This window comes from Gilliamella sp. Bif1-4 (assembly GCF_001690535.1).
Lineage (GTDB): Bacteria > Pseudomonadota > Gammaproteobacteria > Enterobacterales > Orbaceae > Gilliamella > Gilliamella bombi.
Window position 1 is genome coordinate 1 of the sequence record NZ_LZHC01000054.1, and the last position, 45,582, is coordinate 45,582.

Annotated in this window: 43 protein-coding genes, 1 tRNA gene and 1 pseudogene; 15 read left to right on the top strand and 30 right to left on the bottom strand. The window is 35.6% G+C overall.

Translation table 11 applies throughout. The annotated features are described in order from the left end of the window. Nucleotides 1-215: hypothetical protein (locus A9G25_RS13040; RefSeq protein WP_218057566.1), on the top strand; the 215-nt coding region annotated here is incomplete at its 5' end. 105 nt (nt 216-320) lie between these two features. Here the strand turns inward: A9G25_RS13040 and era are convergent. From era to A9G25_RS07575, 8 genes are all read right to left on the bottom strand, one after another. Continuing rightward, a complete protein-coding gene (era, locus tag A9G25_RS07540) occupies nt 321-1,226 on the bottom strand; it encodes a GTPase Era (RefSeq protein WP_065626409.1) in 906 nt (301 codons plus the stop codon). After that, the gene (gene rnc / locus A9G25_RS07545) at nt 1,223-1,900 is read right to left on the bottom strand and encodes a ribonuclease III (RefSeq protein ID WP_442903089.1); all 678 of its coding nucleotides are present in this window, start codon (nt 1,898-1,900) and stop codon (nt 1,223-1,225) included. The genes era and rnc overlap by 4 nt, the downstream gene beginning before the upstream one ends. 8 nt (nt 1,901-1,908) lie before the next feature. Continuing rightward, complete coding sequence (gene lepB, locus A9G25_RS07550; protein WP_065626411.1) at nt 1,909-2,910, bottom strand: signal peptidase I; 1,002 nt, start codon at nt 2,908-2,910, stop codon at nt 1,909-1,911. A gap of 48 nt (nt 2,911-2,958) precedes the next feature. Further along, the gene (gene lepA / locus A9G25_RS07555) at nt 2,959-4,755 is read right to left on the bottom strand and encodes a translation elongation factor 4 (RefSeq protein WP_065626412.1); all 1,797 of its coding nucleotides are present in this window, start codon (nt 4,753-4,755) and stop codon (nt 2,959-2,961) included. A 162-nt stretch (nt 4,756-4,917) separates the two neighbouring features. Continuing rightward, nucleotides 4,918-5,901: a MucB/RseB C-terminal domain-containing protein gene (locus tag A9G25_RS07560; protein WP_081297189.1), complete on the bottom strand. Its 984-nt coding sequence runs from the start codon at nt 5,899-5,901 to the stop codon at nt 4,918-4,920. A 6-nt stretch (nt 5,902-5,907) separates the two neighbouring features. After that, complete coding sequence (locus tag A9G25_RS07565) at nt 5,908-6,468, bottom strand: RseA family anti-sigma factor (RefSeq protein WP_065626414.1); 561 nt, start codon at nt 6,466-6,468, stop codon at nt 5,908-5,910. Nucleotides 6,469-6,518: 50 nt separating this feature from the next. Next, nucleotides 6,519-7,091 carry an RNA polymerase sigma factor RpoE gene (rpoE, locus tag A9G25_RS07570; protein WP_034909980.1) on the bottom strand — a complete coding sequence of 191 codons (573 nt, stop codon included), beginning with the start codon at nt 7,089-7,091 and terminating at the stop codon, nt 6,519-6,521. 219 nt (nt 7,092-7,310) lie between these two features. After that, a complete protein-coding gene (locus tag A9G25_RS07575) occupies nt 7,311-9,794 on the bottom strand; it encodes a class I adenylate cyclase (RefSeq protein WP_065626415.1) in 2,484 nt (827 codons plus the stop codon). Between the two features lie 114 nt (nt 9,795-9,908). Between A9G25_RS07575 and A9G25_RS07580 the strand changes: the two genes are divergently transcribed. The 11 genes from A9G25_RS07580 (at nt 9,909) to A9G25_RS07630 (ending at nt 19,204) form a co-directional block, all read left to right on the top strand. Then, nucleotides 9,909-10,520: an NUDIX hydrolase gene (locus tag A9G25_RS07580; protein WP_065626416.1), complete on the top strand. Its 612-nt coding sequence runs from the start codon at nt 9,909-9,911 to the stop codon at nt 10,518-10,520. A gap of 358 nt (nt 10,521-10,878) precedes the next feature. Continuing rightward, complete coding sequence (locus tag A9G25_RS07585) at nt 10,879-11,679, top strand: YdgH/BhsA/McbA-like domain containing protein (RefSeq protein ID WP_065626417.1); 801 nt, start codon at nt 10,879-10,881, stop codon at nt 11,677-11,679. 375 nt (nt 11,680-12,054) lie between these two features. Further along, nucleotides 12,055-12,372 (top strand): ribosome silencing factor, encoded by a 318-nt coding sequence (gene rsfS, locus A9G25_RS07590; protein WP_065626418.1) that lies wholly within the window; start codon nt 12,055-12,057, stop codon nt 12,370-12,372. Between the two features lie 4 nt (nt 12,373-12,376). Then, nucleotides 12,377-12,847: a 23S rRNA (pseudouridine(1915)-N(3))-methyltransferase RlmH gene (gene rlmH / locus A9G25_RS07595; RefSeq protein ID WP_065626419.1), complete on the top strand. Its 471-nt coding sequence runs from the start codon at nt 12,377-12,379 to the stop codon at nt 12,845-12,847. An 18-nt stretch (nt 12,848-12,865) separates the two neighbouring features. Next, nucleotides 12,866-13,333, top strand: a complete 468-nt coding sequence (gene ybeY, locus A9G25_RS07600) for an rRNA maturation RNase YbeY (protein WP_065626420.1) — start codon at nt 12,866-12,868, stop codon at nt 13,331-13,333. Nucleotides 13,334-13,434: 101 nt separating this feature from the next. Continuing rightward, nucleotides 13,435-14,307 (top strand): CNNM family magnesium/cobalt transport protein CorC, encoded by an 873-nt coding sequence (corC, locus tag A9G25_RS07605; RefSeq protein WP_065626421.1) that lies wholly within the window; start codon nt 13,435-13,437, stop codon nt 14,305-14,307. Next, entirely contained in the window at nt 14,300-15,841 is a 1,542-nt protein-coding gene (gene lnt / locus A9G25_RS07610) for an apolipoprotein N-acyltransferase (RefSeq protein ID WP_065626422.1), read from the top strand. The genes corC and lnt overlap by 8 nt, the downstream gene beginning before the upstream one ends. A 226-nt stretch (nt 15,842-16,067) precedes the next feature. Further along, nucleotides 16,068-16,976, top strand: coding sequence for a glutamate/aspartate ABC transporter substrate-binding protein (locus A9G25_RS07615; RefSeq protein WP_034910003.1), 909 nt, complete (start codon nt 16,068-16,070; stop codon nt 16,974-16,976). Between the two features lie 88 nt (nt 16,977-17,064). After that, nucleotides 17,065-17,805 (top strand): amino acid ABC transporter permease, encoded by a 741-nt coding sequence (locus A9G25_RS07620; RefSeq protein ID WP_065626423.1) that lies wholly within the window; start codon nt 17,065-17,067, stop codon nt 17,803-17,805. Further along, on the top strand, nt 17,802-18,482 hold the full coding sequence (gltK, locus tag A9G25_RS07625; protein ID WP_065575466.1) for a glutamate/aspartate ABC transporter permease GltK: 681 nt from the start codon (nt 17,802-17,804) through the stop codon (nt 18,480-18,482). Before A9G25_RS07620 ends, gltK begins: the two co-directional genes overlap by 4 nt. After that, nucleotides 18,479-19,204 carry an amino acid ABC transporter ATP-binding protein gene (locus A9G25_RS07630; RefSeq protein ID WP_065626424.1) on the top strand — a complete coding sequence of 242 codons (726 nt, stop codon included), beginning with the start codon at nt 18,479-18,481 and terminating at the stop codon, nt 19,202-19,204. Before gltK ends, A9G25_RS07630 begins: the two co-directional genes overlap by 4 nt. A 99-nt stretch (nt 19,205-19,303) precedes the next feature. On the opposite strand, the gene recD is transcribed toward A9G25_RS07630, so the two are convergent. Both recD and A9G25_RS07640 read right to left on the bottom strand, forming a co-directional pair. Further along, nucleotides 19,304-21,154: an exodeoxyribonuclease V subunit alpha gene (gene recD, locus A9G25_RS07635; protein WP_065626425.1), complete on the bottom strand. Its 1,851-nt coding sequence runs from the start codon at nt 21,152-21,154 to the stop codon at nt 19,304-19,306. A gap of 24 nt (nt 21,155-21,178) precedes the next feature. Beyond that, nucleotides 21,179-22,765: a DUF4139 domain-containing protein gene (locus A9G25_RS07640; RefSeq protein ID WP_065626426.1), complete on the bottom strand. Its 1,587-nt coding sequence runs from the start codon at nt 22,763-22,765 to the stop codon at nt 21,179-21,181. Nucleotides 22,766-23,005: 240 nt separating this feature from the next. On the opposite strand from A9G25_RS07640, the gene nadR reads away from it, so the two are divergent. Both nadR and pnuC read left to right on the top strand, forming a co-directional pair. Next, nucleotides 23,006-24,238, top strand: coding sequence for a multifunctional transcriptional regulator/nicotinamide-nucleotide adenylyltransferase/ribosylnicotinamide kinase NadR (gene nadR / locus A9G25_RS07645; RefSeq protein ID WP_065626427.1), 1,233 nt, complete (start codon nt 23,006-23,008; stop codon nt 24,236-24,238). Between the two features lie 6 nt (nt 24,239-24,244). Then, nucleotides 24,245-24,934 carry a nicotinamide riboside transporter PnuC gene (gene pnuC / locus A9G25_RS07650; RefSeq protein ID WP_065626428.1) on the top strand — a complete coding sequence of 230 codons (690 nt, stop codon included), beginning with the start codon at nt 24,245-24,247 and terminating at the stop codon, nt 24,932-24,934. Nucleotides 24,935-25,036: 102 nt separating this feature from the next. Here the strand turns inward: pnuC and A9G25_RS07655 are convergent, their stop codons facing one another. From A9G25_RS07655 to A9G25_RS07680, 6 genes are read right to left on the bottom strand one after another with little or no spacing between them, the layout of a single operon-like run. Continuing rightward, nucleotides 25,037-25,663, bottom strand: coding sequence for a protein-L-isoaspartate(D-aspartate) O-methyltransferase (locus A9G25_RS07655; protein ID WP_065626429.1), 627 nt, complete (start codon nt 25,661-25,663; stop codon nt 25,037-25,039). A gap of 5 nt (nt 25,664-25,668) precedes the next feature. After that, entirely contained in the window at nt 25,669-26,694 is a 1,026-nt protein-coding gene (gene truD, locus A9G25_RS07660; RefSeq protein ID WP_065626430.1) for a tRNA pseudouridine(13) synthase TruD, read from the bottom strand. Nucleotides 26,695-26,712: 18 nt separating this feature from the next. Beyond that, the gene (gene ispF / locus A9G25_RS07665) at nt 26,713-27,198 is read right to left on the bottom strand and encodes a 2-C-methyl-D-erythritol 2,4-cyclodiphosphate synthase (RefSeq protein ID WP_065626431.1); all 486 of its coding nucleotides are present in this window, start codon (nt 27,196-27,198) and stop codon (nt 26,713-26,715) included. Nucleotides 27,199-27,202: 4 nt separating this feature from the next. Beyond that, nucleotides 27,203-27,916 (bottom strand): 2-C-methyl-D-erythritol 4-phosphate cytidylyltransferase, encoded by a 714-nt coding sequence (gene ispD, locus A9G25_RS07670; protein WP_065626432.1) that lies wholly within the window; start codon nt 27,914-27,916, stop codon nt 27,203-27,205. Beyond that, a complete protein-coding gene (gene ftsB / locus A9G25_RS07675) occupies nt 27,916-28,212 on the bottom strand; it encodes a cell division protein FtsB (RefSeq protein WP_065626433.1) in 297 nt (98 codons plus the stop codon). The genes ispD and ftsB overlap by 1 nt, the downstream gene beginning before the upstream one ends. A 21-nt stretch (nt 28,213-28,233) precedes the next feature. Beyond that, nucleotides 28,234-28,551 (bottom strand): TusE/DsrC/DsvC family sulfur relay protein, encoded by a 318-nt coding sequence (locus tag A9G25_RS07680; RefSeq protein WP_065626434.1) that lies wholly within the window; start codon nt 28,549-28,551, stop codon nt 28,234-28,236. 194 nt (nt 28,552-28,745) lie between these two features. On the opposite strand from A9G25_RS07680, the gene A9G25_RS07685 reads away from it, so the two are divergent. Further along, nucleotides 28,746-28,833, top strand: a tRNA-Ser gene (locus A9G25_RS07685). 344 nt (nt 28,834-29,177) lie between these two features. Here the strand turns inward: A9G25_RS07685 and A9G25_RS12845 are convergent. The 14 genes and pseudogenes from A9G25_RS12845 to A9G25_RS12855 all read right to left on the bottom strand — a co-directional run bounded on the left by A9G25_RS12845 (nt 29,178) and on the right by A9G25_RS12855 (nt 45,430). Then, entirely contained in the window at nt 29,178-29,324 is a 147-nt protein-coding gene (locus tag A9G25_RS12845) for a hypothetical protein (protein ID WP_176701098.1), read from the bottom strand. Between the two features lie 70 nt (nt 29,325-29,394). Further along, nucleotides 29,395-29,517 carry a hypothetical protein gene (locus A9G25_RS13195; protein ID WP_255307103.1) on the bottom strand — a complete coding sequence of 41 codons (123 nt, stop codon included), beginning with the start codon at nt 29,515-29,517 and terminating at the stop codon, nt 29,395-29,397. A gap of 206 nt (nt 29,518-29,723) precedes the next feature. Then, nucleotides 29,724-30,980 carry a serine/threonine transporter SstT gene (sstT, locus tag A9G25_RS07690; RefSeq protein ID WP_065626435.1) on the bottom strand — a complete coding sequence of 419 codons (1,257 nt, stop codon included), beginning with the start codon at nt 30,978-30,980 and terminating at the stop codon, nt 29,724-29,726. A 185-nt stretch (nt 30,981-31,165) separates the two neighbouring features. Beyond that, entirely contained in the window at nt 31,166-33,244 is a 2,079-nt protein-coding gene (locus tag A9G25_RS07695) for a hypothetical protein (RefSeq protein ID WP_065626436.1), read from the bottom strand. 46 nt (nt 33,245-33,290) lie between these two features. After that, nucleotides 33,291-34,430 (bottom strand): hypothetical protein, encoded by a 1,140-nt coding sequence (locus A9G25_RS07700; RefSeq protein WP_065626437.1) that lies wholly within the window; start codon nt 34,428-34,430, stop codon nt 33,291-33,293. Then, nucleotides 34,420-35,769 carry an SWIM zinc finger family protein gene (locus tag A9G25_RS07705; RefSeq protein WP_218057567.1) on the bottom strand — a complete coding sequence of 450 codons (1,350 nt, stop codon included), beginning with the start codon at nt 35,767-35,769 and terminating at the stop codon, nt 34,420-34,422. Before A9G25_RS07705 ends, A9G25_RS07700 begins: the two co-directional genes overlap by 11 nt. 133 nt (nt 35,770-35,902) lie before the next feature. Then, on the bottom strand, nt 35,903-37,660 hold the full coding sequence (locus A9G25_RS07710) for an acetyl/propionyl/methylcrotonyl-CoA carboxylase subunit alpha (RefSeq protein WP_065626439.1): 1,758 nt from the start codon (nt 37,658-37,660) through the stop codon (nt 35,903-35,905). Then, nucleotides 37,644-39,254 carry an urea amidolyase family protein gene (locus A9G25_RS07715; RefSeq protein ID WP_065626440.1) on the bottom strand — a complete coding sequence of 537 codons (1,611 nt, stop codon included), beginning with the start codon at nt 39,252-39,254 and terminating at the stop codon, nt 37,644-37,646. Before A9G25_RS07715 ends, A9G25_RS07710 begins: the two co-directional genes overlap by 17 nt. A 165-nt stretch (nt 39,255-39,419) precedes the next feature. Continuing rightward, nucleotides 39,420-40,115 carry a LamB/YcsF family protein gene (locus tag A9G25_RS07720; protein ID WP_081297193.1) on the bottom strand — a complete coding sequence of 232 codons (696 nt, stop codon included), beginning with the start codon at nt 40,113-40,115 and terminating at the stop codon, nt 39,420-39,422. Nucleotides 40,116-40,124: 9 nt separating this feature from the next. Then, on the bottom strand, nt 40,125-40,877 hold the full coding sequence (gene rlmB / locus A9G25_RS07725) for a 23S rRNA (guanosine(2251)-2'-O)-methyltransferase RlmB (RefSeq protein ID WP_065626441.1): 753 nt from the start codon (nt 40,875-40,877) through the stop codon (nt 40,125-40,127). A gap of 37 nt (nt 40,878-40,914) precedes the next feature. Further along, nucleotides 40,915-43,350, bottom strand: a complete 2,436-nt coding sequence (gene rnr / locus A9G25_RS07730) for a ribonuclease R (RefSeq protein ID WP_065626442.1) — start codon at nt 43,348-43,350, stop codon at nt 40,915-40,917. 476 nt (nt 43,351-43,826) lie between these two features. Continuing rightward, nucleotides 43,827-43,985 (bottom strand): hypothetical protein, encoded by a 159-nt coding sequence (locus A9G25_RS12850; RefSeq protein WP_176701097.1) that lies wholly within the window; start codon nt 43,983-43,985, stop codon nt 43,827-43,829. A gap of 40 nt (nt 43,986-44,025) precedes the next feature. Then, a pseudogene (gene purH, locus A9G25_RS07735) lies at nt 44,026-44,589 on the bottom strand (bifunctional phosphoribosylaminoimidazolecarboxamide formyltransferase/IMP cyclohydrolase); the annotation flags it as partial. A gap of 676 nt (nt 44,590-45,265) precedes the next feature. Continuing rightward, the gene (locus A9G25_RS12855) at nt 45,266-45,430 is read right to left on the bottom strand and encodes a hypothetical protein (RefSeq protein ID WP_176701099.1); all 165 of its coding nucleotides are present in this window, start codon (nt 45,428-45,430) and stop codon (nt 45,266-45,268) included. Nucleotides 45,431-45,582 lie beyond the last annotated feature (152 nt).

The window sequence follows — 45,582 nt, forward strand, 5'->3', positions numbered from 1 at the left end:
ATCCTAAGCGACTACACCTATTTGCTTGGTTAAGTAAAATATCACTTATATTATCACGGTTGACAAACCACTTCTTTAATACGAATCCATATTTTACTACACCATTACCACTACTATCTCTACCTACTAGTTCAAATGTCTGCGGTAAAGTTGGCTTAGATATTGGATCGGGACTGAGTGTCCCTTTTTGGGCAAATGAGCGTATTTTCCTATAAAAATCGTTTATAGATAACTTTAATTGCAGGAAATTGCTTTTAAGATAAAATTAAAAAATTAAACATACTTATGCCAGATAAATACCAAAAAATCAAGCAAGACCGTTAATCATCACTGTAGCCTAAACTCCTTAATGCTCGCTCATCATCTGCCCAACCTGCTTTAACTTTTACCCAAAGCTCTAGATGAACTTTATTGTCGAAAAATGATTGCATGTCTTTGCGCGCTTCAATACCAATTTTTTTGATTTTTTCACCTTTGTTGCCGATGACCATTTTCTTTTGTCCATCGCGTTCAACTAAGATTAATCCATTAATTCGGTACATTCCGTTACGTTCATCAACTTTGAATTGTTCAATTTCAACAGTTACCGAGTAAGGTAATTCATCACCTAAAAAGCGCATAAGTTTTTCGCGGATGATTTCTGATGCCATAAAACGTTGCGAGCGGTCGGTAATGTAATCTTCAGGGAAATGGTGTTCGCCTTCTGGTAAGTGTTTTTTGACGATATCTTTGATAATATCTATACCTTCTCCTTTTTCTGCGCTAATTGGCACAACATCAAGGAAGTTAATTTTTTGGCTTATCGCTTGAATATGCGGTAATAATTGTGTTTTGTCGGTGACGTTGTCAATTTTATTAATCACTAACAAGACTGGGCTTTTGCAATCTTTGAGTTTGTTGGCGACCATTTCATCGTCTTCATTCCAATGGGTGCCTTCAACCACAAAAATAACGAGTTCAACATCCCCTATTGAGCTGCTTGCAGCACGATTCATTAAGCGGTTTATGGCTCTTTTTTCTTCAATATGAAGTCCGGGGGTGTCGATATAGATAATTTGGTCATTATCCTGCGTGTCAATACCCACAATTCGGTGACGGGTAGTTTGCGCTTTGCGTGATGTGATCGAGATTTTTTGACCTAGCAATTGGTTTAGTAGCGTTGATTTACCTACATTTGGTCGCCCGACAATGGCGACAAATCCACAATGTTGTGTTGTTTCTGTCATTTTATACCTAATTGGTTGAGAGCTTCTTGTGCGGCAGCTTGTTCTGCTTTTCGGCGACTTAGACCACGACCTAAATATTCATGGCTATCATTGTCGATTTTGCATTGAATTAAGAATTCTTGTTCGTGGTTATCGCCAGTTACTTCAAGAATTAGATAACATGGGCGCGGACGATGAATTCCTTGTAAGTATTCTTGCAATCTTGTTTTGGCATCTTTTTGTTTAATACCAGGTTGAATTTGGGTCAAGCGGCTTTGATACCATGATAAGATAAGTGAACGAACTGTATCTAGGTTGCTATCTAGATAAATGGCACCGATTATGGCTTCTACAGCATCAGAAATAATCGATTCGCGACGAAAACCACCACTTTTTAATTCACCTTGCCCTAAAATAAGGTGATCGCCCAATTTAAAATCTTTACCAATTTCGGCAAGTGTTTGCCCACAAACGAGTGTTGCACGCATTTGGCTTAGGTCGCCTTCATCTTGTTTGACAAAACGGTGATAAAGTTCGTCGGCTATAACAAGACTTAAAATGGAATCCCCTAAAAACTCTAAACGTTCATTATGCAGTTTATTAGCACTTCGGTGAGTAAGTGCTAATTCAAGTAAGGATATATCTTGAAATATATAGCCGATTGATTGCTGAATTTGACTAAATTTTTTCATAATTATAGCTATTAATGTATGCCACCAATACGACTTAAGCGAACTCCAGTTGGCCATTCGTTTGGTTGTTTTTCAAAGCTGATCCAAATTGCGGTTGCTTTACCAACAAAATTAGCTTCAGGTACAAAACCAAAGTATCGACTGTCACCACTGTTATCGCGGTTGTCACCCATCATAAAATAATGCCCTTGTGGTACAACCCAAGTGGCTATCGGTTGTCCATTTTGATGATAAAAATAGTTAGGATTTTCTTGTGAACCTTGAGTGGTTAGAATATCGTGCGGTGTGTCCCCTAGAGTTTCCTGTTGAATATTCATATCCAATGTCACGATAGACTGAGAATCGACAATACCTTTATCCGCATATTGTCCTAGCGTGTAAAAATTAGGGTTTGGTTTGAACTGTTCATGCACCTCTTTCCAGTTACTTGGCCTTGGTTCGTTGTAATGCAAATTGAGTGCCTGTGATTGTTGCCCTTCGCAATTTGCATTTGTTGCTTGGCAAGCAGGATAGATTAAGATTTGCTTTTCTTTTACCAAATAGACTATTTTGTCACCTGGCAAGCCGACAACACGCTTTATAAGATCCATTTGGGGGACATTTGGGTGTTTAAATACGGCAACATCACCACGTTTTGGTTGTCCTGTCGGAATGATGACGGTGTTAGTAATAGGATCACGCACACCATAAGAAAATTTTTCAACCGCAATAAAGTCGCCAATTAGTAATGTCTGCATCATTGATCCTGATGGAATTTGAAACGGTTCATAGATAAATGAACGAATAACAAACACGACAAACAATACCGGAAAAAACGATGCCAAATTTTCAACCCAACCTTTGGGTTTACCAACTTCGGCAAGTATCTTTCCATCAACTTCGCCATTGCTTTGGGTACGGATTTCTTCAACTTTACGTTGTCTTGCTGGTTTCCATTTGAATTTTTCTAAAACCCAAAAGATACCAGTAATGAGTGTTGCAAGTGTTAATATGATGGCAAATGTTCCAGCCATTTTTTTTCCTCTTTAAATAAATCTTTTTATTGATTTGTTTTTAATTGGTTAATCTTTTCCTACATGCAAAATGGCTAAAAAGGCTTCTTGCGGTAATTCGACATTACCTATTTGTTTCATGCGCTTTTTACCTTCTTTTTGCTTCTGTAAAAGTTTCTTTTTACGACTCACATCGCCACCATAGCATTTAGCTAATACATTTTTACGTAGCTGTTTGACCGTTGATCGTGCAATAACATGATTGCCGATAGCCGCTTGTATAGCAATATCAAATAGTTGACGAGGAATAAGATCTTTCATTTTTTCGACTAATTCTCGTCCACGAGATGGTGCGTTGTCTTTGTGGGTAATTAAGGCTAATGCGTCAACACGTTCACCATTAATTAACACATCCAACCTTACCATGTCGGCAGCTTGGAATCGTTTAAAGCTGTAATCTAATGATGCATACCCACGCGAAGTCGATTTTAGTTTGTCAAAAAAGTCTAATACGACTTCTGTCATTGGGATTTCGTACGTTAAAGCAACTTGATTGCCATGATAAACCATATTGGTTTGCACGCCACGTTTTTCAACACAAAGTGTGATGACGTTGCCTAGATAAGTTTGCGGAACTAATATGTTACATTCTGCTATTGGTTCGCGTAATTCTTGAATATTATTTACTGCTGGTAACTTGGCAGGGCTATCAACGTAGATAATGTCATTTGATGTGGTTAGTACTTCATAAACAACCGTTGGTGCAGTGGTTATCAAATCAAGGTTGTATTCACGTTCTAAGCGTTCTTGAATGATTTCCATGTGTAATAAACCGAGGAAACCACAACGAAATCCAAACCCTAAAGCTCCAGAATTTTCTGGCTCATAAAACAATGAGGCATCATTTAGGCTTAATTTGCCAAGGGCATCACGAAAAGCTTCGTAATCGTCAGAACTGGTTGGGAATAATCCAGCATAAACTTGTGGTTTGACCTTTTTGAAACCAGGTAATGGGTTTTGCGCAGGTGCTTTTGCTAAAGTTAAGGTATCGCCAACTGGTGCACCTAGTATATCTTTGATCGCACAAACAACCCAACCCACTTCACCACAATGCAGGCATTGTTTTTCAATTTGTTTAGGGGTGAAAATACCGAGTCTATCAACGTTATAAGTCATGCCTGTGCTCATTACTTTGATCTTATCACCTTTGTTTAATTCACCATTTTTGATGCGAATTAATGAAACTACACCTAAATAATTATCAAACCATGAATCGATAATAAGTGCTTGTAATGGTGCTGCCGAGTCACCTTCTGGCGGTGGAATATCGCTGACTAATTGCTCAAGTACATCAACAACGCCAACGCCTGTTTTTGCAGAACAACGAACAGCATTGCTTGCATCAATACCTACAATGTCTTCGATTTCGGCTGCAACGCGCTCTGGTTCAGCCGCTGGTAAGTCGATTTTGTTTAGTACAGGAACAACTTCAAGATCCATGTCTAAGGCAGTATAGCAGTTTGCTAGTGTTTGTGCTTCAACGCCTTGCCCTGCATCGACAACTAATAATGCGCCTTCACAAGCTGCAAGCGAGCGTGAGACTTCATACGAAAAGTCAACATGACCTGGTGTATCGATAAAATTGAGCTGATAGGTTTCGCCATTTTTAGCATGATAATCAAGTGTGACACTTTGTGCTTTGATGGTGATACCTCGCTCACGCTCAAGATCCATTGAGTCGAGCACTTGGGCTTCCATTTCACGATCTGAAAGTCCACCACAAATTTGAATTATGCGGTCTGAAAGTGTTGATTTACCATGGTCAATATGGGCAATAATTGAAAAATTGCGGATATTTTTATTCATATTAATAATATTATAGTGAGTATCTTGGTTATTAATGGTTAACTATCTAAAATGCCTTTGGTCATTACCAACATTGCTAAATTGCTAATAAGTACATAGTCATAAAGGAAACATTTTACACATTTATCACTGCTAAGCATAGCGTTATCGAGAAGTTTACGTTTATTTCTGAACAATATTTTGTACAATACGTTCAACTGTAGTTCGCGGTAAATTACCTATGATGATAATATTTTTATGGCCTAAGTTGGTTGAATAAATAGTCCTTCCACCTTGTTGAATAATTTGATTAGATTGTTTAGCTTGTTCAGATGAGATATTGACCGTAAACGAAAATACGCCATCTGAAAACAATTTAGTAGCAATGTCAGAACTATAAAAATTCAAATTATAAGTAGCAACTTCTTTAAATCCTTTAGGTAACCAAGCTAGTCTCCATTGGTCAAAAGCATTATTTTGTTTTTCGATCGATAATAAGATTGGGTAAGTTCGGCTATTGATATAATCTAGCTGCTTTTTCTTATCAAAATTTTTATCTAGTTTGATTACTTTTATCTGATTAATGATGTCGCTATTTTGATCTAACAAATCGATCCTAATTGGTAAAAAGGTTTCATCATCAATCCAAATTACATAGCTATAACGATCCTGTTCTTTCGCTATGATTTTAACTAATTTTGCGCTTCGATTAGCTGTTCTTGCTTTGCCTAAGAAAATAAAGTCGTAAACCTCTTTAAGGTCATTAAAATTATTATAAACAACGTCAGGGAAAGCCTCGATAATGCGCGAACTAGTGATAGAAAATGATGAACTATTAGGCTGAAAATAACTGGTTATGCCTTTATGTAAAATGATCTCTTTATCAGAACCTTCCAGATAGCGCAAGTAAGCATTAATATCTTCTTTTGCAGGCGCACCTATATGGCTATATTCGAATGTGGTTACATATTGATTTTTATCTTGAGATACGAAGTAAATGCGGTAATCTTGCGTTTGTACAGCGTGATTCATTTTGTTTAATAACGCAAAGGCATCCTCTGTATCGTTGGCATAAATCGATACTGAAAAAAATGTAAAAAACAGAGTGAATATTATTTTTCGGCTCTGTTTTATAAAATATTTGATGAAACAATTTGGTAATTTCATTTCAAATTAGTGTGCATTTAATCTTTTTTGCAATTCATAATCTTGTATAAGCAATCTGATTTTGTCGTATTGTCGTTTTTCAAGTAATTGCTGATCGTTTTGTTGATGAATACCGCCTACAGGAGCTACACTTACGCCAACTGGTACTGTGTTTAATGTAGGGCTCACACTGGTACTATCTGTTTTTCCTTGATTATATTGTACACCAGCAATAATTCCAAGAGTGACACAAGCTGCAAGTCCAACTTGGCTTACTTTGCCAATAAAGTCTTTAATGTGAACCCAAATTAGGCTTTCAGCTTTTGGTGGCGTGGTTGTATCAATATTAGGTTGATCAGTAAGTTGATTGTATAAATCTTCAGTTGCTATCGCTTGAGCAATTTGATTAGAGATATCTAAATTTAATGAACTTCTATGTAACTCACCTCGTATTGTGTCTCTGATAATATGATAACGATGCCAATATGATTGCAAACTTTCATCATTTAACACTTCATCAACAATATGATCGTTTGTAAACTCACCATCCATAAGTAATGAAAGTTGCTCTTTCTGTTCTATTTGCATAGTAAATACCTTAAATTTATGACTACTCTTTATTAATTTGTTTGTAGCCATTAACTGAGTAATGGTTTAATCTTTTCATCAATTGCATCACGAGCCCTAAAAATACGCGATCTCACTGTGCCAACTGGTACATCCATGATTTGAGCGATTTCTTCGTAGCTTAAACCTTCAATTTCGCGCAATGTAATTGCGGTTTTTAAATCATCAGGTAACGCTTCGATCGTTGCAAATACTGTTTTTTTTACTTCATCTGAAAGTGCTAAATTTTCAGGATTATCAAGATCTCTTAATGAATCTGCACCTTCGTAACTTTCGGCTTCACTAGCATCTATATCTGATGATGGTGGCCGTCGTCCTTGAGACGTTAAGTAATTTTTTGCCGTATTAACTGCAATTCGATACAGCCATGTGTAAAAAACACTTTCACCTTTAAAAAGACTTAATGATCGATATGCCTTAATAAAAGTCTCTTGCACAACATCAGGAACTTCGGACGCTAATACATAACGAGAAACCAAATGGGCCAGTTTGTTTTGATAACGAACAACAAGTAAATTAAATGCGTTTTTGTCTCCATTAAGAACGCGATCTACTAATACTTGGTCTGTTACTTGCTCCCCCATTAAAGGCCTTTCCTTATTTTGTTAATAACTGTCAATCGGCCCAAATTTGTGCTGACATACAATTAGATTCTTAAATTAGAAAAAAGTTCCCATTATTTTAATAGAAATTTAATTATTTTACTTATTAATTGTAAATTTTTATTATTTTTATACTAAAACACATAGTTACCTGAAACTTTTTGACATGATCATATTCAAGTAAGACCGTTTGCCGATCTTTTAATTAAGTGGGATAATCTGTCTTTCATCACGCTCATTATAAGTAATTTGATAAAATTGGGGTAGATTAAAATTAACTGAGCTACTTGTAGTAAATGAAAAACGATCGTCAGATAAAATATAAAATTCGTTGATATCTTTAACCATATTATCTATTGAGCCGTTGCAATTACGGTATATTTCAACTTGGTTATGTTCATTTAGAATGTAAAGATCAAAACCTGAATCGGTATTTTCAAAGAAGAATTGTATTATCCCTGCATAAGCGACGCTATCAATCTCTTTTGGTAGTTCATTTGTTTCGTCTAAAATGTTTAATGGTCTACCTTGTATTTTGTTATTTGATACCGCACCATAAAAATCAATCGCATTTTCAAATTGATGACATGATACCCCTAATCGCTCAAAAAATAGATACCATGAAGCTCCACCGATCCTTAATGGTTTTACTTGCGTTGAGTTATTTTGAGTGGTAGTTAAACGTAAATCAATACATTCATCCATTAACTTTTTCATTTGTTGTTTGATTTCATCACTCTGGTACTCGCTATAACAAAATATTTCTAGCGAATTGGGTAAATCAGCATCTTTATGCATTCGATTTAGTAACTCCTTAATCGCCTGCAGTACCGATAACGCACCGCTGAAATGGAGAACACGAATTTCGTTCCACGAATTACGATAAAGAAGATCAATTGATCCCACTAAGCTGAGTTCGTTTTTACCATAATTAAGTACACTATTGGTCACTTCATCGTCTAATTCAATATTAGCCGTCGGATCGTCTTCTAAATTTAAAATAATAGCTAAGTGTCGAATTTCGCATGGTCCATATAACTGTTCTTCAGTTGCTGCTGGCACATCAGTAGGAAAGTAATTTTTTAGATCTGCGATCAATTTATTAATTTTCAAATTATTTCGGTTTTCACCATCATGATAATAAAAGTGAGTGCTATCAGCAATTAATCCGTTAAAATAACACCAGCCTACTAGTTTTACTAAGTATTTGCTATATTCAAGATATTGATGGCCAATAATTGAGTGCAACATGGGTTTTTGATTGTAAACATACCATCCTGCTCGATTGATGCGATCTTCTGCAACATGAATAAAAGTTAATGCTTCCTCTTGTAAATTATCAGATATATTGAGCTTTAACGTTGTGATCTTTCCTGGTAATACTTCAAAAGCAGCATAGAGCTTACGTGTTAATATCGCCAGATCTTGAGGACTAATTAATGAGTCTAAATTATTACGACGACCAAAATTGAGTAAATTTCGATAGCCGGACATCATAGTGTGTAATAAGATTTCGTGTATTTCTCGGACTTGCCCTATTTTCCAAGATTGACTCGCATCTAATTTTGCAATTTGTTGCTCATCCCATCCCCAACTTTTAACTAACTCACTTAAAATAGAGCGTCGCCATGACGACAATTGTGTTGGGATAGAAAGTTTTTCGTTCACTTTCAAATAAAAGCAATTACGAATTAATTCAAGTCGTTCATAATCATTAATTTCAATGAGGTATTTACTAATTCTGTCCAACAACATGTAATAAGAATCTAGGTACATCCCATTATGAATTTCGCCTTTTTGAATCAGTTCCCTCATTTGATAAGCAACTGGTTTATTTTGTGGGTAAATCCATGAGTACGCTTCTAATAATAGGGTTTTGAGTACGGCTTTAAAAGGTGAATCAATACTTTTGTAAAGTTGCCATAAACTTGCGCCAAAATACTCTTGAGCTGATAATCCAGTTAGTGGACCAAAATCAATCCATTGTTCTCGCTCGATTAAATTAAGATCAACCATCGCTTGAACGCACTTCTCATAAGTAGGGTAAGTAACGTTATTCACGGTGAAATTATAAGGTATTGCAAACCACAGTAAATATTTGCCAGCCAACAAATTTGCAGAACGGTAAAACTCCTCAAGTAACAAAATATGCTGCGCAGTTCCACAATTTTCGCCCATTAGACATTCATGATGTTTATTAATAAAACGATCAGCATCTACCACAAATAACGTTAATTTGACTTGCAAATTTGCCGCCCAATCTTCGACCAAACGGCATTTTTGTTGCAAAGCTTCTTTTTGCTGATCTGTTAAATTGTTTTCAATGCATATCCAGATATCAAGATCAGATTGAATTGACTGCCCAATAGAACAGGTACTTCCCATTGTATATAAAGCGGATATTGCTGGGATGTTAATTATTTTATTTTCGTTAGTGGATGGAATAAAATCGAATTCAGTTTTAAGCCGTTTACTCACATCATCAGAAAATTGATAACAAGCAATACCTGAAGGCATATCGCCTTCCATATATCCTGGTAATTTAGGTGTGTGATAATGAAAAAGCGCAGGAAGTAATAAAAATACCTGTTGAAATTCAGGAGACATACCAATGATAGCACGCTCTCGTTTCAATTTGGCAAGATCTTCAAGCTCTTTTTTTATGTTATTGATATAATATTGCATAGCTTCAATTAAATAAAACTCGCGTATTAATTTAACGCTTCAAGTAAATCTAGCATGTTATTTGTATAAGGTAAATAGAACAAAATTTTAAACCCTAAATAAAAATGAATAATTATGATAACAATTGAAAATATAGCTAAGCAGATTCAAAAAAAAGAAACCACAAAATTTATCGATAAGAAAGCTGCGGTGTTATTACCGATTGTTGATATTGATCATCAATTGCATCTTTTATTTCAAGTTAGATCGAAAAAACTAAAATGGCAACCTGGGGATATCTGTTTTCCTGGTGGGCGTGTGGAATTATCTGATACCACCCCCGAATACACAGCTAAACGTGAAACAGTTGAAGAATTGGGTATACCCTTTAACCAAATAACAATTTTAGGACCATTACCCAAATTTATTGCAACATTAGGTATGGCTATTTATCCATTTGTTGGCACAATCAATTCACTTGATGATTTGCAACTAAATCATGATGAAGTCGAACAGATTTTTACCGTTCCTATTGAGTGGTTTATTCAAAATCCCCCTCAACGTGCAACAATGTTTGTCGGGCATAAACCAGCTGATGATTTTCCTTTTGATATCATTGTAGACCGATCACCTAAATGGCAAAAAAGAGCTGAGTATTCTGTCTATTATTATCAGTATCACAATCGGGTTATTTGGGGATTAACTGCACAAATCCTTAAATTCTTTATTGAAAGAATTAGAGAATAATCTATAGGAAAAATATAATTTAGAAAATATTAACATTTTTAATTAGCACTAGATTAACTCTTTTTTTGACAATTCATTTCATTTTAAACAATTAATGCTAGGCACCCTTCTATTTGATTAAAAGAACTTGAGGATTATTACTGAACGTCTTATAACAATAACAAGTTGTTTTACTATTTGTTCCTACCAAAACAACTATTTATGTCTTAACGCTTTTTACAAGTAGACAAGGACAACACATCAGGAGCTCTGCCAGTTCGAATGCTTTAGAAGTAATATCAATAAATATATTTGCAAATAAAATAAGCGCTAAACAACGATTTTCTATTTTAATAATTCAAAAAGGAAGGAATATATTATGAAACGTTTTACCAAATCCTCTATTGCGTTAGCCGTATTGTTATCATTACCTGTTGCTAGTCTTTATGCTGCTGAGCCATTAACTGCTAAAGAAAGTAGTCATTTAGTACCATTAAAAGAAATTTCAGTAACTGGAAGTTATTTACAAGCCGAAAATGCTGCTAAAGATATTTCTCGCGCTGCCGATGAAGCAGGTGCTAAATATTACTATATTACTGCAATGGAAAGTCCAGCTAATGGAACTTCTTCAGATCGTGCGATTGTTTATGCCAATATTTATAAATCTAACGCACCAATAGCCGTACAAAAAGATGAAATTACCTATAATGGCGTGGTTTCTTATGAACGTTCAAAAGCTCTTTACTATTTACCATTTGATGTTGTTAAATTTAAAGGTAATTATAATAACACTTCTGAAATCACCGAAGCTGCAAGTAAATTAGCCGCTGAAAAAAATGCCTATGCGTTTTATATCGATTCAATTTCATCTGCTGATATCAAAAACCAAGCAGAAGATATCGAAGTTGCTTTATACAAACAAGACGCACCCGTTAGGGATTATATCGTAACAACAGCAATAGCAGGTCAAGATGCCTACGAAATTAGTAGCGAAGCATTTAAACACATGACGCCATTTAGTACTATTAGCTTCCATGGTGTATTTAACAATACAGCAGAAATCAGTGCCGCCGCACAAAAACATGCGGTTGCTAATGGTGCACACTTTTATTATGTAAAAGAAGTATCATCTAACCCTGCAAGCACAGCACAAACTGTTTTTATAAACCTATATAAATAAGCTTGTACGTAACTGAAATAAACCCACGTGAGCAATTTTACTTGCCCGTGGGCTTTGACTAAAAACACCTCAGATTTAGAATTAATTTTATTAAAGTTTTTATTTGTTTATTCCTGGATTAAACTTGTGAAGAAATTAAGAATTAGAACAGCAAACCAAACTAATGTGAAAATAATCTTCATTTTAGTTATCTTAATTAAATCATACATATAAAACTTAACAATAAAAACAACACACATTTATTTCTTTATAATTAAAACATATTTTATTATTTAAATGCCTTGGGTTCTTTTCAATTCGTTTTTATCATAACTATAATTTTAATAAATTATGTTATAATACCAACTTAGTTTAAGCATATTAATTAGAGAGATTATTTTGCAACAGTCGTTACAAGATTTTATTATTGATAAGATTGATGATCTAAAAGGCAAAGACATTGTTACCCTTGATGTCCGTGGCAAATCAAGTATTACCGATTATATGATTATTTGTACTGGCACTTCAAACCGTCATGTTTCCTCTATTGCTAACCATTTACTTGATGAAGCAAAAAAACAGGGCTATTTGGTGTTAGGTAGCGAAGGTAAAAGTGATGCCGATTGGGTCGTAGTTGATATGGATTCGGTCATTATACATATAATGCAAGAAGAAAGCCGTCAGCTTTACGAACTTGAGAAGCTTTGGAGTTAATCACGTGAAGATACAGCTTATTGCTGTTGGCAATAAGATGCCAAACTGGGTTAGTACTGCTTTTAATGATTATCAATCACGATTTCCTAAAGATATTCCTTTAGAGCTTATTGAAATTCCCGCTGGAAAACGTACCAAAAATGCAGATATTGTACGAATCTTAGATAAAGAAGGCGAAGCAATGTTAGGTGCCTGCGGTAAAGGCAATCGCATTGTGACACTTGATATTCCAGGTAAACCTTACACAACGCATAATTTAGCTGAACAATTAGAACGCTGGAAAGTAGATGGCCGTGATGTGAGTTTATTAATCGGTGGGCCTGAGGGTTTATCTCCTGCTTGCAAAGTGGCGGCAGAACAGAGTTGGTCACTGTCGCCACTTACCCTACCTCATCCTTTAGTGCGGGTTATTGTGGCCGAAAGCCTTTACCGTGCATGGAGTTTAACCTCTAATCATCCTTATCATCGTGAATAATAAAATAAGGTAAATAAGATGAGCACAATTATTTTAGATTTGCAAATTGCTACAGAAGATAACCATAATTTGCCTACCAAAACGCAAATTATGCAGTGGTTAGAGGTTATTTTGCCTCAGTTTATGGATAATGCCGAACTCACTATCCGTATTGTCGATAAACAAGAAAGCCAGCAATTAAATAGTACCTATCGTCATAAAGATAAACCAACTAATGTTTTATCTTTTCCGTTTGAATCACCAATTGAAATTGATGTTCCTTTATTGGGCGATCTAATTATTTGTAAACAAGTGGTTGAAGCTGAAGCTGAACAACAACATAAATCATTAATTTCGCACTGGGCACATATGATTGTGCATGGTTGTTTACATTTACTTGGTTATGATCATATTCTTGACGAAGAAGCTGAAGAAATGGAAAATATCGAAATTGATATTATGCAACAATTGGGATTTGAAGATCCTTATCAGCCCGTTAATGAATAAAAATATTCAATGAGCAGTTTAGTTCAATGGCAATTTAGCTAACTAAACAAAATATATAAAATAATTTAAATGAATAACAAAGTAAGAAAGGAAAAGAGCAAATGAGTGATGATAATCACCGGAGACCTAAAAAAGGGTTTGCATTATGGTTAAGTCAGTTATTTAATTCGGAACCCAAAGATAAAGAAGAATTGATCGAAGTAATTCGCGAAGCCGAAGAAAACGAACTTATCGATCCAGATACTCTGGATATGATTGAAGGGGTAATGGATATAGCAGAACAGCGCGTTCGTGATATTATGATTCCTCGCTCTCAAATTGTTACCATAAAAGACAATTATTCGCTTGATGAGTGTCTAGATATTATTTCTGAACATGGGCATTCTCGTTATCCTGTTATTAGTGAAGATAGAGATCACATAGAAGGCATTTTATTGGCTAAAGATCTGTTGATTTTTATTCGCCAAGGTGTGGATAATTTTGATCTTAAAAAAATCCTTAGGCCTACCGTAGTTGTACCTGAAAGCAAACGTGTTGATCATATGTTAAAAGAGTTTCGTCTACAGCGTTATCATATGGCTATGGCTATTGACGAATTTGGTGGTGTTTCGGGACTTGTAACTATCGAAGATATTTTAGAACTTATTGTGGGCGATATTGAAGATGAGTATGATGAAATTGAAGATCGCGATATTCGTCGTTTAACACCGTCGGTTTATACTGTGCGAGCACTTACGCCAGTTGAAGATTTTAATGAAATATTTTCAACTGATTTTAGTAATGACGAGATGGACACCATTGGCGGACTGGTCATGCAACACTTTGGACGCTTACCCTTACGCGGTGAAATCATTACCATTGACGGCTATCAATTTAAAGTTACCATTGCAGATCGAAGACGAATCATTCAATTGCATGTTACTATTCCTGATGGGGCTACTGCACCTAATTTAGAGTTACCTGAAAATGCTTAAAAAGATATTATTAAGCCTAATTTTTGGTGGTATAGCGGTTTTTAGTTATGCTCCATTTCATATTTGGCCTTTAGCTTTTATATCGTTTGCTGGTCTTTTATGGCTTATTGCTGATAGATCTAAAAAACAAGCCATGTTACTGGGATTAAGTTGGGGCATTGGCTACTTTTCCGCAGGGATCCATTGGGTGTATATTAGTATTAAGCAGTATGGAGAGTTACCCACCCCCATTGCTATTATCATCTTAGGCCTTTTAATCTTATATTTGTCGCTCTATCCTATGCTATTTGCTTTTCTATTAAGAATGGCAAATCGTTTTGCTGGACAATTTTCATTTAAACAACTTGTACTTCTTGCTCCTGTGCTCTGGCAATTAACTGAATTCTTACGAGGGTATATTTTAACGGGATTTGCTTGGTTACAACTCGGTTATAGCCAACTTGATAGTCCGTTAAAAGGCTATTTTCCTATATTGGGGACTGATGGTGTTAATTTACTGCTAACAATTTTGTGTGGATTATTTGTTTATTGCATAAAGACAATAACTAGCAAAACGCCAAAAAGGCACACGCTTGGTGCATTTATTGCACTACTTGTGATCTTATTTGCACCAATCTTATTCAATGATGTTAATTGGACTAAAGTTAATGACACTCGTTCAGCTAATTTTGTTTTAATTCAAGGAAATATTTCGCAGTCAATTCGTTGGACAAAAGAACAACTTAACAACACACTACAAACCTATATAAAACTGACTAAAGAAAACTTTGGTAAAGATAAAATTATCATTTGGTCAGAGGCCAGCATCACCGATTACGAAATAAATCAACAATCTTTTTTACAATATCTGGATAACGAAGCCCGAGTCCATGATTCTGAAATAGCTGTTGGTATTATTGATTATCGCTTTGGTGAAGATGGGTATCAATCTAATGGATATATCTACAATACTTTATTAGTATTAGGAGAAAAGGAGCCTTATCAATATCCAACTATCAACCGTTATAAAAAACACCATCTAGTGCCCTTTGGGGAGTTTACACCGTTAGAATCAGTACTTGAACCAATTGCTGAATTACTCAATATTCCTATGTCCTCAATGAAATCTGGCGAAGCAAAACAGCCTCAATTACAGATAAAAGGATTTAAATTTACCCCAGCCATTTGTTATGAAGTGATTTTATCTAATTTAATGTGGCAAAATTTTGCTCCAGACACTGATTTTTTACTTACTGTTTCAAACGATGCTTGGTTTGGTGATAGTATTGGACCTAAACAGCATTTACAAATGGCGCAAGCTAGAGCGCTTGAATTTGGTAGACCTTTAATTCGTAGTACTAATACGGGAATTACTGCAATTATTGATCCACATGGTAATATTGTTAAAAAATTACCGCAATTTGAAACAGGCGCATTATCTGCATCTGTATCACCAACAACTGGACTAACGCCTTATGCTATATGGGGGAATTGGCCTTATTTAGTTGTGATGGCATTAATGTTTATCTCACTTTTTATAAAAAAACGTTTATAGTTCACGATACTGGCATAATTATTGCTTAAATATAATTGGGTTTTAATAAGTCTTGATGTAATCAATAATCTAATATTGCGTTAATTGCTGGTTACATCTAGCTCCAATGATAGATAAATAAACAGTAAAAAGTACTTTTATGCTAAAAAATAAGTTATAATATATGCCCTTTGTAAAAATGTTAAAATTATTTAATATGATACAAAATAAACTGTAGGAGATGAGTATGAACAAAAAGACAAAATTAACCAAACTAGTGTTATCATTTGCAATGTTAGGTCTAGTGAGTAGTACCGCATTTGCCGATGAATTAACTGGTACACTAGCTAAAGTAAAAGAAAATGGTGTGATTGTCGTAGGACATAGAGAATCATCAGTCCCGTTCTCATATTATGGTGATAACCAAACAGTTGTTGGTTATTCTCAAGATTACTCAGATCTTATTATTAATGCGGTAAAAAAAGAGTTAAACATGCCTAACTTACAAGTTAAATACTTACCGCTGACTTCTCAAAACCGTATTCCACTTTTACAAAATGGTTCTTACGATTTTGAATGTGGTTCAACAACCAATAATCTTTCTCGTCAACAACAAGTTGATTTTTCAAATACAATCTTTATTGTTGGCACTCGCTTTTTAGTTAAAACTAATAGCAATATTAAAGATATTGACGATCTGAAAGGTAAAAATGTGGTCGTAACTTCAGGTACAACATCCGAAGTTATGCTCAACAAAATCAATACTGAAAAAGGGTTAAATATTCGTATTATTGCGACCAAAGATCATGGTGATGCATTTCGCACACTTGAAAGTGGACGAGCAGCAGCATTTCTTATCGATGATGCATTATTAGCAGGTGAGCGCTCCAAAGCAAAAAAACCTGAACAATGGGAAATTGTAGGTACACCATTATCTTATGAAGCCTATGGTTGTATGTTGCGTAAACAAGACCCACAATTTAAAGCTTTAGTCGATAAAACTATTTCAGAAGCACAAACATCAGGTGTCGCCGAAAAGTCATATAACCGCTGGTTTAAACAACCTATTCCACCAAAAGGGTTAAATATGAACTTTGATATGTCTTCTGAGATGAAAGAACTTTTCGCTCATCCTAATGATAAAGCATTAGATTAATACACAGATATTTTCCCATAAGGACGTAGGCAACTGCGTCCATCATCTTATTTAGTACTATTACATTTTTTTACGTGTTGGAGTATTTATGACAACAAGTTGGAATTGGGGAATTTTTCTTCAACCAGCACCATTTGGGGATACAACGTATCTTGGCTGGTTGTGGTTAGGTTTCCAAATGACCATATTGCTAGTTATTACATCAGGAACTGTTGCCTTTTTGGTTGGTTCGCTATTTGGTGTGCTGAGAACATTACCTAACCGCTTTTTATCTGGCTTAGGTACATGTTATGTTGAGGTATTTAGGAATATCCCGTTAATCATTCACTTATTCTTTTGGATTGAAGTTGTACCAGCGTTGGTACCAGAATCTATCCGTGACTGGTTATATAGTCTTGACCCTATGATATTTACTTTATTAATGTCAACCATAGGATTAGGATTATTCACAGGTGCACGTATATGTGAACAAGTGAGAGCTGCTATTCAGTCAATCCCTACAGGTCAGAAAAGTGCAGGAATTGCATTAGGATTAACCTTAAAACAAACCTATTTATATATTTTATTGCCAAACGCTTATCGACGTGTTCTACCACCGTTAACATCTGAAATATTAAATATGGTTAAAAATTCAGCTGTTGCCTCAACTGTTGGTTATATCGAATTAACCAAACAAGCAAACCAATTGCTTGAACACGCTGGCCAACCTTATGAATCATTCATAGCTATTACATTCGGGTATGTACTTATCAATGTAGTCATAATGTTTACTATGCAATATATTGAGAAAAAAGTACGACTTCCTGGCGTATTGGGAGGTAAATCATGATGGATTTAGAATGGGGACAAATCCTACCTAATTTACCTTATATCATGAGAGGTATGTTATTAACTTTAGAGATAACACTTACCGCGGTGATTTTTGGTATTGTTTGGGGAACGCTACTTGCCATTATGCGACTTTCTTCGATTAAAGTGCTACATTGGTTTGCTTTATGCTATGTAAATATATTCCGTTCAATTCCATTAATGATGGTTTTGCTTTGGTTTTATTTACTTGTTCCTCAATTATTAGAAAAGATTTTAAATCTTCCGCCTACAACAGATATACGTTTCGTGTCGGCATTAATCGCTTTTGCTTTATTTGAGGCAGCTTACTATTCGGAAATTATTCGAGCAGGTATTCAAAGTGTGTCTAAAGGTCAAATCAGTGCATCATTAGCGCTAGGCATGACCAAAAGCCAAGCATTAAGAATGGTGATTTTACCGCAAGCATTTCGTATTATGGCGCCATTATTATTAACGCAAGGAATTATATTATTCCAAGATACAACACTTATTTATACATTAAATTTAGCTGATTTCTTCTATCGTGCGGTTAATATTGTAGGCAATAGAGATGGTTTAATCGTTGAAATGGTATTATTTACAGGAGCAGTTTATTTTGTTATTTGCTTCACCGTTTCACGTCTAGTTAATTATTTTAAGAAAAGGATTACTCGATGATCTCCTTAGAAAATATATCAAAATGGTATGGACAATTTCAGGTATTAAAAAACTGTACAACTCGAGTTGGTAAAGGCGAAGTTGTGGTTGTTTGTGGTCCTTCTGGTTCAGGGAAATCAACATTGATAAAAACAGTCAATGCCTTAGAACCTATTCAAGAAGGTAAAATTATTATTGATGGCACTGAAATCACTAGCAAATCAACTAATTTGGCTAAATTACGTTCTAAAGTGGGTATGGTATTTCAACACTTTGAACTATTCCCTCATTTAACGATTTTAAAAAATCTAACACTGGCTCAAATCAAAGTATTAGGCCGATCAAATGGTGAAGCGTGCGAAAAAGCACTTAGTCTTTTAGAGCGTGTTGGTTTACTTGATCATGCAAATAAATATCCAGCCCAGCTTTCTGGTGGTCAACAGCAACGTGTTGCTATTGCACGTGCTTTATGTATGGATCCGATTGTTATGTTGTTTGACGAACCAACCTCAGCACTTGATCCCGAAATGGTAAACGAAGTGCTAGATGTTATGGTTGAACTGGCTTATGAAGGTATGACTATGATGGTGGTTACTCATGAAATGGGCTTTGCACGTAAGGTAGCCCACCGAGTTATCTTTATGGATGCTGGTGAAATTATTGAAGATACGTCAAAAGAGCAGTTCTTTACTAATCCACAATCAGATCGTGCTAAAGACTTCTTAGCTAAAATCATCCATTAATTTAATTATTACAGGGCTTTTAGCCCTGTTTTATTATTTTTTCCTTAAAATACATATCATCTTTTAAAAATAAGCTCAAATATGCTTATCAAAATAAAATCAGCTATTATTTTGCAATAAACTGACTAAACCACTATGTCTTTTCGTTTGTGATTTAATTGCTTGTAACAAGATAGCTTCAGTCGCATAAATTGAAACCGTTTTTTTAGCACGAGTAATGGCAGTATAAAGTAAAGCACGATTAAGCAACGGCGAATTATCAGTTGGTAAGATAATATTTACATCATCGAATTCTGAACCTTGTGATTTATGGATTGTCATTGCGTAAGCCGTTTCATGTTCGGGTAATCGAAATGGGGAAAATCCTTTAATAGATCCATCAGGAAAAGAGAAATAAACACGTAATTTTGAACTATCATGCTCAGCTTTTAATGTAATGCCAATATCACCATTATATAAACCTAATGAAGCACTATTACGTAATATCATGATGGGTCGACCAACATACCATGCTTCTTTATTTTTCAAATAAATTAATTTGTTTTTGGCCAAAAGTAACTCAATTTGTTTATTTAAACCTTCTACACCAAAATGTCCTTCTCTGACAGCACAAAGTAAGCGATATTCAGCAAATTTAGCTAAGACTAAAGCTATATCATTAATTCCATTTTGTTTAATCACATTTAAATAATGTTTATAATGATTAATACTATCATGTAAAACATCTTCATAAGCCTGTTGGGAAGAAAGAGCGTGATACTGGATATCACTCAATGATCCATCTAATAATAATTTTTTAGCAGTTGTTGAGCACCCAGCTTTAACTGCATTAGCCAACAAGCCGATACCAGATGATTCGTTAAAACGATAACTTTTTTGTAATAAGCAAATACTGTCAGTAATTGTTGCTGTTTGCTCGCAAGTTGGCACATCATAACCGGTTAATTGGCTTAGCTCTTTTGCTCGTGGTTTACTATAACCATGCGTAATAAAGGTACAAAGGTCACCAAATACTGCGCCAGCTTCAACTGATGAAAGCTGATCTTTATCACCAAGTAAAATTAAACGTGCAGAGAAAGGTAATGCTTCAATGACTCTTGCCATCATATTTAAATCAACCATTGAAGCTTCATCAACGACTAACACATCGACATGCAATGGATTATGCTTATCATACTTGAATGAGCGATTATCTGGCTTCGCACCTAATAAGCGATGTAAGGTAATCGCTTCTGTCTTTATATTTAATGATGTAAAGGCGAGTTGCTCAATTGTGTGACTCAGTGATTCGGTTAATCTTGATGCTGCTTTGCCGGTCGGTGCTGATGTAATAATTCGAGCATTAGGATTAGTTAGTAAAATTCCGACTAAAATTTTAGCAACAGTGGTTGTTTTACCCGTACCTGGCCCACCAGAAATAATCGTAACCTTGCGCGTTAACGCAGCAGCAACTGCTACCTTTTGCCAATCGATTTCGGGTTGATTTTGAATAAAAAGTTGGTTAAGTACAGCGGTTAAATCAGTATTGTAGCTAAGTTCTTTATCCAAAGCTGTATGATTGAAATACTTAGCTACATTTTTTTCATCTAACCACATCCTTTGAAAATAAAGTTTATTTTCAATAAAAATAAGCGGAGACAAATTTGTTCCATCACTCACAACCTGGCTATTATAAGCTTGCCCAAGAGCAATTTTCCAATCTTGCAAATTTGGCGAATCTAACTGTAACCAAAGCTGTGATCCAATCGTTAACTCATCTAAATAAGTAAGATCAAGACAAACATGACCAGATCTTACCTCTTTACTTAGCGACATAACTAAAAAACTAAATCGTTTAATAGTCATATCATCATTTAACTTTGCTTTATTCGTTAAAAACATTGCCAAATGAATATCAAGCAAACTACTTTGGCTATCTTGTTTAAATTGGTTTAACCACTCGTTTAACATATTCTATTTCTGTTATTAACTTATTTATAAACCAATTATATCGTTAACTTTATCTTTTGGATAAGTCAGTTTAAAACTTAAGTTAAGGTTTTTATTTTCACTTGGATTTAACTTAAATTTCCATACTAATTGGCCTGTTTCTTTATTGTAGTTTGCACCGTCATATTTTATATCATCAAGTGAAACTAATTTATTGACTATCATTGGTAGTTGATCATAAACAACAATATCAATAGGCAGTGTTTTGGCATTTTTCACATCAATGGTATAAGCATATTTTTGCGAAATATCACTACCAAATAACGAAGGTTTTGATGTTTCATTAACATTACGGTCACGTGAAATAAAAATATTTTTATCTTTTCCTAAAGATATATCGAGAGTCTCTTTTAAATTTTTAGTGGTAATAAAGCTTTCGCCAACATAATTACCATTAAAAAAGACTGTCGATCTTCCTGGTAAAAGATTAAGCTTATCCCAATCAATAATTTGAGCTTGTAAGTACACACTGTTATCTAATTTAGGAATAGCAATATAATGATATTTTGCCTCCACTTCTTTATTTTGTAATGTGAGGATATTATTCTTACTATTGGATTTAATGGTATAAGGTAATTTAACCTCAAAGCGAGTATTAATACCCAATGTATTGGTTAATGTATTATCATCATTAGCGTAAACTGATCTTGACTTTCTTGCACTGATGTCATCGTAATCTTTCTCTCTCTTAGAGAAAAAGAACCCACCTTTTTCAGTATACATGTCAATATACCAAGGCTTTAAATCTGGAGCAGTTATGCCTTCACTTGGCTTAGAAGTTGACAAATTGAAATCGACATTTTGCCAATCTAAACCACTATTTTGATAAATATCGGCTTTATATGTTAGTTGTAACGGAGCACTGACATCAGCAACACGCACATCATAAATCGGTGCCCAACCAGCTTTATTCGTAACATAGGACAAGGTAACTGGCAGTGTAACATCTTTATCAGAATAAATTTTCACGATAATTGCATTGGTTGTATTTTTTATCAAAGCTTTCTGTTTATCGATCTTACCTTGGCATTGTGCTATTTGCTCTTCTATTTGATTGACTTCTTTTTGGAGTCTGTTCTGTTCGTTTAATATCGAAACTAAATTACTCTTAACAAAATCCAAAGTATTTTTCATTTCACTCAAATTATCATTTGCATTTTTAACCAATTGATCCAAGCGATTGCCTTGTAAAAGGTTAACTTGTTCAGATACGGCTTTTAATTGCACTTCAGTGGTATCAAATTTTTGTTCTAACTGTCTTAACTCATTAAGTAAAGGCTTAATATCTTCACTTTCTTTATTATCACCTTCATAACTATCATCTAATAACGTTGACAATACTTTCACATTAGCATCATTACCAAATCCCACATTAATTGAATTAGCTTTGACACCATCAGCAATTCCAGTCAATAAAATTTCATTTTCACCTTTGGTCAATGATACTGTTGATTGCCCTTGTAATTCTGCACCTTGCAAAAAAAGCGTTACTTTATTAAGTGTTACATTATTGTTTGCAAAAACACTGCTAGAAGCAAATGCAATTAAAAAAGCTAATTTCTGAATTTTCATATAGTCCCTTTAAAACGAAGTTAATTCCTAAATATCTGATGATATTTATATTATAAGTAGAATGACACATGCATCTCTAACACAATCAATGGTAATAGAGTCGTTATTCTATCTATTTAATTGTTATTTATTTTAGCATAATTGTAAAAAAAATAAATTATTTTTTGTTTAATATATTGAACAAAAAACAAAAATAACTTATATTTATGTTTAAAATAAAAAACAAAATAAGGAGACTCTATGAGTAACTTCAGTTATATAAAAAAAGCAATCAAACGTAAGAATATATCTTTACAGACTGTAGCCGATGCTTGCCAAATGACTAAAGGTTATCTTAGTCAACTCATTAATGATAAAATTAAAAATCCGAGTGCACAAAAATTACAATCACTCCATCAATATTTACAAATCGAAGAACCATCCGAAAATAAAAAAGTGGGTGTGATTTTTGGCAAATTTTATCCTTTACATACTGGGCATATTTATCTTATTCAGCGAGCAATTAGTCAGGTTGATGAGTTATATGTTATTCTTTGCTCTGATACTCAACGCGACGAAGCACTTTTCAAACAAAGTGCTATGTCTCGCCAACCAACTATTAATGATAGAATTCGCTGGCTACTGCAAACTTTTAAATATCAAAAAAATATCCACATTGAATTATTAGAAGAAGACGGCATTCCAGCTTACCCGAATGGTTGGCATGAGTGGAGTGAACGAGTAAAAAAACTATTTCAAGAAAAAGGCATAAAACCAGATTACGTTTACTCAAGTGAACCGCAAGATGTCGCTATGTATAAAGATTTGTTTGATCTAGAAACTGTCTTAATTGATCCAAAACGGCAATTTATGCAAATAAGTGGCACTCAAATCCGTCAAGCACCGCTGAAAAACTGGCAATACATTCCAACCGAAGTTAGACCATTTTTTGTTAGAACCGTTGCCATTTTAGGGGGCGAATCTAGTGGTAAATCAACTTTAGTTAATAAACTAGCAAACGTATTTAATACAACCAGTGCATGGGAATATGGTCGGGATTATGTATTTTCTCAACTTGGCGGGGACGAACGCGCATTACAGTATGCTGACTACGATAAAATCGCATTAGGGCATGCACAATATATCGATTTTGCCATAAAACATGCCAATAAAGTTTCGTTTATTGATACCGATTTTGTGACAACTCAAGCTTTTTGTAAAAAATATGAAGGTAAAGAACATCCATTTTTACAAGCTATGATCAATAACTATCGTTTTGATTTAGTAATTTTACTCGGCAATAACACGCCATGGGTCTCTGATGGTTTACGTCATTTAGGCAGTCCAAAACAACGTAAAGATTTTCAAAAACTATTAATAACGTTATTAAAAAAAAATAATATCAAATATATAGAAATAGAATCGCCCGATTATGAAGAACGTTATTTACGCTGTATTGAACTAGTTAATCAACTTATTAATGATGAAGAGTAATAAATTATGAATAAATTAAGCAATCTTGCCATTTTAATTGGACGTAATAAATTCTATCCATTTTTTTGTATATTATGTGTAACACTAGCATTTTTATACACTGACCCATTTACTGAATTTGATTTACGCTATGCTACTTCTTACATAGGCGCTTTTTGCGGTCTGCTATGTGTCATCTTATTAGCAAAACGCAAAAACATGGGGAATGTATTAGGTATGTTTGCCGTAGTTGCAGAATGTTGTGCTAATGTTCTTGGAGGTAATATTGGTGCAGGACTACCGCCAGTCTACTATTTTTGTTCACACATCTATGGTTTATTCACTTGGCAAAAGAACCTTGATAATAATAAAAATGTTAAAGTTCGTTCACTCAATGAAACCGCATTTTTATATACAATCGTATTTCTTATTATTGCCGCTTTTATTAATATTTATTTAACGGATAAAATTGGTGCAACTAATACAACCTACCAGCTAATAACTAACTGTTTTATATTTGGTTTAGGTATTGTTGCTCAATTATTATTGATGATGCGATATGCGTTTAACTGGTATTTATGGGTTATATTAAATGTACTGGTAATTGGTTTAAATATCTATACCGACAATATCATTATCGCAACACAATATTTAATTTATCTATTTAATGCCATTTATGGAATTTGTGAATGGAAACGCTCTGAACAAAAAGCGTAAATATCCCAATTTTGTTAAAAAGTTTCAGGAAAGACTGTGTTTAAGTATAAAAATAGAAAATAAGTGCTTTATTTTCTATTTTTTATTTGAGATGCAGTCTAATTATTCAACATCCCCTTTAACCAAAGGCACGAATATAACCTCGCCCATATTTTTAGCTACAAAATTATCTCCATCACGCTCAATTAATTGTAAAACCTGTTTATTTTCGCCAACAGGAATAACTAAACGTCCTTTATCGGCTAACTGTTCTAGTAAGCTTTGTGGCACTTCAGATGCAGCAGCAGTAACAATGATGCCATCAAATGGTCCACGCTCAGGCCAACCTAACCAACCATCACCATGGCGCGTTGCAATGTTATGAATATCAAGTTGCTTTAAACGACGTTTGGTATTCCATTGTAGACTTTTTATTCGTTCTACTGAGCAAACATTGTCGACTAACTTTGCTAAAACAGCCGTTTGATATCCCGACCCTGTTCCTATTTCAAGTACTTTTGAATTAGGCTCTAATTTTAATAGTTCAGTCATCTTTGCTACGATATAAGGCTGAGAGATAGTTTGACCACTTCCTATTGGCAATGGACGATTATCGTAAGCTTGATGCGAAAGCGCTTCATCAACAAAATGTTCACGAGGAACTGACGCAATAGCATCCAAAACACGTTCGTCTTTTATTCCTTGTTGCCGTAAGAATTCAATTAGGGATTGCATTTTTAGATTTTGCATTTGGGCTACTCATTTTCTATTATTAGTTCACGTATCACACTTGTTGCATAACAACCTGATGGCAAATAAAAATTTAGTTCGAGACTATGCTCATCTAACCATTGCCAATTAAGCTGCTCTGCTCGTAACAATATTGACCGTCTTGCTGTTTCTACTCGCTCTTTTTTAAATAGCTCATTAAATTCAGACCAACTTTCTAAACATTTTTGCTCAAACTCTAGCGCATCAAATAATGTACCTAGCGGTGAATCACCCAACATTGGTGCAGTAATATTGATCTCACCCTGTTCTAAACGCATTTGTAACTGAACTAGTTCGTCTGCTTGAGCTACAAACCAGCTACCACGATGCGCTAATTGTAATATATCGCCATTGAGCACGGTTTGATGCAAACTTTGGATAATGCGCTGACTGACAATATTATTAAAAATCGCACTTCGCGCCGCAGAAAGATAAAAGCTACGTTTTTTTCGATCCTTAACCGAAATTTTGCCATTGGCCCATTTTATAGCCTGAGCAATATTATTTTCATCATGACCAAAACGCTGCTCACCAAAATAATTAGGCACACCATGCTGTTTAATTAATATTAATTTAGATTCAATTTCAGATTGGCTATTTAACGATTTTAAAATAATTTTAAAATAATTACCTTTTAATGCACCAATTTTTAATTTTTTATTATGCCGCGTGATTTTTAATATTTTACAACCCGCCAAATTAAATGCCGAAAAGTCTGGAGTTTGTTGACCTGGCATATGTAAACTGAACCACTGCTCAGTCACAGCTTGGCGATCTTTCAACCCGGCATAACTTACTAGCTTGGTTGAAATACCCACATATTTAGCCAACTGCTCAGCCACGAAAATGGTATTACAATCTCGTTTTTGCAAAAAAACTAAAACATGTTCACCTTCACCTGTCAACTCAAAGCCAAGATCTTCTGTCACATTAAAATCTTCGTGTTGTTGCTTGTATTGCCCTTTAGTGGTCGGTTTGCCATATAAATAATTAAGTTGTGCTAACACTATTATTGCCTATTGTATAATTTAAACTGTTTCGGATTTTTTACTTAATAAAACTATCGCTTGGCAAGCAATGCCTTCTTTACGCCCAGTAAAGCCTAATTGTTCAGTTGTTGTTGCTTTTACACTAATTTGATCAAAATGAACTTTCAGATCTTCTGCTATATTAACTCGCATTTGATCAACATGCGGTCGCATTTTAGGTTCTTGAGCAATGATAGTAGTATCTAAATTAACTAATTCATAACCTTTAGCTTGAACAAGGGTATACACATCTTTCAATAATATTCGACTATCTATACCCTTATATTTAGGATCTGTATCAGAAAATAGCTTACCGATGTCACCTAATGCCAATGCGCCAATTAAAGCATCGGTTATTGCATGTAACACAACATCACCATCAGAGTGAGCAACAAGGCCATATTGATAAGGAATTTTTACCCCAGCAAGAGTTATAGGACCCTCTCCACCAAACTTATGAACATCAAATCCATGACCTATTCTCATACTTTTACCTATTTGGAATCTGCTTAGTTAAATAAAAAGTAGCCAATGCTAAATCTTCAGGATGGGTTATTTTTATATTATCCCCACGACACTCAATTAATAAAGGATGCCCACCACAATACTCAATGGCTGAAGCTTCGTCAGTGATAGCAACATGATCATTAAGAGCTTGTTGCAAACATGATTTTAGTTCGCCAGCATTAAACAGTTGAGGAGTGGCAGCGCCCCATAAATAAGTCCGATCTTCAGAATAATCAATAATGGTATCATTATTTTGACAAGCTCGCTTAATCGTATCACTAACACGAGTAGCTAATATACCGCCTTGTTTTTTATTTATTACCGTTTCAATCAGGCGAGTAATATCACAATGATTCACACAAGGTCTTGCCGCATCATGAACTAAAGCCCACTGTTCATCATTCAGCAATTTTAATCCGGCTAAAACAGAATCAGCTCGAGTTTTGCCACCTAAAGCAACTTTAATCTTATCGTGCTGAGCAATTGAAAGAGTATTAAATATATTATCTTCTGAACTAATCACAACAATGACTTGAGTGATTTGAGGATGCGTTAATAATTTATTTAGAGTATGTTCTAAAATAGTCTTCGAACCAACTTTTAGATATTGTTTGGGGATTTGGCTATTCATACGGCAACCAACTCCTGCTGCCGGTACAATAGCGATGATATCATTAAGATTATTCAAGTTATGCATTATCGTTTTTTAGTATCCGAATCAATTATAATTCGATAAAAATATTCATTAGGTTTAACCATGCCTAAATGACTACGAGCACGCTCTTCTATTGCTTCATAGCCACGTTGCAAATCATTAATTTCAGCAAACATCTGTTCGTTACGAGCCTTTAACTTCTCATTATCGGCACGCAAACTGACTAACATTTCTACATTATTTTGATAATCGTACACATTATTTTTGCCATACCATAAAGAATATTGCAGATAACCCAGTACAGCCAATAGCAATAAAGGTAGCTTCCATCTTCTCATGAATTTAGTATTATCCTTTATCTATATACATTTAACTGGTTTTGGTAAACCTGCAAGTTTAGTTGCTTGTTTAGCAGGACCGTCTGGAAATAATTTATACAAATAACGGCTATTACCCTTTTCTACACCAAACTTTTTTTCCATTGCTTTGACTAAAGCTCGAATAGCTGGTGATGTTTTATATTCTAAGTAAAAATCACGAACAAATAAGATAACCTCCCAATGTGCATTGGTTAATTCAATGGACTCTTTGGCTGCCAATTCTGGAACTAAATCAACAGTCCAATCCTGCCAATTTTTTAAATAGCCTTTCTCATCAGTTTCTATCTGCTCTAACATTTTTTTAAAGTACGTTATTTTATTTGCGTTGTATTATACTCAATTAATCAAAATCCAACACTAATTTTGCAGGCGAATACGTTATTGTTTGCTTAATTTCTTCAAAAATTGATGAAATTTAAAGCAAACGATAAAAAAAATTAAAATAGCTATTTACAAATAAGTAAGTCTACTTTAATATTCACAGCCATTGCGGAAGTGTGGCTGAGCGGTTGAAAGCACCGGTCTTGAAAACCGGCGAGGGGCGACCCTCCCAGAGTTCGAATCTCTGCGCTTCCGCCATCCTACCCTAATTATATCTATTTCTTATATATCTAAGTACTTATTGATGAGTAGAAATTTTTGGAAGTTGATTAATACATGATGCAGAACTTTGAGTGTTTTTTAACCATTCAAATAAAATGCTAGCATACTCCATAGATTTTTGCATACATGGTTTACGTACTTCATGATTATTGCGCTTAAAATAAAGTATTTTTTTAGATTCCTAGTTCTTCTAAGCGATAACACCCACTTTCAGCGATCCAATAATAGCCTAAATCATATTCATCCTTTATATTATAAAAACATTCAAAGTACTCTAGATTATCCACTAAATTGATGAGTTCTGAGAGTAATTGAACAGATCAACCAAGCAGAATCACTGCTTCGTAAATTTTAATATCATCAACACTAAGTTCTTGTAGTTTACAAGCCAAATAGTTAAGTTCATTAATATTAATATATTCTGAAATATAATCTGATACGCTACTAATTTTTGATTCATAATCCAAAAAAAATTCTCCGTAGTTGCTCTCATCAATCCTATTACGCTTTAAACATTAATTAACTTGTTCAGGGGTTTTAGGCTACTTGGATTAAGTTATCACCTTCTTGCGCTAATAACTGCTGTTTACTAATACTCTTTAAGGAGCATGAAAACCCCGTTTTTTCTTCTTTCGATAAAACAATGGCATTAAATGACATAGTGTCTCCCCATCACGTATAGTACCAGAACATCTAAATAATATAAGAAATCACTTAAATATTAGATATTTTTTCAATAATAAAGAGCCATTCAAGAAAAAGCAATGTGATATGTTTGGTTGTGAGGAATAAATAAAGACTGAGCTGATAATAACAAATTACCATGCTCAGTTATAAATCAGAGTTACCAATTAAGGCTTGAATACTTAATTTTTAGTCGTATTATTTTGCTTTTTCTGCGCGGCTGATGAAACCGCACCAATATACACAACATCACTTGATGAGTTCAATGCGGTTTCAACCGAATCTTGAATAACGCCAATTGCAATTCCAATGCCAATCACTTTAGCTGAAATTTCGTTTGGTATACCAAACATACTACAAGCGACAGGAATAAGCAGTAACGATCCACCCGCAATCCCTGATGCCCCACAAGCACATACTGAAGTTACAATACAAAGTAATACCGCAGAATAGATATCAACATGTATACCAGCACTAGCTGGCATTGAGTTGACGGTGGCTAGAGTTAAAACTGTTATAGTAACGGCAGCACCTGACATATTAATTGCAGCGCCTAACGGTACTGCAACCGAATAAGTATCTTCATCCATTTTATATTTTTTACAGATCTCCATATTAACGGGAATATTTGCTGCTGAACTTCGGGTAAAGAAGGCTGGGATCGCACTCTCTTTTAAAGAGGTAAATACTAATGGATAAGGGTTTTTGTGCATAACTAAATAAGCTAATAATGGATTAATCACCAATGCAACAAACAGCATACAAGAAACTAACACAACCAATAGATGTGCATATTTCAGTAATTCACCAAAACCTGTTTCAGCTAGCGTTGAGGCCACTAATCCAAATACCCCTAAAGGAGCAAATCGGATAATAACTCTTACAATAAAAGAAATAGCATAAGACAGATCATTCATCATTGTTTTAGTACTTTGGCTAGCGTGTCTTAATGCCAAACCGATACCAGCCCCCCAAATGATAAGCCCAATATAATTTGCATTAATTAGTGCATTTATCGGATTGTCGATCATTTTTTCTAATAAGGTTTTTAAAACAGCAGCAATACCACTAGGCGGTGTAAATTCAAGGTTATTTAACGTATCACCAAATGAAATCTGTGATGGGAATAAAAAACTAGCAATGGTTGCTAATAATGCGGCTAACATCATTCCGGCAAAATAAAGAGTAATTAACGGTCTCATATTGGCTTGTTTGCCATGTTGATGATTCGATATCGATGCAATCACTAAAATGAGCACAAGTACAGGAGCAACTGATTTCAAAGCATTAATAAATAGCCCACCTATAAGAGACATCGCTAATGCGGTATCTTTCGACACCGCAGCGAGAATAATACCAAATATTAAGCCCCATAAGATCTGCCGTATCAACCCTACTTTTAAGTAAAAACGAACCAAAGGATGTGAAGAATGAGTCATAATATTCCTTTCTTATTAAAATAAAGGTAAAACAATAACATAATTCAACATTGCGTTTATAGAAAATAATCATCATTATAATGTTTTTTTATATATTACATTACATGATGATTAAATTTAATTATTTATTACTTTTATATTAGACCTATTTTAAGTGTTCTAATCATTTCCCAAAAATAACCATCTTACTTAAGTAATTCAAGTAGTTGTTTTGCTTTGTTCACTGCTACTGATTTTGCTTTTGCTTGGGCAATATCCGCTAAGCCTTGCCATTGAGAATCAGGTTCAGTTAGATAACTGCGCCTAGTTGCCTCTTTCAAATAAGGGGCATAGGTTAATGACATATCTAAAATCCGATTGATCCAAGCAGGTATTTTTTCACCTTGTTTTACTAGATTTCCAACAAACTTAATGCATTCAATTAATACTGAACAAAATATTGGCAATAAACTTGGCTTTTTTTCTAGTAATCGAATTAATTTAGCGGGGCTTAGATCAGGATAATCGAGAAACAAGATAATAGCTTTACGCATGGTATCTGCATCAATGATTCCTTTTTTAACATTTTTTTCAAAAATAAAATTTGCTTTATAAGTATCACTGTCTTGAGCCAATAATCCGATAATCACTGTCACTAACGATTTTGAAAAAATCAGATTATCTGTGTTTAAAAAAATCAAATTATCTATACTTGATAATGGCCCATCGTTATTTTCTTGCCAATTACGTGTTTTTTCAACAACAAGTAACTGTTTGTTAATACACCAATGTAACCAAACACTTGATTGAAAATTAGGTATAGCTTGTTGATCTTTTGATAATGCTGGGTAAGCTTCGCATTGGAATTCGTATTCTAAATCATAATACCAATCATTTTTTACTATGTGAAAAACTTGGTTAGACACATTGGGTAGTTTTAAAGTAAACATTAACGATTTAACCAATGCTTTAGAAAAGCGTGATGATTGATCTATTACAGGCTTACTAATAGTAATTGAAACATTATCTTCAGGCACAACTTTAGCCTTTTGCGGTTTTGACCATACTTGGTCAAAATCATCAGGAGCTCGCATCGATACGTCTTGTTTTAAAGGGGTGATTTTAGGTAGTTTTTCAACTATGGCTTTTGCTTTCTTAATCGCATTAGCACTACCTTCTTTACTGGCTAACATTTTGATGCCAAGTAATTGCAATTGATTGGCATCGGCTATGCCTTGATCGACAGCATATTGCACTTCTGGTAAAAATTCAGCTATCGCATCAACAGTTTCAAGCGTGCCAGATAACAGTCTCGGCGCTTTACATGATGCGATGATTAATTGATCCAAAATAGGCCAAACCACCGAAAGAATGCCTTGTTTTGCAATATCAGTTAATACCGCCACTAAACTAGCTATACGACAAGGAACCTGACTAAATCGCTCCAGTAACAAAACATCCGCCACACCTGGAATAAGCAAACCTCTTTGCCATGCATCATTTACTGCTTGAGCCATATTGCCAGCCACATAAGGCGAATTTGCGCGTTGCATAGCTAACAATGCTATTGCAGAACGTGAATCAAAAGGAGAACGCCTGTTAACAATTTGCTGGAACTCAAAACCTTGATGGTAATATGTTGCCCAATCAATATCTGACGGTATTGCACTATCGTTCCATAACGGGAAAATAGCAAGAATTTTTGTAAACCCGTTATTTCCAATACGTTTAGGAAAATAATTTAATGATTGTGGAAGGGACAGTACGTCTTCAATATAAGTATTTAACGCTAATTTAGGTTCGATTACTGGATCGTCCAGATACTGTAATACTAAAGAACCAGCATCAATTGGCATTTTTTGTCCTGATTGCAAAACGACTGCAACATTTAACTTCTTGAGTTTTTCTATCGTTGATGATGTTTGTGTCGAAACATCAAGACGAGTCAAGGCTAAAAACAGATCCGCCTCTAATGCATCAATTTTCAACTGTTGATAAATCGCTAATCGTTGACTAAGATCATCCACTGTTATTGAAAGATCACTCATGCTTGGTGTCGACAGTAAACAAGGTATTTTGCCTAAGTTTTTACAAACAATATAATCGCGTGCTGTTAATAAATCAGACAAATATTTATGATACGGAATCTCTTCGCCTTTACGCCAATAAAATAGAAAACCAAGAAGCTGATCAACCCGCAATTTTATACCCGCTAAACTCGCTTTTGCTGCTTGAGGATCGTGATAAGCAATAATATTGGCTACAGCTAGAAATCTTTCCGTCACACTATCATGACCAGATATGTTTCTTTTTACTAATTCAGAGGCTAACTCAGTTAATAATAGGCTCTAATTCAAAAGGCGGTAATTGCCAAAGTGACGGTGTTGGTTGCCAAAGTTGTTGTAATTCGGAGGAATTAGATTGTACGGTATGATCATCAATATGCCACTGTGTAATTAGCTTGCTAGTTAAAGCCACAATTGATTCATCAGTTTGGTCAAGTAATAGATTTAACAAAGGCATAAACAAATCAGTATTTTGGGGCGCTTTGCGATTTAGGGCTATCTTTAACACTAATTTTTTGACCGATTTTATTTTAGATGATAAACATGCCGTCATCACTTCGATTAATAATTCATCATCAACAAAGGGAATTAAAACAGGTGCTAATCGATTAATTATTGCAGATTCACCCATGGCTAGTAATGGAATTAAAGCAGGTACTCGCTGGCACAATTCAGCATCGGTAATACCTAAATCATAAAGTGTATCTAACCATACTTTACGATCTATAGGACGAATAGCGATATCTAAAGCCAAAAAAAGTAACTCTTTTGCTTGCTCTCGGTCAAGCCAACCTAATGTTACCCCCAAGCAAAACACCTCGATAAATGACCGTGTAGCAGGTGTATTGATCGCTATAGCAATATGAATATGTTCGACAAATCGACGCTGACATTGAGCTATATTTGGAGGAATTTTATCGTAAAAATGCTTTACAACATCATCACCACGCATAGCAACCGCCGCATACAACGTCCAACCGTCGATATAATTTTGATTTTTAGGAATAACCAAATTTAAACGATCAACCAACTGAACAGCAAGATCTGTTGGTGCAGATGCTTGTTGCACAAAATTTTGTGCGTAATTTTCACCTCGTTCAATAATAACCGGCAATAACAAAGATGAATAAGTATAATGAGCAAGCTTTAACGCTCGGCTCACTGATACCCCAATCCGAATGGCGTACAAAGCTAAATATGCTTTATTACACTTAACATAATCTTGCCATACAAAAGTGTTGCCTACTTTGACATAATCACCCCATTTGCCACTTTTTAATCCTAAAAGTGCAATCTTTTGCTGCTCTTTGCTACCTAACGATTGTTGTAAAATATTATCGGCTGTGACATTGTTCCAATTCAAAGAAGTAAAAATCACTTCGGCTTTCGCTAAGTTAGCATTCATAAATATTTTCCTTAATTTGTACTGCCAAAATATGTTTACACGGCCCTTTTTTGAGTTGATGATTCAGATACCATGAGCAAGTACATTGTGCTGTTAATTTACTATTCTTCCTAACAAAACGGACACGATAGTCCTCGTTATTTGAGCAAACCATCCATGTGTTTTCATCAATTCGATCAATATATTCAATCAATTTATAGGCCGATTTTAAACGCGGATTATCTTTGATAAGTCGATTAGGATCTTCTGGCAATTGACGATGAAAATAGCCATTCTGGTGTACATCAAAACCCAGCTTACCTGAAATAGCCAGATACGCCAGTGAACTATTAATGCACTGAGTATTTAACCCTGTTTTTATCGCTAGCTGAGTCAGATCAATCAGTGAATCAAATTGTAAAATAGATTGAACAAGTTGAGCATTTTGTAATTGCTGTTTTGGTGCAAGCAGCTCAAGTAAGGCACCTTCGCCAGAATAGCCTTGCCATGGCTGTGCAGTTAAGCTCAAAGTAAGTCTTGCACCGTCGAGTTCAACTTCAACCATGCAGGGTCCTTGTTCGCCACTTGCTAGCTGATAAAAAGTTAAACGCTTAATATTGGTCATTAATCGCTTAAGTGCACTTAACCGGTGTAGCCCCGAAATATACACACTATCGAGACCGCCTTGAGCCATCAATTTAATACCAGTATTAGATGGCACTAGCCAGCTTGATTGATGTTTACTAGTCACGGTTGGCAATCCTGCAATAAAGGTTTGTGCTTGTATTCCCGTTACCGTAAAAACAGCGACCATTTTGGTATGAATTTCAGCTACATTACCTAGTGCTCTAATCCACCTATCCGACATTGCAACAGGGCGCTCAATAATGGCCTTTATTCCAATTACATCTTTATCTTGTTTTTGGATATGGCGCATAGCCAAACCTTGATTACCAATATTGAGATGAAGTTTGTCTCTATTATTAACCTGAGTTAGCGCTTGCCTTAAGCTAATACCTATATCTACATTGGTTGTACCTCGTAATATTTGTCCATCAAACCCTTGTTGTAACAAATCTAAACGGGCATAAACACTATTGCAGGCAGAAAAAACCTCTGCTCTTAATTGATTTCCTTGTGCAGATAAAATTGGATCACGCAAAGACACCGGCACTGGTTTAAAATATCGGGTCGAGGTAATATCAGCTAAAACCAGTAAAGATCTAGCAAGAATCTGTGGGTAAAGTGCATAACCAGCAAAAAATTGAGGGTTTTCAATAATTCCATCCGGTGTTAAAGCAGACGATAACGCTAAGGCTAATGCGCCATCAGTAAGTTTTGATTGCTGAGAAAACCTCAATATAAATCATCCTAACACATTAAAATAGACAAAATATCATGCTAATGAGTATAAAATAAGCAAAATATATTGTCTATATTTGATGTTTTTTGCTAATTGTTGATGAAAAATTTTATTGTTTTACCAACGCTATCTAAATGATTTCTGCAACCGGTGATCCTGCGTTAACATAATTGCCTTCTTTGAGTATTTGTTTTAACACACCATTTCGATGTGCAATAACTTGAACTTCCATTTTCATGGCTTCCATAATAGCAATGACATCGCCTGCGTTTACGCTTTGATTATCATTGATCACCCATTTAAAAAGACTACCAGAAACAGGTGACTGGACAATCAATTCTGATAATTGTTCTTTCACGCTTGAAGATGTATCTAAATTAGCTTCCGTTTGCAAGGATAACCCTGCAAAGAGTTGTGCAGGTAAACCGAGTTTACAACGTTTACCGTCAATCTCAATAAATGTGTGTGTCAACGCTGCTTCTTTTTGTGGTATTTGCCTTTTGGCTGGTGCTATTGTTGCACTAAATTCAGTTTCAATCCAACGCGTATGCACATTAAAATCATCACAAAAATCTGAGTGTTCAATAACCGCACGATCAAATGGCAACACACTAGCTACCCCTTCAATTGTAAATTCCGCTAACGCACGGCGAGCCCTAGCAATGGCTTGTTGTCGATTATTACCAACAATAATCAATTTTCCCATAAGGGAATCAAACGTTGCTGGAATTGTTGAACCAGCCATCACCCCACTGTCTATGCGTACACCAGGACCTGTTGGTACATCAAAACGTGTAATAGTACCAGCTACAGGTAAAAAGCCGTTAGCTGCATCTTCAGCATTGATACGAAATTCAATAGCGTGGGCTTTAGGTTTTGGCATTTCATTAATACTTAACGGCAAACCTTGAGCTATACGCAGTTGTTCAACAACAAGATCAATGCCTGTTATTTCCTCTGTTACGGGATGTTCTACTTGTAACCGTGTGTTGACTTCTAAAAAAGATAACTTACCATCTTGGCTAAGTAAAAACTCAACTGTCCCTACGCCTACATAGTTTGCTTTAGCGCAAATATCAATCGAAGATTGAATAATTTGCTGTTCTAATTGAGCTGTTATAAAAGGTGCTGGAGACTCTTCAATTAATTTTTGATTACGTCTTTGTAATGAACAGTCACGTGTACCAACGACAACTATATTACCTAATGTATCAGCAATAACTTGTGCTTCAACATGCCGAGGATTATGCAAAAATTGTTCAATAAAACACTCTCCTCGACCAAAAGCCGTTGTAGCTTCACGAACTGCTGAATGATAAAGCTCTTCTACTTCGTCCATTTGCCAAGCTACTTTTAAACCTCGACCACCGCCACCAAATGCGGCTTTTATAGCAATAGGTAAACCATGTGCATGGGCAAATTCGATCGCTTCTTTAGCGTTTTTAGCTGGTTCTTTTGTTCCCACAACCAATGGCGCACCCACTTGCAATGCAAGTTGCCTTGCTTTGACTTTGTCACCTAATATTTCAATCGTTTCGGGATTGGGTCCAACCCAAATTAACCCTGCATCTTGCACCGCTTTTGCAAATTCAACACGTTCAGATAAAAAACCATAACCAGGGTGCACCATCGTTGCTCCTGATTTTTTGACTATACCGATAATTTTATCAATATCTAAATACGTTTCGCTTGGCATATTGCCTGCTAGTCCATAAGCTTCGTCGGCCATTTGTACATGAAGTGCGTTAATATCGGCATCAGCATAAATCGCAACAGATAAAAATCCCATATCACGACAAGCACGCACAATGCGTACGGCAATTTCGCCACGGTTAGCAATTAATACTTTATGCGTTATTGTTTGATTATTTTCAGACATGATCAACATCACTCCCTTCAAATTCTTTAAATATCCCTATCGGATTAAATTTTATTTTGGCATTGACTGGTATTTGACCTGCCAAATCTAAATGATAATTACAAACTGCACCAATAACAGGATAACCTCCTGTTAAAGGGTGATCATTCAAAAATAGCACAGGTTGCCCATTAGCAGGAATTTGGATTGCGCCGATGCAAGTTCCTTCACTCGGTAATTCTTGGTGTTTTTCACGACTTAGTGGTTGTTCACCAGATAAGCGTAATCCAATACGGTTAGAAGCTGGCGTTACTTGCCATAGCTGTGAAGTAAGAAGCGCTATCGATTGCTGAGTAAACCAATCAGTACGTGGCCCAAGTACAATATCTAAAACAACCACATCCTCACTGGTTGGGTAATCGATAGCAGAGGTTTCGGTTAATGAAATGGATCTTAACGCATTTGTTTGCTTTATTGCTAATGTTTGCCCTGCTTTTAGTGGCAATGGTCCTACTTGTGCAAGCGTATCAAAAGCACAGCTGGTTAAAATAGGTGCTACTTGAAAACCACCACGTACGGCTAAATAACTACGAACGCCACATTTTACATTACCTAAACGAATAATATCACCTGCTTCTAATTGAATTGGCTGATACATGGGCGAGGTATAGGTTTCGCCTTGGATGGTGGTTATTGTGATCTCACATATAGCGCCCGTCACAGCAACTAACATAGGTCTGTTTATTTGGGCGTTAAAACCACCTTGGGTAATTTCTAAAACTGGTTCATTAGTAGGATTACCCAACACACGATTAACACTATGTAATGCGCTTTTATCCATCGCTCCCGATTCAGAAATGCCCAATGTAGCTTGTCCAATTCGACCATTGTCTTGAAAAAGAGTTTGTAGTCCTGTCGCTAATACTTTTATATCTTGTTGCTGTTCAACAAGGTTATCTTGTTTTTTAGCAGCTGATAAATGAGCAGGTAAATGATAAGTTGTTTTCGATTGGCTCACATCAATAAAATTAACCCGAGTACCAGGTTTGAAAAGTGCTGGCTCATCACGATAAATATCCCAAACTACCGTATCTGTAATGCCTATCAATTGCCAACCACCAGGGCTTGCTTGTGGGTAAACACTACTAAATTCCCCTGCTAAAGCAACCGATCCTGCTGGAATGCGGACTCGTGGCGAGTTTCGACGTGGTACATTAAGCTGAGCTGTTTTTGACACCATATAAGCAAACCCCGGTGCAAAGCCACAAAAAGCCACTTGATACTCGTTATCAGTGTGCCTTGCAATGACTTCAGCAACCGTTATGCCTAGATATTCTGCCACTTGAGGTAAATCTTCACCATTATAGCGAACGGGTATTGTTACCAATTCGCCAGATTGCATAACGCTTGCCGAAATATCTAATTGAGCAATCTGCTTAACGAGTATATTGGCATTTGTCACAATGGGGTTATAACGGATTAATAGGGTTCGTGCCGCTGGAATTATTTCATTTATATGCCAATCAGCAATAACACCATGAAGCACATCATTAAGCGCCATGGTTTGCTCAAGGCTGTTTAATTCTACGATAAACGCATCGATATTAACGGGTAAAAATCGCATTAAGTACCTCGAAATATGATCAACATCCAATCACTAACAATACATATTTTATATTGTTTTGTCATATTAAAGGCCAAGTTTATAGCCCACTTGGTAAAGTGTTGTCTAATCATATTTTTATTTTTTTATTAAGTTAATTAATTTTTTTTCAAAAAATTAACTCATTTAATTATTATTACTTTTAGCAAACGAGGCAATATTAATGCCATTTTGTTGTAATTTTTCTCGAACTTTTTGTGCCATCGCTAAAGCACTAGCACTATCGCCATGAACACAAATTGATCCAGCCTCAATACTCACAAATTGCCCTTCAATAGCAGTCACACCACCATCATTAACCAGTTGTAGCATTCGTTCGGCAACTAAATCTGGATCATGCAATACCGCTCCAACCTCTTTACGAGAGATTAAAGTACCATCAGCATGATAAGCTCTATCAGCAAAAGCTTCAGCAACGACGTTTAAACCCTTTTCTTTAGCCCATTCAATCAGTTTTGAGCCAGCAAGCGCAACCAAAATAAGTGTAGGATCAACAAGACAAAGCGCATCAATCACCGCCATTGCTTGACGTTTATCGTGTGCAATAGTGTTATATAATGCGCCATGTGGCTTAACATAACTTATTTTGGTGCCGATTGATGTGGCTAACCCTTTAATTGCCCCAATCTGATAAATTACATCAGCGGTTAACTCATCGGTTGCAACATCCATATTACGACGACAAAATCCCACTAAATCAGGATAACCAACATGAGCACCAATTTCAACATTATTGGCTTTGGCCGCTTTTAATGTTTTTAAAATACCTGCTGGCGAACCAGCATGAATAGCTGAATAACTTGTACAGTGACAACCGTTCAAATTAGATTTTTATAGCTGTTTTTGTCGAACAATTTCAAATAAACAAATACCTGTTGCTACCGACACATTAAGTGATGACACAATGCCTGCCATTGGGATGCTCACTAATTCATCACAGTGTTCTTTAGTTAAACGACGCATACCTTCACCTTCAGCACCCATCACCAATGCAAGTGATGTCGCTTTTGATGATTTATAAAAGTCTGTTTGATAAAGCGTTCTATATGCTTCACCAGCGGTACCCACAATCCAAACTTGATATTCGTCTTGTAGCATTCGCATCGTGCGAGCTAAATTGGTTACCCTAACCACCGGTACACTTTCAGCTGCGCCACAGGCAACTTTTTGTGCGGTGGAATTCAGCGGTGCGGAGCGATCTTTTGGCACAATAATAAAATCAACCCCAGCGGCATCAGCAGTACGAATACAGGCACCTAAATTGTGCGGATCAGTCACGCCATCTAAAATTAAAATAACGGTGTTTGGTTGCTGCTCCATTAATAGCGGAATATCGTTTTCTTGATAACCTCGGTTTGGTTTTACCATGGCTAAAATACCTTGGTGCACGCCGTTTTTTGACTTTTCATCTAACCATTGACGATTAGCTATTTTTACAGGCAAGCCAAGTTGCTCTAATTGACGCACAACGGCAAGAAGGCGTTTATCTTCACGCCCTTTAATAATAAATACTTCAATGATTCTTTCTGGCGAACGTGCTAATAATGCTTCAATGGCATGCAGGCCATAAACTGTTTCACTCATTTATTTGTTACTCTTTTATCTTATTAACTATTTGTTTTTACTGGTTTTTTGATTTAATACGTTTTTTACTTTTAACTTTCACTTCAACTTTAGCAGTTGATTTCATGCTTGATTTAGCGCTCGATTTTGCCTTTTTTGGGGTACTTGATTTAGTACTTGGCTTAGTATTTGGTTTCGTACTACTTTTTTTACTGGTTGATTTTTTGTCTTTTTGCTTAACAGGCAAATCAGCTTGTTGAGCGTTTTGGGCTTGTTTGGACTTATCTTTTGCCGTTTTACCCTGACGTTTTGGCTTATTATTACTGCCCACTAATGAAAAATCCATTTTACGCTCTTCTGGATTGACGTTATCGACTTTCACTTGCACTTTATCACCCAAACGATAAGTAAAGCGAGTATTTTCACCAATTAAACGATTGCGCGAACCATCAAACGTATAATAATCATTTTCTAGCGATGACACATGTACTAAGCCATCAATAAATAGATCGTCTAATCGAACAAAGAAACCAAAATTCACCACACTCGAAATCGTACCGTTAAAAACTTCGCCAACATGATCTTGCATATAATCACATTTAAGCCAATCCACCACATCACGTACGGCTTCATCAGCTCGTCTTTCAGTCATTGAGCAATGTTCACCAAAATAAAGCATTTCATTTGTATCATAACGATATCCCCCAGTTTTACTGGTTTTATTTTTTTTATCAGCTAAAATCCATTTGATAGCACGATGCAAAAGCAAATCAGGATAACGACGAATTGGCGAAGTAAAATGTGCATACTCCTCAAGTGCCAAACCAAAATGCCCTCGATTTTCTGGATCATAAATAGCTTGTTTCATAGAACGTAAAATCACGGTTTGCAACATTTCATGATCGAGGCGTGTTTCAACCACTGCCATTAATTCGGCAATATCTTTAGGTTTAGGACTTCCACCACCACCAAGCGATAAACCAAGTTCACCTAATACATTGCACAAGTTGCTCATCCGATCTTCATCGGGTCTGTCATGTACACGAAATAATGATGGCACTTGAGCACCAATCACTAATTTTGCCGCTGAAACATTGGCTAAAATCATACACTCTTCAATAATTTTATGTGCCACATTACGCTGTGCCAGCTCAATACTTTCAATACGCTTATCGGCATTAAAAACAAATTTCGGCTCTTCTGATTCAAATCCTACCGCACCACGAGTAACCCGTGCTTTATCAAGCACGTTATAAAGTCCATAAAGATTTTCAAGATGAGGAACCAAGTCATGGTAATGCTCACGAAGTTCATCATCTCCCTCTAAAATTTTAGCTACTTTGGTATACGTTAACCGAGCATGCGAATTCATCACCGCTTCGTAAAACTCATACCCCGTCAAACGTCCTCGATTAGACACCGTCATTTCACAAACCAAACACAAGCGATCCACTTGCGGATTTAACGAACATAGTCCATTAGATAAAACCTCGGGCAACATAGGTACCACTCGCGACGGAAAGTAAACCGATGTACCTCGTAAACAAGCTTCTTTATCTAACGCTTGGCTTGGACAAACATAATAACTTACATCAGCAATAGCAACCCACAAACGATAGCCACCACCACGATTTTTTTGGCAATAAACCGCATCATCAAAATCACGTGCATCTTCGCCATCAATAGTAACTAAAGGCAAATTTCGCAAGTCTTTACGACCTTTTTTAGCACGTTCTGGGACTTGATCAGTAAATTTACAGACTTCGGCTTCAACCGTTTTAGGCCATTCATAAGGGATTTCGTGATTACGTAGGGCAATATCGATGGCTAAATTCGTTCCCATCATTTCGCCAAGTACTTCTTTAATCACTCCCACCGCTTTTTGGCGGCGTTCTGGCCGCTGTTGTAACTCAACCACCACAACCGACCCCATGCGCACGGTGCGATTGGGTTTACCTGTTATTAAAATATCAAAGTTCAAACGGCTATCATCAGGCACCACAAAACCAACACCTTGCTCGATAAAATAACGGCCAACAATTTGGTTACTACGAGGATCTAAAATTCGTACTACTCTAGCTTCGGTTTTACCGCGGTATTGCGCACCTATCGGCTGAGCTAAAATCACATCGCCTTGCAACACCTTTTTCATCTGTTCTGGTGCTAAAAAATAGTCTTCAGTATTGCCCTCTACCCGCAAAAAGCCAAAACCATCACGGTGAGCAATAACCTTACCTTTGACCATATCAAACTTTTCGGGCAAGGCATAACATTTGCGACGCGTAAACACCACCTGCCCATCACGCTCCATTGCGCGCAAGCGACGGTGCAATGCCACTTTTTGCCCATCATTCTTAATAGCGATAGCTTGAGCAATTTTTTCTAAACTGGCAGGCTTTGCTTCTTGCTTAAGGTAATCTAAAATAAGCTCTCGACTGGCAATTGGGGAATCATACTTCTCAGCTTCGCGGTCAAAAAATGGGTCTTTTATCATAAAGGGATATCCTGTGACTAATATTAGTGCTAGCATAACATAGAGTGGTATAAGTTAACATCAACATTCTATTTAATAAGCAAAAATCAATGGATTATTAACCCATTGGTATATCATTTTTGCGAATAGCGACAATCAAAATCACACAGATAAAGACAAGTACCCTCATTGTGTAGAAAGGAATGTTAATAGATTTTTGCATTTATTTGAGCATTTTAGTTCTAAATAAAAATACTAGGTTATTTTAGATATCTATTTAACAAATAAAAAACCTAGATTACACCATGAAGTGCAATTCGTCTTAACTCCTTAGAATAAAAAGCGGCAGAGCTTTTAAACTTATGCCGTTTTCTTGGGCGAGAGTTCAATAGATATTGTATTTTCTTTATCTGTTCGTCGTCAACTAATGAAATAGCTGCTGACTTAGGTATAAACTGACGTATTAAGCCATTGGTGTTTTCATTTGTGCCTCTTTGTCAGCTTTTATAAGGCTCCGCAAAGTATACGGTAGTATTTAAATAATGCTCAATCGCATGATGATAATTAAATTCGGTTCCATTATCAAAGGTGATGCTTTTAACCATTTTTTTAGCTTGAGTAATGGCTAAAAGCTTCTTGGCTAACTGATGGGGCAATAATTAATTCTACAAATTGTTTGTCGACAATAGTTTTTGCGGTGTCTGCATCAAGCTGTCGATTAAAGGTTTTAATTGCAAGGTTAAAACAATATTCAAATGAAAAAGAGTTTTGGTTACTATCCATAATACTGATGATATTTTCATAATCACTACAATCAACCACAATGGCAACATCTTTATGATTTTTGGCAGTAGATCGAACCATTGTCGGACCACCAATATCAATATTTTAACCGCGTCATCCAACGTATAATCTGATTTAGCAACAGTTTGTGAGAAGAGGGAAAGATTAACAACCACCATATAAATCGACGCAATTTGGTGTTGTTGCATAATATCATCATCAATACCTCGTCGTTCTAAAATTGCTCCATGAATTTTAGGATGTAAGGTTTTAACTCGTCCATCCATCATTTTAGGAAAACCAGTGTAATTTGATACTTCAATAACAGGTATTCGGTTTTTTATTAATAATTTTGCTGTCCCCCCCAGTCGAAAGAAGTTCCACATTTCTTTCTGATAAGGCTCTAGCAAATTCTAAAATACCGGTCTTGTCTGACACACTAAACAAGGCACGGTGAATAGAACGAAATTGCTGCATGAAGGACTCCGAAGTTGACATCTAAAATATTAGTTATTGAGCCAGCATTATATATAAATTAAAGATAGATATTTAGCATTAACTTATTAAAAAAGATTCAAACGGTTTAACGGTAATACATTACGTTAATTATAGAATAAATATATTTGTGATAGATAGGGCTTGTTAATTTTCTTTTTATTTTGTTATAAGAATCGATTACAAGTACGTAATAGTTAGTGTTATACCTGCTCGATTTAAAATAGGTATAGTTACCATTGATCTATTATTCACAAGGCTTAATGGTAAACAAACCCAAAATAGCGTTATTTGACTAACTTAAATTTAATTTGACAGATACTCATTTTCATCACTATTTATTTTAGCCAAATAACTATCGAATGAATAAAATAGATCCTCAATTACTTTTCCTTAGCCCATTTTGTTACACTTACTCAGTGTTTGTCATGACTTCTCCTAACATAAAGATCTCCGTTATTCATAGAGTATTGGTTCTGATCCGTATTTGTTTCGCCAGAATTTGGTTTTAATGATTAAAGATTTGCCAATTATAGCTATTTCAAAAATAAGATAAGCAAAACGGAACTGGGGCTATTGTATTCGAATCATACAATCGCCCAATATTGTAAAATACGCTATCATTCCACTTTTTATTCATTCATAATCCAGCCACAGCTTAAGGGCTAAGAATAGATACAACCCCATAGTTACTATCAAGGAAGGAATTATAGATGTTGATATTGCCACCGTTTGCATTAACAGTAAACTGGTTAGTATCGGATGATTCATAACTTGTCCAGTAGACGTTGCCGTCGAAACCTGCGGCGGAGTAAACCGTCATGCGACCCCATTCCGTGAAAAATCCTGCTCCTATTCGGCGTTGATAATAATTACCATCTGATGGCGGCGTGACACCAACCCCCCCCTCGATACTCAATACCGGAATTAGTGCCGAAACAGACTGCGTTGGTCAGGTCTTTTACCTACGGCATA

Coding starts and splice junctions, on each gene's coding strand:
- A9G25_RS07655 (WP_065626429.1), bottom strand. CDS start 25,663: ATGCAAAATCTAAAAATGCAATCCCTAATTGAATTCTTACGGCAACAA.
- lepB (WP_065626411.1), bottom strand. CDS start 2,910: ATGGCTGGAACATTTGCCATCATATTAACACTTGCAACACTCATTACT.
- A9G25_RS07640 (WP_065626426.1), bottom strand. CDS start 22,765: ATGAAAATTCAGAAATTAGCTTTTTTAATTGCATTTGCTTCTAGCAGT.
- corC (WP_065626421.1), top strand. CDS start 13,435: ATGAGTGATGATAATCACCGGAGACCTAAAAAAGGGTTTGCATTATGG.
- A9G25_RS13195 (WP_255307103.1), bottom strand. CDS start 29,517: ATGTCATTTAATGCCATTGTTTTATCGAAAGAAGAAAAAACGGGGTTT.
- A9G25_RS07620 (WP_065626423.1), top strand. CDS start 17,065: ATGACAACAAGTTGGAATTGGGGAATTTTTCTTCAACCAGCACCATTT.
- A9G25_RS07700 (WP_065626437.1), bottom strand. CDS start 34,430: ATGAATGCTAACTTAGCGAAAGCCGAAGTGATTTTTACTTCTTTGAAT.
- era (WP_065626409.1), bottom strand. CDS start 1,226: ATGACAGAAACAACACAACATTGTGGATTTGTCGCCATTGTCGGGCGA.
- ispD (WP_065626432.1), bottom strand. CDS start 27,916: ATGCATAACTTGAATAATCTTAATGATATCATCGCTATTGTACCGGCA.
- A9G25_RS07715 (WP_065626440.1), bottom strand. CDS start 39,254: ATGCGATTTTTACCCGTTAATATCGATGCGTTTATCGTAGAATTAAAC.
- A9G25_RS12855 (WP_176701099.1), bottom strand. CDS start 45,430: ATGACGGTTTACTCCGCCGCAGGTTTCGACGGCAACGTCTACTGGACA.
- A9G25_RS07585 (WP_065626417.1), top strand. CDS start 10,879: ATGAAACGTTTTACCAAATCCTCTATTGCGTTAGCCGTATTGTTATCA.
- lepA (WP_065626412.1), bottom strand. CDS start 4,755: ATGAATAAAAATATCCGCAATTTTTCAATTATTGCCCATATTGACCAT.
- sstT (WP_065626435.1), bottom strand. CDS start 30,980: ATGACTCATTCTTCACATCCTTTGGTTCGTTTTTACTTAAAAGTAGGG.
- rnr (WP_065626442.1), bottom strand. CDS start 43,350: ATGATAAAAGACCCATTTTTTGACCGCGAAGCTGAGAAGTATGATTCC.
- A9G25_RS07580 (WP_065626416.1), top strand. CDS start 9,909: ATGATAACAATTGAAAATATAGCTAAGCAGATTCAAAAAAAAGAAACC.
- A9G25_RS07575 (WP_065626415.1), bottom strand. CDS start 9,794: ATGCAATATTATATCAATAACATAAAAAAAGAGCTTGAAGATCTTGCC.
- A9G25_RS07630 (WP_065626424.1), top strand. CDS start 18,479: ATGATCTCCTTAGAAAATATATCAAAATGGTATGGACAATTTCAGGTA.
- gltK (WP_065575466.1), top strand. CDS start 17,802: ATGATGGATTTAGAATGGGGACAAATCCTACCTAATTTACCTTATATC.
- A9G25_RS07710 (WP_065626439.1), bottom strand. CDS start 37,660: ATGTTGATCATGTCTGAAAATAATCAAACAATAACGCATAAAGTATTA.
- ispF (WP_065626431.1), bottom strand. CDS start 27,198: ATGAGAATAGGTCATGGATTTGATGTTCATAAGTTTGGTGGAGAGGGT.
- ybeY (WP_065626420.1), top strand. CDS start 12,866: ATGAGCACAATTATTTTAGATTTGCAAATTGCTACAGAAGATAACCAT.
- A9G25_RS07560 (WP_081297189.1), bottom strand. CDS start 5,901: ATGAAATTACCAAATTGTTTCATCAAATATTTTATAAAACAGAGCCGA.
- recD (WP_065626425.1), bottom strand. CDS start 21,154: ATGTTAAACGAGTGGTTAAACCAATTTAAACAAGATAGCCAAAGTAGT.
- A9G25_RS07565 (WP_065626414.1), bottom strand. CDS start 6,468: ATGCAAATAGAACAGAAAGAGCAACTTTCATTACTTATGGATGGTGAG.
- ftsB (WP_065626433.1), bottom strand. CDS start 28,212: ATGAGAAGATGGAAGCTACCTTTATTGCTATTGGCTGTACTGGGTTAT.
- pnuC (WP_065626428.1), top strand. CDS start 24,245: ATGAATAAATTAAGCAATCTTGCCATTTTAATTGGACGTAATAAATTC.
- A9G25_RS07680 (WP_065626434.1), bottom strand. CDS start 28,551: ATGTTAGAGCAGATAGAAACTGATGAGAAAGGCTATTTAAAAAATTGG.
- A9G25_RS07615 (WP_034910003.1), top strand. CDS start 16,068: ATGAACAAAAAGACAAAATTAACCAAACTAGTGTTATCATTTGCAATG.
- rlmB (WP_065626441.1), bottom strand. CDS start 40,877: ATGAGTGAAACAGTTTATGGCCTGCATGCCATTGAAGCATTATTAGCA.
- rpoE (WP_034909980.1), bottom strand. CDS start 7,091: ATGGGGGAGCAAGTAACAGACCAAGTATTAGTAGATCGCGTTCTTAAT.
- nadR (WP_065626427.1), top strand. CDS start 23,006: ATGAGTAACTTCAGTTATATAAAAAAAGCAATCAAACGTAAGAATATA.
- lnt (WP_065626422.1), top strand. CDS start 14,300: ATGCTTAAAAAGATATTATTAAGCCTAATTTTTGGTGGTATAGCGGTT.